Here is a 57,671-nt window from a genome sequence, read left to right on the forward strand (position 1 = left end):
GGTGACATCGAGCGCGAGATGGCTGACAAAGGGAAAGACGATCCAGCGGTCCACGCCGAGGGCGAGTCCTTCGTCATGCATGGTGACGAGATGCTGGGCGTAGGGGAAGTCGCCGTGGAGGTAGAAGAGAAGGTCTGAGCCGACGTGGTTGTGGCAGTCGATGATCATGGTGGGGTGAGGCTGAATGGGGAAAGTTCTATCACTGGGCGCCGAGGTTTTGCGGGGCCTGCGCAGGCAGGTCCTGCACCTGCTGATGGCGCACATAGCGGCGTAACATGGGTGTCAGACCGGCGGGCAGCTCTGAGGCGGCACCGAGGCATGGGGAACCGGGGGCGAGGCTGAAATCCTGATCCTGCAAAGAAACAAAGCCGGGAGCCGTGCCGACGAGCGAGGGCGCGAGGGTTTCGATCTTTCCGGAGAAGTCATCCACACTTGGCACCCAGCCCTGGGTGAGCCAGTTTTTACCGAGCCTGAGCAGGCCCTGGGTGCTCATGAGCGAGAGCCTCTTTCCCGAAGCGGTGGTATGAAGTATGTTTCCATGGCATTCCACGGTCTCCTCCGGGGAGGAGAGGCGGAACAGCACAACGGCATGCAGGGAGGTGGAGACGACGGTGTTGTGATAAAAATGCAAGGTTCCTTTGCGGTAGCCTGGGGTGCTGCCGCTGTCCCCGCCGTAGTGGACAAACTGGTTGTTGCCGTCGCCTTCGCGCTCGATGAGCACATTGCCATGCACATGGGTCTGGCGGTAGGCGGGCGAGGCATTGAGGGCCGGATTGCCCGTGGCGTCCACGAGATCGAGCTGGCGGTTTCCGCCTTCGATCCAGCAATAGCGCACCACGAGTCCTGCGGAGCGGTCCTTGAGATTGTTGCCGCTGCAGCCTGCGCGCAGGGGGCCGAAGTGGCAGCCCTCAAACACGAGGCCGTCGCACTCGGTGTAGGCATTGTGCTCAGTGACGCTGCCGGGATTGCCATTGTCATAAAAGTGGCAGCGCTCGACGATCACGCTTTTGGAAGAGGCGCTGATGACAAGACCGTTGCCGCTGCCATGCAGCGCGAGGTTTCGCAGGGTCAGATGATCGACGATCTCCACGTGCAGGCTGGCGGCGTCCTTGCGATAGCGGACGGCACCGCGCCTGCCGATGAAGGTGCGGGGATCGAGTCCGCCGCGAATGTCCAGATTTTCCAGCACGATGTGCGAGGGCGCAGACTCGTCGGGGACGCTGGCGCCGCCGATTTTGACCACGCTGCGCTCCTGGCCCCAGTACTTGAGCTGCGGGCGCGTGGTGGCGTCTTCACCGTCGATGACGGGGAGCTGCCCGGCAGGCCCGGGAACGCCGCTGACGGTGACGGGCTTTTCCGCAGTGCCACGGCAACTGAGGACCCACTTTTCACGATAGGGCTGCTCGCGCCAGTGGATGCGCACGGTGTCTCCGGCGGCGAGTTTTTCCCAAGGCACGGAGCCGATGTCCGGCAGTGGCTGCGAGGGGCCGACCTCATACACCGCCGTGTGCGCCAGACTGGCTGCAAGCAGTGAGGTGATGGTGCAGAGAATCACACGGCAGTTCATAAGCAGGAGAGGTCGCAAGGACACTCGGACGCGGGCACTCGATTGCCAGTGAATATTCCGTGGATCATACCAGCCGTGCAAAGCCCTGCTGCGGTGCCGGTGCCTCGTCCAGCGGAGCCTGGGAGACGATGGCGAGGGAGTCGTCCAAGGCTGAGAGCATGGAGGAGAGATGCTCCTCGGAATGGGACCAGGTGACGTAGAGCTGGCTGGACATCAGGAAGCCGCGCTGAAGCATGTGGCGGATCATGAGCGGCTTGGCGGCGGGATTGGCAAAGGCGAGCGAGGGAGCACAAGGCATGCCGCCGATCTTGAGCTGAAGGGACGGATGCCGTGCTGCCACCTCGCGCAGGCGGGACTGGAGGCTCTCGCCCATTTTCCACAGCTGCTGCTGCACGCCCTCGCGCTGCATTTTGCCGATGCAGGCCAGCGAGGCGGCGGTGCCCACGCCATCGGTCCAGTAGCTGCTGGAGATGAAGCTGCTATTGGCCGCGTCCATGACGGAGTCGGTGCCGATGATGGCCCCTGCGGGGTAGCCATTGGAGATGGCCTTGGCATAGACGGCGATGTCGGGCTGGATGCCGAGGCCGGGGGCTGCACCGGGAAAGCCGAAGCGCCAGCCGCTGGTGACTTCATCGAGCACATAGACCGCGCCTGCGGCGTGGCATTCAGAGATAACCTGCTGGAGAAAGGAGTCGCGCGGCAGCTCGGAGCGCATGGGCTCCATGACGACGGCGGCGAGTTTTCCCTCCAGCTTTTGCAGGGCGGCGCGGAAGGAGGCGATGTCATTGTAGCGGAAGGGCACGGCGGTGCCTGCGAGCTCGCGCGGCACGCCGAGGGGCTGCAGGCCGGGGAGGAGGTGGCCGTCGAGCGCGGCGTCGTCGCTCAAATTGGCCGCGAGATACCAGTCGCTCCAGCCATGGTAGCCGCAGAAGGCGACGCCGCTTTTTCCGGTGGCTGCGCGTGCGATGCGCACGGCGAGACCGAGGGCCTCGCCACCGCCGCGTGCGTAGCGCACCTTTCCAGCCCATGGGTGGAGAGCGAGCAGCGCCTCGGCGAGCTTCACTTCATCGGGAGAAGCTAGCGTGGCGTAGCTGCCGAGATTCACGCGGCGCTTCACAGCGGCATTCACTTCATCATCGGCATGACCGAGCAAGATGGCGCCGACGCCGCCGGTGAAGTCGGTGTAGCGGCGGTCATCGAGGTCCCACACATAGGCCCCTTTGGCGCGGGAGAAATAGGAGGGCCAGGACTGGGGATCGAAGAGGTGGGCTCGCTTGGAGAGGAGGCCGGTGCCGCAGGAGATTTTCTCTTTTGCCTGCTCCCAGAGCTGCGGGCCGGAGGGGGCGGCGGGCTTGGGCCTGAGGAGACGCAGGGCGTTCTCGCGGAAGATGTCCTCCAGATCTCCCTGAGTCATGCCGGTGTCTTCGCAGGCCTCGCGCAGGCAGAGGAGAGACTCGATGCCGACGGTGGTGTACTGGCCGAAGATGGTGAGCTTGTCCGCGGTGATCTCGGGGTGGATCCAGGTGAAGCCATCGCCCTGCGTGATGCAGGAGCCGCGCAGCTCGCTGACCATGTAGTCGCTGCCCCAGAGGACGCGGCGGGGACCCAGGATCTCCAGCGCGGCGCGGAAGGCCCCGGCCTGGGTGACGGCGGAGGTGTCCACGACGACATTGTCGAGGTCCACGAGATGATGCAGCCCCTCGCGGGCGTGGCGGTAATTGAACGAACGGGCCACATGGGCCAGCACCAGCTTGCAGCGTGGATAACGGCGGCACAGGCGGCGGATGGCCTCCACATTGCGCGGATCGGTGATGCCATCTGCCAGCATGATGTGCAACATCAGGACACCGTCGTGCTCGTGGCAGAGCTCCCACATCCACCCGGGCGCGAAGGATTCGATCTCCGCCTCCTTGGTGTCCGGCACATCGGCGTAGAGGCGGTAGGGCTTGATGCCGACAAAGACGCCGGTGCCCAGGAGGCGGCGGACTTCGGCGGGATCGTCGGTGGGTGCAGCGAGGACGAGTGCGCGCGAGTTTCCCGAGCCATCCACCTGCGACTGCAGCCAGGCATTCTCCCCTGCCCTGTCGTTTCCTGCGCTGGGGTAGCCAAAGAACAGGCCCTCAACCTGACGACCTGGAAGCCAGAGGCGCATGGCGGCCTGAAAGTCTGCCATGCCGTAGCCGCGATTTTCATCCAGAAACACCGGCCGCTTTCCCTCGGCGAAATGGCGCGAGTGGAAGAGATGGGTGTGCACATCAAAGACGCACTCCGGCACAAAGCCATCGATGGCGCGATGCAGCAGGCAGCGGTCGGTGTCGTTGAGTTCCGTGACAAGGGAGAGGGACATGGGGATCAGTCGTTGAGGTAGATGGCATACACCTTTGCGGCGCTGCCAGAGGGGAAGTTCACACGCAGGGCGGTCTTCTGGCCTGCGGGCAGAGGTTTGGACCACTGGAGGGGCACGCGGACGCCGCTGGTGCTGAGCTTGATTTCGTAGCCGTCGAGCGGGTGGTCGAGGTGATCGAGAAGCTGCACGATGAGCGGGGCCTCCGCAGTAAGGCCGTCCACATTGAGGGCGATGTCTTTTGCGATGAAGGGGCTGGTGATGAAGTGGCCCTCCTCCTCGGCGACCTTGGTCGAGAGCGAGCCAAAGCCGTCGCGGCGCAGGGTGGCGAGGCCGATGTCCATGTGCTCGAGATCGCCGCCGGTGTTCCAGTGGGAATACCAGATCATGGTCTTGTCTCCCTCGTTCACAAAGGCATGCCCCTGGAGGATGGCGATGTCGTCCCACTCGCCCTCTTTGCCACGGGGGATGATTTTGAAGCCGGGCACAGGCTCACGGTAGTGCACGCCGTCATTGCTGATCATGAGGCCGAGGTCCACGCGCACGCCGTAGTTCCAGCTTTTGCCCTTGGGGGGCGGCTGGTCGGCGTCCTGCCACATGCCGTGGAGGCCGACCATGACGTTTCCACGATTCCACAGGCCTGCGCCCATGTGCATCTGCTGGCCTTTGACCGGAGGATCGGAGAGCTGGCCGGGGCGTGCATAAGAGAAGGCTTTGGCGCGGGACCAGGTGACGAAATCGGGAGAGCGGTAGGCCAGCATGACGCGGCCGATGTCGCGGCCATCCGCGCGCCAGGACCAGGGGCTGAGAAGCTGGCCGGTGGCATAATAGAAATCTCCGAAGCGGTAGAGGCTGCTGACTTCAAAGCGCTCGCCGCCGGCATTGGCGGGGCGGTCGCCCACGCATTTCCAGCTCAGGCCGTCCGCGCTGGTGGCGGTGACAAAGGCACCCCAGCGTTTCTCATTCGGTCCGATCTTGGTGCGCCCGCCTTTGACGTCCTCGAAGGGCATGTGGGCGATGTAGGCGCACTTGTAGCGCTTTGAGGGATCGGGCTCGTCCGGCTCGTAGAGCACGGAGAGGAAGTCGTTCACGCGGGTCATTGAATAGGGCTCGCCCTCGATGCGGCAGATGTTGTTCCGGGTGTTGCCGTTGAACTCAACGAGGCCGAGCGCGGGCTTGGTCCAGGTGATGCCGTCCTTGCTCTCGGCGTAGCACATGGGCCGCCACCAGCCGGGGGCCTGGCCTTTCTGCACGGCCGCCTCATGCATGCCGAGGTACCACATGCGGAAGGTGTCGCCCTGTTTGATGACGGTGCCGTAGAGCACGGCGTGGCCGTGGTCCGGCGCGCCCTCGGGGCCGTTGGTCAGCACGGGATTGCCGGGGTGCTTCTGAGCCTCCTGCAGCGTGAGCTTCAGATTGTGCTGCCAGGCGATGTTGTGATCGTCAAAAGCAAAGAAGACCTGCTCGGCTGCATGGAGCTGGAAAGCGAGAACGCCCAAGATGCAAAGGGTGAGTTTCATGGGCGAATTGTGAATCCCAGCGATGGTGTTGCGAGCGGTAATCGCTGGTTCGGTGAGCGGACCAGTGAGGGGGATAGGATGGTGGTATAAGTGCAAAACGCCGGAGCGCGTCGAAGCGAAAAGCAGCACGGTCAATCCTGCCCGTGAAGAGAGCGCTGCTCACGGGCAGGATTGACCGTGCTACTGGTCTTATTCCACGCTGAGATCGGAGAAGAGAACGCACCAGTTCCACAGTGGGTAGGGCTGGCCTGCGCGGGTGCCGTAGGCTGGGTCGGTAAAGGTGAAGACGGAGCGTTCGTCATCGGAGTCGCGGAGGTTGCCGTAGCTGAAGGAGCGCATGGCCACGAGGTCCTGGCCGGGCTCGAAGGGTCTGCCGTCGCGGAGTTCTGCGGGGTCGTAGCTGAGAACGGCGGCGCCGTTTTCTTCGCGCACGGAGCGCACCGGGACGCGGGCGACGGGACCGGTGGTGGTGACGGCGAGGAAAGCGCCTTCGTTCATGAGCTGCTTGATGGGCTCTGTGAGACCGACGGAGATCAGGAGCTCGCCCGCACGCACTGAGGCTACTTTGCCAAGCGAACCGGCATACGGGTGGCCGTAGCTGAGGCGGCCGGTTTCACCTTCGGACAAGGGTGCGGCCAGACGGATGCGGACCTGAGCGGGGGCAACGACCTCAACTGAGGCGAGGGCAAGGGCGGCGCCGGTGCTGTCGTGCGCACGGAAGCCGGCCAGCGAGGTGAAGGTGCCGTTTGCGGCGATCTCCTGCCGTGGGAGGAAAGTGGTATCTAATACCAGAGGAGGACGGGGTACGGTGAAGCTGACGAGGATGGTGTCGCGCGTGGCTTCGAGAAATGCCTTTCGCGGGCGCAGCGGCTGCCAGTCCTCGCCGCGATCCAGCACGCGGTGCATGACCTTGCCCACCTGCTCGCCCCACCAGCGTTCGCCATCGGCGGAGAGATGGATGGGATCGCCATGGCGGCCGGGTTTGGTGCGGCTGTTGATGGCGCTGGGCACGGCGTAGTGGGGGCCGACCATGATGATGTTTTTATCGGCATCCGCGGCCATGAGCTGCGCCTCGCCTGCGGGGCCGAGGGTCTGGTAGGTAAAGAGGGGGAGTTCCGTTTTCTGTCCGGTGATAGCGCAGAGATCAGCCGACCACTGCCTGCGGTAGACGATGAGTTGATCGCGATACCAGACGAGGCCCTGCGCGCGTGGCAGTTCGGCATCCCAGCGGGTGGGGACGATGCCGCCGGTGGGGCCGCCGTTTCCCTCTCCCTGCATCCAGTAGAGTGCGGCGATGCGGAAGTCTGCGCCCGCAGCTTTGGCCTGCGCGACGGCGCGGCGTGCGTCGTCCAAACTGGTGCGGTAGTAGCCACCGCCGTGACGGCGGGACTCAGGCGTGCGGGCATCGGTGGAAAGGTCTGTGCTGGATAGTTCCTGAATCTGCCTGCCCCCCTGCCCTGCACAGGCGACGAGGAAGCGTGAGGCTGACTGCACGGCACGCGCCTTGTTGTTTTCAAATCGCAGCGACTGCCAGTGGTCGGCCATGCCATTGGCGATGGTTTCGCCGAGGCCGCCATTCTTCTGCGCGAGCAGTGGCACGAGCTGGAATGACTCTGGCGCACGCTGATCGGGAGCGGCAGGATGATCTGACGCGAGCCAGGTGCGCACGCCGCGCTGAAAGGCTCGATTTCCCCAGCCGGTGTCTGCGCTGGTGACGATGGGAAGGGACTCCGAGCCATCGCACAAGGACTGGCCCATCATCCAGATGCCGGAGATGGCGGGCGTGGAATCCACGGCGCCCGCAAGCCCGGTGAGTGCGAGGAGGAGGAGGATGCGGAGTGTCACGGCGTGAACTGGAAGGAGAAGACGTCGGCGTCCTTCATGGAGATGCGCAGGCGCAGCGGCTTTCCAGCGAGCTTGCTGACATCGGCGCCGGATTTCCACGCAACTTTGCGGTCGAGCTCATTGCCGATCTGCATGACGCAGTCCTCCAGGCCGAAACCGGGCACGGGTTTGCCGTCCACATCTTCGAGGCCGACCTTCACACCACCAGCGGCAGAGGTGGAGAAATTCAGGGAGAGCTCGCGTCCGGCAAAGACCACGGGCCGGGTGATGGCGTGGCCGCCTGCGTAGCCGCAATGCAGCGAGGCAAAGCCGTCCGTGCGCAGCGAGTAGCGGCGCATGTGCGCGGTGGGCTGGGCGTAGTCCTGATTTACAAAGACGGACATCTCATGCGGCCCGGTGGGGACCACATTGAGGGCGGGATAATTGGTGCGTGAGACCCAGTTTTGCGCGCCGATGCCGCCACGGATGAAGCCTTCCAAAAAGGTGCGGTCATAGATACCGGCATGCGCGGTGCCCTCCACCGGACGGGTGGTCATGAAGATGGCGTCGGAGGTGTCTTTGAAGTAATTGGGGTTCACCTTGATGGCGGCGGCCTGCTCGTCTGTGAGCACGCGGCGGCCCGGCATGAAGCGCGCGGCGATGGAGACATACAGATGCGGTGCGCGGAAATAGGGGTGCGTTTGATTGGTGTAGAGATGCTCGATGGGCGCCTGCATGGAGGGATGGCGATACTCCATGAGCACGGGCGCGGACCAGGTGCGGAAGTCGCTGCTCTCGCTGCGGACGATGCGGCGGATGCCGCCCTCAAAGACGCGGTAGTAGGCGACGTATCTGCCCTCGGCTGCGGACCAGAAAGGGACGTTCTGCGAATCGAACATGTACTTGTAGGGCACCATGGCCTTGGTGATCACGGGCTCGGCGGTGATCTTTTCCCAGCGCAGGCCGTCGGGAGATTTCCAGGCGGTGAGGCCGCCGCCCTCCATGGTGCCGCCGAAGGCCTTGAAGCGCTCGCCTTCCGGCACGCCGGGGCGCTGGTCGCGGAAGGGGCTGAAGTTGTGCGTGGCGGTGTGCGCCTTCATGAGCACGACGTTGTTTTTACGAGTGCCCATCACCTCATAGATGCCGAGCTCGGGCTTTGTCCAGGTGCGGCCATCGGCTGACTCCGCGACGCAGGTCAGCTCCTCCTCGCTGCCGTCCTTGTTGGCCACGGCCTTGCCGCGGTAGTAGGCGCGGAGGCGGCCATCGTCGAGTGTGACGAGGGTGGCGTAGCCGCTGAAGAGGCCTTCCCACGGAAGATCGAACTTGAAGGCCACGCCTTCATCGCGCGGAGTCTGGAGCTGCAGGTGCGTGCCGCTGAAGCTCTCGATCAAAAAGGAGTCTGCGAAGAGCTCGCGGCGGCCGCCGATCTGAGTGGGGGCATCGGCAGCGGCCAGAGAACTAGCCAGCAGGAGGGTGAAAAGGAGCTGTGGTTTCATGGTTGAGCTGGTTTCAAATGGTGAGAGAGGACTTCCTGCATGGTGGTGGCGGGCCGGCCATCCTGCGAATGGTGGACCTCGCATGACACGCCGAGAGTCTGCAGCGTGGCCTGGAGCATGAGCGCATGCAGCACGCTGTGGCTGGGGTCTGACTGCGGCTGGCCTTTGACGGGTGGCTTGTCGTCCTTGGTGTAAATGACGTATGCAGGCGGGTCATCCGCGCTGGCGTGAGCGATGGGCGACCAGCGGCGGATGTCTGCGAGGTGCTTTTCTCGATCGGCGAGGAAGAGCGGGAAGGTTTCCTTGCGTGACTTTGACAGCGGGTAGCCAAAGGCGTGCGCACCGTATTCGCTGTTGGGGATCCACTCGACGAGTTGCTGAGGATCGAAGGAGGCCTGCGGGGCTTTGGTGGCGGTGAAGAGGAGACGGGTGGATTCACGTGCGACGGGGTCGGCGCTCTGCGGCTCGGCCATGTCATCGTGCATAGCCAGCCAGAGAGAGGAGCAGCCGCCTGCGCTCACACCGCTGGCAGCGATGCGTATTTTGTCGAGGTGCCATGCGTCCGCCTTGGAGCGGAGAAACTGCAAAGCACGCGCGGCATCCTGCAAGGGCCATTGCAGAGGCGGGCTGACCTTGGCGGCATTGGCATCGGCGAGGAAGCGGTAATTGATGGAAGCGACGGAGATGCCGGCAGCGAGAAAGGCGCGGACGTCGAGATGCTGGTGGATGTCGGTCTTGTCCTGCGCATTCCAGCCACCGCCGTGGATGTAAAACACGACCGGGGTGGGTTTGGGAGACTGCGCTAGCCACACGTCCATGCTCTGGCGAAAGTGAGTGCCGTAGGGAAGATCGGTGAAGGTGGCGGGTGTGGCGTCGAGCTTGTCCGTGGCGTATTTTTCCCGCACCTCCGCAGGCGGCATCCAGCCGGTGGGGCGCTGCTCGTCGGGAGTGTAGGCGCAGGTGATGAAGTAAAGACCATGCGCGGGAAGCTTCTGTGGTGGCACGTTTACCTGCACCTGGGTGAAGCCATCGGCATGCCAGCTCTCGTAGCCGTCAGTGGCGTCTGTCTTTAACACGCTGCCATTGAGGCGGACTTCGATCTGCCGGGGCTCGCGATAGGGCAGGCGCAGGCGGAAGCCGATGCCGTGGGAGAAGGAGGCGTCGGTCGTGGCGGCGAGCAGTTGCTCGGGCGTCTGCTCCATGGCGATCTTGAGCTCGGGGCCTGCTTTGATGAAGCGCTCGATCCCGGCGGCGGAATCTCCCAGCAGAGGGCGGAAGTCATTGCGAGCGATGGCGTGCTTGGCGGCTGCGGTGGTGGCGACGACGAGGGTCTCGCGGCCCACGGTCTGCGGATAGAGAAAGCCGAGGGCGAAGTCGCTTTGCTGATTCCACAGCTCCACGCGGCTGGCGCGGCGCTCTGCGGCGGTGCTGCCATAAGCGGTGACGTAGTGGCCGACGAAGTGGCGCATGCGGTTCACGGGATAGCCGGGAGTGCGCTCATCGAGCCATACACCATTGCCGATGCGCATGAGGCCCTGCATGCGGGCCACGAGGCTCTGCTCCCAGGCCACCTCCTGCGTGAGCAGCATGGTGTGGTATCTGGCGTAGCCGTAGTGCGCGGAGTAAAACATGGGCATGCCGTGCCAGAGCTTGCGCCCGAGCGGGGCGAGCTCCGGGCCCCAGAAGGTGCGCTGGGCATCGGCCTCAAAGCGATCTGAGGGGAAACCGGCTGCGCGCCCGGCATCGATCATCGCCTCTGTCACGCGCCAGTCCCAGGGGCGCAGCGCATAATTGGAATACGCGCCGCCGGTGACCTCCGTCATGATCTGACCGTGATACATGCGGCGTGAGCCGAGTTGGGAGGGCGCGTATTCCTGAAGGCCGGTGCCGTGCAGATCGGCATGCACCTCGGGCTGGTATTCATCGATGACGGAAAGCACGGCGGTGAGCTCCGGTGCGTCCTCCTGCTGGGTGAGTGTGAGGGTCTTCACATCCCACAGCTTGCGGAGACGACCGCCGCCTGTGTAGGGGTCCACGCCATGCTCATTGCGGAAGCGGTCGGTGTAAAACATGGCCAGCGGATTCACGCAGGGCATAATGAGAATGATCTGCTTCTTTCGCGTCTCGACCGCGAGCGGATCATCGCCGAGGCACCACTCCGCGAAGGCCATGGCCCCGGTGGTGCCAGTGCGCTCCGGCCCACTGTGCAGGGTGGTGATGAGGCACACCTGCTTGTCGGTGGCAGGCACGGTGGTGTCGGTGATCTTGAGGAGATACACGGGCATGGTCTGCCCGCTCATGCCGCGTGATTCGAGCGACATGATCTTGGGAAACTTCTGCCGCCAGTGGGTCAGCGTGCCGACATACTCCTCCCAGGTGAGCCGGTGCATGGGTGCGTAGCTTTCCTGAGCGCCGAGCGGCACCAACGCTGCGAGCAGGCAGAAAAGAGCGAGGAGGTGCTTCATGCAGGAGGCGTTGCGGCCACAGCGGCTGCGTAGGCTGTTTTGAGATGGGGGTCGGTCTGCGTGTGGCTGCCGCGATAGACGAGCAGGAGCCCGAGGCGTGAGTGGTCGGTCGTGTTTGGCGCGGAGTGGTGGATGGTCTCGCAGTGATGGATGGTGGCGTCTCCGGGAGCGAGGAGGCCGCAGAATTGCTCGCTGAGCGGCACCTCGGATGGCTGCGCCATGCCGATGCTGTTTCCACGCACACCGCTGGGCCGGGTGGGCTGCATGCCGCCGTGATGCGAGCCTTTGACAAAGAAGACGGGGCCATTGGCCTCCGTCACCGCATCGATGGCGATCCACACGGTGAGCATGTCCGGCGGACTCTGGCAGAAATAGGCGTTGTCCTGGTGATAGGGCACGCCGGAGCCGATGCGCGCAGGCTTGTTGAAAGTCTCCACTCCGACGAGCACGGGCTGCCCATGCAGCAAAGGGCCTACGAGCGCGAGGATGTCTGCGCGCTCGCCGAGATGGCGGAACCAATCGTTGTATTTTTCCAGACGCCAGAGGTTGCGCACGGTCTTTTCGTCTTTCTCGAAGGTGCGTGCATCCACCGGAAGCGAGGCGAGGTCATCGCGGAGGTAGCGCTCCAGCTCGGCACGCACGGCGGCGACTTCAGCGGCATTGAGAAACTCATGGATCAGCACGACGCCATCGCGTTCGTAGTCGCCGAGGATTTTGCTGCTGACGTTCATGTGATCAAGATGTGCGCTTGTTTCACTGCCTTACTGTTTTTTGCCAAGCAGCTGCTGCATGGCGCCGGTGAGCACCTGCTCGACCTCGGGGGCGACATTGGAGGAAGTGGGACCGGTTTCGTAGCCACCCTCGGGATAGGCGGCGGCAGTGCCGATGTAGCCGGGGCCGTAGTCGCCGTAGGCGGCCATCATGACGTGGAGGTCCGGGCGCATGGCCTTGGCGGCGAGCTGGTATTCGACAAAGAGCTCGCCGGGCAGATGAAGCATGCGCGTGTCTCCGACCTGGAGGCAGGTGATGTCGATCTGATGACCGGCCTTGCTGCGGCGCACAAAGGCGAGCTGGTCGGCAAAGGAGATGTAGCCCTTGGCGGCGGTGGATTTGAGCTGGGTGACGAGGTCCTCCTCGTTCAGGCGTGGGGAGAGCGGCAGTTTCACCGGCACACTGCCCCAGCCGATTTCCGCGCTGGTGAGCGGCTGCTTCACAGTCTTGTCGTAGGCCTCGCGCATGCCTGCTGCGAGGCGTGTGGCGAGGATGACGCGATTAGCCTGAGCGCCGTCGTTGTACTTGCCCGCAGCCACGTTGCCACCAGCGCCATTGAAGTGAACGTGCAGTGCGGCATTCACATCCTGGCCGCGAATGAAGCGTGCAATGCCGGGGAAATCCGGGCTGGGAATGCCGAGGCGGTAGTAGCTCTGCGGATGGCAGGCGTAGCTGGTGAGCACCGCCACGGGTTTGTCTCCATTCCAAAAGCTGAGCACGGAGACGAGGGGATCGATGAGTCCTTCCGGCAGGGAGATGAGGCCTTCGATTTTGCAGGCGCTGCCACGCATGCGACCCACGCGTCCATCGGCAAGACGCTCGACGCGGCGGTTGGAGGCGACCTCCTTCACCACGGCCTCGCCGTAGCCGTAGTGGCTGATGGGCTGGGCATTGGGCAATGCCGCGCGGATGGCATCTGCCGCGCGCTGGATGACCTGACGGTGAAAGGCGCCGTCAAAGCGAGTGTAGCCCTGCACGCCGAGTTCCTGGATGATCTTCTCCGCCGTGAAGTCGCAGCCGGGGGCATCGTGCTGATGCAGGGCATGCACGGCCACGCGGCCCGGCACGGTGCCAGCAGCCTCGGCCAGCGCGGTGCGAAAGGCATCGTGCCCTTCATTGGCGATGCCGATCCAGTCCACCGCGCAGAGCACGACGGGTTGCGCGGAGCCGAGGATGACGATGCCACGGCAGCGCAGCGTGAGCTCGTCCACGCGCTTGACCGGATCGTAGGCCATGGCGGAGCCGAGCGGCGGCGTGGCGTCCACGTCAAAGGTAGCCACACGCACCGTCTCGGCGGCGCGTGCGGACAGCCCCAGGCAGAGGGGTGAAAGGAACAATGCGAGAAGGAGCAGGGCTTTCATGAGCGGAAGATGAGAGGTGAAATGTGAGCTCAGCGTGGCGTGGCGGCCTTTACATCACCGAGACCGGTGAACATTTCTTTCCGTGTCTCATTGAAAAGATGCAGGCCGTCCGCACCCGCAGCATACACTTTGGCGGCACGGGACTCGTACTGCTCGCGGGTAAGGTGCTCGCTGGGCGGCGGCTTGAGCTTGCCTGCGGCGATGAGGCGATCCTCCTCGGCTGTGCGGTCGTGGCCTTTGGTGATGGCCTCTTCTCCAAACAGCACCGCGCAGCCGCTGCCTTTCGCCATCTGCACAAAGGGGGCGATGTCAAAGTCGTAACCACCGAGGCCATACTGACCGACCACGAGGTAGTCGAGCAGCCCGTCCTTGAGCCAGGTGCTGACGTCGCAGCCCCAGGTGGGGTATTTCTGCCAGTCGATGCGCACGGAGAGGCCGAGGTGTTTATTCTTCGCCCTGCCTGCCTCATCGAGAATCCGGCGCACCTCGCGCACAAACTGCGTCATGACCTCGTAGCGCAGCGGCACCCAGCGCGGATCATCCTGGCCCACGGTGGCGGCTTCGACGCCGTATCTGGCCTTGAAGGCATCGGCCATGGGCTTCTCAAAGCCGAAGAAAACGGGATGGCGCTGGAAGTCGAGATTGATGCCGTCGATGTCCTGCTGCACGGCCTCGTGGAGGATGCCCAGCTTGAACTCGCGCACCTCGGGAAAGGCAAAGGAGAAGCGGTAGCCGGTCTTGCCCTTGGCATCGATGATGCGCAGCTCGGGGTGCTGCCACCAGAAAGTGCTGTTGGCGTATTTGGGAAAGCTGCCCTGCCACATGTTTTCGGGGTAGTCGCCATTCATGCGGAGCGAGGCATAGCAGGCCAGCCCGGCCTCGTGGCAGGCGTCTGTCACGATCTTGAGCGTGTTTTCGCCGCCATCGGCCATGCGCTTGAGGGTTTCATGCGCCAGCTTGTCGCCCCGGCGTGGAAAGTCCGTCATGCCGGCGCCGATCAGCTCCGTAACCTTGCTGGGGTAGTTGGCGCGGCTGCCCGCGATGATGCACCACTCCATCACGGCCACCTGCGTGTCCTTGTAGGCGAGCATGGTTTTTTTCAGATCCTCCGCCGTCTTGTAGCGGCCGCTGTGAAAGGCGCTGAAGCCATCGTCATTCACCACGAGTAGCTTGGTGCCGTGGTGTGGCCTGGGCGGCTCGGCGGCAAAGAGCAGCGGGGCGGCCAGGGCGAGGAGCAGAAGATGGCCTTTCATGGCATCAGTAGGTCTTTCCAGCGGGAATAGCGGAGTGGCCGGAGATCTCGCTGAGCACGCTGTCAAATTGTGCGGCGCAGTCGCTCAGGTGCGCATGCAGTGCGCCGAACTCGCTGCCCAGCACGACAAACTGCGCGCCCAGCTCGATGATGGTTTTGGCATCGGCCGCACTGCCTACGGGGCGGCCCCAGGTTTTGCCATGCTTGCGGCAGGCGGCGGAGATTTTCCTCTGCACGTCCATCATCACGGGATCGCTCACGGCGGGCGTGCAGCCGAGGCGCAGGGACATGTCGCCAGGGCCGAGGAAGAGGACCTCGACACCGGGCACGGCGGCGATCTCATCCACCTGAGCGAGGGCATCGGGGGTTTCGATCTGCGCGACGAGGAAGGTCTCGCGGTTGGCGGCGTCGGTATAGTCGTCGGGCTTGCCGATCCAGTAGCTGGCATCGCGACCGCCGCCGCAGAAGCCGCGATCTCCCAGCGGTGGAAACTTCATGGCGGTGACGAGCGCGCGAGCCTCGGCCGCGCTGCCCACGTGGGGGATCATGAGGCCGGAGGCGCCGTCTTCCAGCAGGCGGTAGAGGCCGTTTTTCTCCTTGGTCTGCGCACGCCAGACGCAGTCGATGTCCGCCGCGTGATGGCGGCCCAGCATGGTTTCGGCCTCGCGCGGGTCCCAGACGCGGTGCTCGGCGTCCAGCCAGATGCCGTCGTATTTGAAATGGGCGGCGATGGCCGGAAAGAAGGCGATGGGCGAACCGGTGCAGCAGATGCGGGCCACCTGGCCGGAGCGGATTTTGGCGAGGACTTTGGAGCGTCTCATAAAATGGGAAATCAGGGTTTTTGCTGTGCGAGCCAGGTGGAGAGAAGGTCGAGAAGTGGCGAGGCATCACCGCTGCAGCGTGTGATCATCGAAAGATCCTGCGCCTTGATGAGGCGCTGAGCGAATGCCTCGTGGCGGCTTTCCTCCTTGCTGAGCACCGGCTTTGCCGCCGAAGGCAGCGCCACCATCACGTCCCACTGCTGCGGGCCAAAGCTGAGCGACCAGTTCATGACCCAGGAGTAATCGTGATGAAACTGCTGCTGATCCTTCAGCGGAAGCTCAGCGGGCAGGGCGATGAGCACCAGATCCGGCTTCATGCTGCGCACCTTGCGCGCAGAGACCTCAAGCTGCGCGAGCGTCTGGCCTGCGACGGGCCAGGGCGTGACTGTGACCACGGCTGCGGAATAGAGGCGCTGCAACGCCGGTGCGATGACCTCGTAATAAGGCGGCATGGCGAACACATTCACGGGCTGTCCAGCCTTGAGCTTTGCGAAGATGTGCGGGAGCACAGGCGTGGGCGGGCCAACCTCACGCAGTGAAACCGTCTTTCCGACGATGGCCTGCGCGAGAGTTTCGGCAAACAGCTTGTGACCGGCCATGTTGGGATGAATCGTGTCGCTGAGGAGCAGATTCCATTCGGCGGCATCGGCTGCATGCACCGACTCAAAGGCGGCGAAGCAGTCGGCCACGGGCAGCGCCACGTCTTTGGCCACATCGCGGATGGCCTGGGTAAACTCGGCGAGGCGGGCGCGCGGACGCTGCGGAGTCTCGACGACAGAGTTCTGCGTGCAAAGAAGCACCTCGGCACCGCCTGCTCGGCAGCGCGCGATCATCTCGCGCAGGTTCTTTTTAAATACGTCCACCGGCGTGCCCACCAGATCGTTCATGCCAAACATGATCGTCACGAGGTGCGGCTTGCGGGAAAGGACATCGCGGTCAAGGCGCTTGAGGCCGCCGGTGGTGGTGTCTCCGCTGATGCCGGCATTGTGCACGCTGAGCTTTGCCTGCGGGTAGAGCTGGTGCAGCGCGAGCTGGAGCATTTCAGGATACGCGCGGCGGCCACCGCTGTGATAATAGACCCCGGTGATGCTGTCGCCGATGCAGACGATACGCACGGGCTCCTCTCCTGCGGCGAGGAGCGCCGCCGTTTTCAGCGGTGCCGCCGTCAGCAGACTGGCGCAGAAGCACAGGAGGAGAATAAGCGTGCGCATGGGCGTGTCAGGGTTGCTTGAGCCAGTCGCGCGTGATGCGGCGGATGCGCAGGCGATTCAGAGCACCCACCTTGCTGTCGCCTGCGCAGTAGCCGATAAGCATGGCATCGCCCACGAAGTGGATGGCGGTGTAGTGGTAGAGACCGTCGGGATCATTCTCGATGAGCTTGCGCTTGGGCCAGGTCTTGCCGCCGTCGCTTGAGATGGCCGCGACGTAGGGATTGCGCTTCTTGGGCGGGAACGGGAACATGCCGGAGTGATCGTTGTAAATGGCGAGCAGATCGCTGCTGCCAGGCAGGCGCTTGATGCTGGCGGGGCCGTTGGGAGATTTCATCTCGGTGGGCAAGGGCGGGGAGAAGGTCTTGCCCGCATCGGTGGAGTAGAAGCCGTACTGCGCGCCCTGATCCGTGCGGCACCATGAGAAGAGGCCGCCGTCTGCCAGCTCCACGACACCGGGCTCCTGCAGGCCGCTGCCGCTGCGCACCGGCATGGCCCACCAGCTTGAAGACTCCGTCCAGGTGCTGCCTTCATCATCGGAATAGATCCACATGGCGATGGCGCGTGAGTCCCAGGACTTGCTGCTCTCCGGGTCCGTGCCGCGTGAGCGGTGAAACGCCAGCGGAATGACAATGCGGCCCTTGCTGGTCTGGATGACGCGGTCGTTGTTCATCACGAAATAACCCGGTGCCTGCAGCACGAGCTTGGGCTCGCTCCAGGTCTCGCCTTCATCGGTGGAGATGCGCATGTGCGGGCGGCAGTCGATCCAGCTGTTTTTGATGCAGTAAAACATGGCCAGCTTGCCGCTGGCGAGGCGCAGCAGGGAGACGCTCATCACGTTGTCGCCGCCGGTGTTTTCCACCACGGTCACAGGCTGGCTCCAGGTGCGGCCCTGGTCGTCTGAATGAATGCGCACGATGCGGGCGGGGCTCTCATCTCCAGCGCCGCCGTAGAAGTGCGAATAGCAGAAGATGATGCGGCCCGAGGCCAGCGTGGCAAAGGAGCCTTCCGAGTTGCGCGGGTTCTCCTTGGTGGGATCGAGATTGAGCGTGATGGTGCTTTCCGCATGCGCCATGCAGGCCATGACGAGAAGGCAGAGGGCAATGAGTTTCATGATGCGTGCTTGGGTTTACCACTCGCCCTGGCGGGAGAACTGGCTTTTCACATTGGCGCTGAACTGGGTGATGCTGGCTTCGAGATTGGCGACGAGTTCGTCTGTGCTTTGACCTGCTCCATTGCGGGCTGCGGGGATGACGGTGGCGCATTCATTGGCATCCATGAAGCGGGCGGCTTCGAGCAGCTTTGGCTGATCCTCCGGCGGGATGGCCATGAAGCCGTGCTTGTCAGCATGGATCAGATCATCCGGCTTCACCGTGCGACCAAAGACCTCGACTTCACAGCCCCAGCGCACGGGGTGCACAAAGGCATGCCCCACACAAAGACGACGGGCGAGGGCCTTGAATCCCGCATTGGTCATTTCATCCAGATCACGAATGGCACCATCTGTGATGGTGCCCACGCAGCCGAGTGCGCGGAACATGTTGGCGCTCACCTCCCCCCAGGCGGAGCCGAGCACGCGGGGCTTGTCGAGATCCTGCACGACGATGATTTTCGGTCCCGGCACACTGGCGATGTAGCGACGAAACTCCGCCCCGGCGTTTGGGTTCGTCTGACGATGCGCGGCATTGGAGGGCTCGATCACCAAAGTGACGGCGTAGCCCACCATGGGCCCCATCTGCGGCATGAAGTCACGGGTTTCCTCGATGTTGAAGGCGTCTGCGCCCGCATTATGCCGGGTGATCTGCTCCCACCCGTTGTAAATGGTGGGCGTGTTCCAGCGTTTGAGCTGAAGCAGGTCGCTGTGTGTAAGGTGGCGCGAGCTTGAGGACATGGGAATAAAACAGGCTGTTGAAACGATTTGTCACAACGGCTTGCTTCTGGTCTGTTGTCCAAACCAGATGAAGCCGACGACCTCCTCCAGCCCCCGACTGCCGCAGCGCATCTCGCTGGTCAGCCTGACAGCGCAGAGCCTGCGTGAATCCATGCAGGCCGGGCACTGGCATGGATATCTGCCCGGTGAGCGCGAGCTCTGTGCACGCCTGCAGGTGAGCCGACACACCCTGCGCGCAGCGCTGCATGAACTGGAGCGCGACGGCTTTCTTGAAGTGTCTGACAGGCAACGACGGCGGATCAAGACCGCCGTAAAACCGCAGAAGAAGACGGCATCGCGCGTGATCGCGCTCATCTCTCCGCGCCCGCTGCTGGAGATGTCCCCCTCCACCGTGGTGATGGTGGATGATCTCCGAGACCAGCTGTCCCGGGTGGGGTTCAGCTTTGAGATTCACGTGAGCACCGCGTGCTTCACCTCCAAACCGGCGCGCGCGCTCGAGTCCCTGACCACTCGGTCCCCTGCGGCGGCTTGGCTGGTCTTTGGCTCGCTGGAGCCGGTGCAGAGCTGGTTTATGCGCCGCCAGCTTCCCTGCCTCGTGGTGGGCTCATGCGCGCCGGAGATCCGGCTGCCGTCCATAGACACCGACTACCGTGCGCTGTGCCGCCATGCAGGCGGCATGCTGTGCGGCAAAGGCCACCGTCATATCGCCTTTGTGCGCCCCCTGGGAGACTACGGCGGTGACGTGCAAAGCGAGCAAGGGCTGCGAGAGGCCTTGGGCGGCAGCCATGTGCCGACGCTTCAGGTGATATCCCATGACGGCACGGCAGCCCATCTCTGCTCCCTTCTGGACAAGGCGCTGCGCTCACCCCGCCCCCCCACGGCCTACGTGGTCGCACGGGCGATGCATGTGCTCACGGTGCTGATGTTTCTCATGCAGCACGGCAAGCGCATCCCGCAGGATGTGGCGGTGATCTCGCGCGATGACGAAACCTTCCTCCAGCACACCGTGCCGCCCATCACCCGCTATGCCTCAAACACCGGGCAGTTTGCCCGCAGTGTGTGCAAAGCCGCACGCCAGCTTGCCGAAGCCGGCTCACTGCCGCCGAAAGCCATGCGGCTGATGCCGAAGCTGATACGCGGCGAGACGCTGTGAGAAAGAAGGCGATGCAGAATGACCGGCGCGCAATGGGCACGACACAGCACATGGGTCACCACGAGGTCCAGCCGCCATCCACGGCCAGATTCTGACCCGTGATGAATGAGGAGGCATCGCTAAGGAGAAAAGTCACGGCGCCGGCGATCTCCGCCGCCTGCCCCACACGGCCCAGCGGGACTTTTTGGGCAAGGCGCTGCACGAAGTCCGGCTGCTGCACCTGGATGGAAGGATTGGGGAAAGGACCTGGAGAAATGCTGTTGCAGCGGACACCCTGGCGCCCCCAGTGCACGGCCAGGTAACGCGCCAACTGCTGCACGCCGGCCTTTCCCACACCATACTCCACGGGGTTGGGATTCATCGGCACGGCATAGACGGCGGGATCTGGCGAGACGCTGCCATACATGCTGGAAAAGAGGACGACGCTGCCCCTGCCCTGCTCCGCCATGCGCCGGCCCACGGCCCGCGCGAGGGTGAAGGTGGCGGTGAGGTTGCCGTGATTGGCCGTGTCAAAATCCTCGGCGGTGAGATCGTCAAAGCGTTTGGCTGTCGAGGCGTAGGTCATCACCACCAGGCCCTGCGGCACGCCGCAGGCGGCGATGCGGGCATCCACAAAAGCCTCCACTGCGGCAGTGTCCGCCACATTCAGAGATGCGGCTGCCACCTCCGACGGCAAGCTTTTGGCAGCCACCATTTCCTCCGCCCGCCCAGGCAGGTCCACACAGAGCACGCGTGCCCGCAGCTGCGCCAGCTGGGCCACCACCGCCGCGCCGAGATAGCCAGCGCCGCCGAAGACCCAGATGGAACGCTCATTGAGATCGAACGGATGAGAAGGAGACATAAGGCATAACATGGGCAGCCCATGCCACCTGGCTCAAGGCTGCATTGCTGGTCTGTTGTCCATGCCAGACCAGCGCGCCAGAGTCACCCCTTCAGCCGCAGTGTTACTTGGCCACTTCTTTCTTCTTCACCGGATAGGCGCCGGGGTTTTTGACAAATTTTTGCATGCATTCTGTGCAGCAGAAGGAGACAAAGCCCTCCTCCGTTTTCACACGGTAGATGGGGCGGGAGGCCTTATGGTCCACCGGGCATTCGTCATTGATGGGCCAGGCGGCAAACACGGTGGCGGTCATGGCCAGGGTCAGCAGCAGAGGGGCAAGAAGCGATTTCATGGAGGAGGAGTCGAGTTGGAGTTGGCGCGCGTTATGCCCCATGAACGCACGGCCCGCCGGTTCTCATAGGCCATCGCAAATCCCGCCCATGGATGCGCAAGGCAGGCACATCGGCGGGGTTATTTCTCCTCGATGTCCCAGTAGGAAAGCTTGGAAAGCTGCTCCGGAGTCAGGGTGTCGATCCAGCTTTTGCCGTATCTTGAATTGTACATGCGACGCCAGTCAATGGTTCCCTCAGGATTTAATTTCTCCACGGCGACAGAGCCATCATTGCGTCCCACGATGATATTATTCCCTTTCCACACTCGGCCACGCTTGCCGCCGGATTGGTCCGAGACATCCCATTTGGGCGGCCATGAGGCATTGAGTGCATTTTCCACGACGACGGGCATATCTCCGAGGGAAAAATCCGTTTGCGATTTGAGCAGCATCCAGTGGCACTCACCGGGAGTCAGGGCTTGGGAAAAGTCCGGTGCCGTCCCAATGTCACCATCAGGGACGTACATGCTTCGGGGAGGGCAGCCAAAGATGCGTTCATCCGTTACAATGGCCTCTTCAAACAGCCTGCGAAAAACCTGATTCGCTGATGTCACACCGCTCGTTTCCAGTCCTGCGTCTGGATAGACAGAACCGTTGTCCGCGGCATATAGCTTGAGAGCGACAATGATCTGTCTGCAGTTGTTCACGCCTTTCATCTGCGACATGTTTTTAGTAGTCCAGGGCATTGCTGACCAGGTCAGCATGCCCCCAAGGATTACAACGACCAGCACAATCCCCCTTTGCAGGCACCCCCAGCGCTGAATCGAAGACTCGCTCATGGGCATATTCCAGCAAAACAGCAACTCCGAAGCAATCGCAATCGCCTTTGCGCATCCCACCTGAGTCTCCGGAGTGGAATTCCACACGCGGTGATCGCGGACAAGGGCGATTTCGCCTGACGGCGAATCTTGCCCTTTTGACTTATCTTGCCCGCCTTTCCTCATTTGGCGTTAAACATTCCGCATTTCCCCCATTCTTTCCCGCTTGAACCTGCCGTCCCGGCGCGTTTAACACTCTCCTACTCAACCACATGATTTTTCTCGCCGATCTGCCCGCACCCAGCCGCATGGGGGACATCCTCATGGCTTTCCTGAGCATTGTCTTCGAAGGCGCCCCCTACATCCTCATCGGCACGGTCTTTTCAGGGATCATCGACGCCTTTCTGCCGGCCAAGCTGCTGGACCGGGTGCTGCCGAAGAGCAAGGTGCTGGCGACGCTGATCGCGGGCTTCCTCGGCCTCGTGTTTCCGGTGTGCGAGTGCGCTGTGGTGCCGGTGATCCGCCGGCTGGTGCAGAAGGGGCTGCCGCTCTCCTGCGCGGTGACGTACATGCTTTCCGCCCCCATCATGAACCCCATCGTGGCGATCAGCACGCTGACGGCGTTTAAGGAATTCCAAGGCCTGAGCTGGGCCACGGCGGGAAATGCGACGATGACGATCGCACGCCTGTCGCTGGGCTACCTGGTGGCGGTGATCATCGGCCTGGTCGTGCTGCGGTTCAAGCCGGGCCAGGTGCTGCGGGCCAGCATCGCCAACAAAATCGCCGCATCTGAGGCGGAGGCTGAAGATGACCATGGTCATGTGCATGCCCCGGCGGCGAATTTCAACGGCAAGCTGGTGCACGCCATGCGCAGCTCCATGCGCGACTTTCTGGACACAGCGATGTACTTCGCCATCGGCGTGGTGATCACTTCCGTCTTCAACACGCAGATCAACCAGGGGCTGCTGAACACCGTGGCCGGCAATGACTGGCTGGCCGTGCCGTCCCTGATGGGGCTGGCGGTCGTGCTTTCCCTGTGCAGCACCTCGGACGCCTTCATCGCCGCACCGATGACGGCCTTCTCCATGGCGGCCAAGCTGGCCTTCCTGGTCTTTGGCCCCATGATGGACATCAAGCTTCTGTTCATGTACTCCAGTGTCTTCCAGCGCAAGGTGGTCGTATATCTTCTGGTCGGCCTCTTCATTCTCGTCGGCCTGCTCTCGGGGCCGTGGATGAACCTGGTACAACATCTTTACATCAAACCTTAAATCACCATGAGTGGAACCCGCACCCTCGTTCATCTTCTCAGTGTCTCCATGCTGCTGCTTTGGAGCGGCGTGCTGCTTTATTTTTACATCAGCGGCCGTCTGACAAACTACCTCCCGCCGGATGGCATCTTCCGCCCGATGGTGCTGGTGTCCGGCATCGGCCTGGCTGTGCTGGGTCTCTTCAACTTGCTGACCATGGGTGCCGAGGACGCGGGCTGCGAAGGCCATGACCACGGTCACTCGCACGACGGGCACGATCATGATCACAAGGACTGCGGGCATGACCACGCTCACAAGCATGAGCATGCCGGATGCGGCCATGATCACTCCCATGATCACGCGCACAAGGTAGGCTGCTGCGGACACGACCACGGGCATGCGCATGAGCACAAGCATGAACATGGCTGTTGTGGCCATGATCACGCAGCTGAGAACAAGCACGAACACGGCTGCTGCGGGCATGATCACGGCCATGAAGGCCATGCGCACGGCATTCTCGAAGAAAGCTCCTGGCCGGGCCGCATCGCCGTGCTGCTCATTCTAGCCGCCCCCCTCTCCTGGGCAGCGATTTCCACACCAGACCGCTACAGCCCGAACGCCATCGTGAACAAGGGCTTGTACGATCCGAACTACAATGACACCTCGCGCGCGGAGCAGTTCTCTCTGCAAAACAAGGTCAAGGCCCCTGCCAAACCTGCCGCAGAGGCAGCCGCCGCGGCGAAAGTGGTGGAATCAACCCCGGCCACCAAGGCCACTGTGACGACTGAAAAGCCCGCCAGCATGCCTCCGCCCGGAGTCGCCGCCGCCGCCGCCGCTGCTGCGGAGACCAAGGAGCCGCCGAAAAACGTGCCGCCGCCCGCGCAGACCTCCAAGAGCTATGGCACCTTCACCCTGGAAGACCTCAAAAAACAGGTGCCGCAGAGCAAGGAGGGGAACTTCATCCTCGAAGTGCCTGAACTTTACTACACCGGCGGCGATGTGGAGGTACAGAAGGTGCTGACCGGCCAGATGGTGGAGACCGTGGCGCAGGTGCTGCCAGAGAAGGTGAACAATGCCGATGGCCACCGCCTCCGCATTTTCCGCATGCTGGTGCAGTGCTGCGCCGCCGACGCCCGCCCGTACTCCGTGCCGATCGACTTCGGCAAGAAGGCCCCCGAGTTTAAAGACATGACCTGGGTCAAAGTCGTCGGCAAAATGGGCTACAAAAAAGAAGGAACCCAGACCGTGCCCATCATCGAAGCCACCAAGGTGGAGGAGACGACCGCGCCGGACAATGCGATGATTTACTGAAGCCGGGCATCCGCCGCGCCAGACGGCAGGGATGCGCTGTGCGTGTCCCTCGTCCCAGATTGGGCGGTTGTCTCATCGTTTTCCTTCTTTTCAAAAGCCCTCGGCCCACCGCAGACTCGTCACCCTGCAGCCCCGGCTTTCCATGCCTTAAGGACAGCGGACCTTTTTTAGGATGCCTGCGGCGGCCATAGCCCCGGAGCTTCGGCCTCGACGCAGCTGGACCCTAGCGAACAGGCGGGTGCGATGTGGCGGATATAGCCTGCGGGGTGCGCTGAGCAGTGAGAGTGCGGCATTGGATGCAATGCAGCGGTTGCCAGCGGAGCAGTTTTGAATCGATTAAAATAGAGCAATCTGATAAATGCTTAAATAATCCATTCAAAATGCATATGAAACACATCGTGCTGCTTTTCGTTTTTGCACTGTTTATGCCGCCCGTGCAGGCCTCAGATGCGGATGGGCTGAAGGAAATGGCGGCCAGCAAGAGGGCTGCGGCGATCGAACTGGGGTTCGCGATCAATGGCCGCAGATTGGAAGGCAGGGGTGTCTTCATCACGGCAGACGGCCTGGCGCTGGTGGACTTGAGCATGGTCGCGCTGCCCCAGCGGCCGATGGTCTTTGCCGAAGATGGCAGCGAACTGCCGTTTGGGACCATCCTCGGGATCTTTCCGGAGCAGGAGGTGGCGCTGATTAAGTTTGACTATAGCCCCAAGGTCTGGCTGCCGATTGCCGCCCAGGAGCCTGAGATGGGGGAGACGATTGCGTTCATCGCACTCAAGGCGTTCGATTTTCTCAAAACGGACATCCCGCCCGTCATGGGGCCGGTCCTTGCCAAGCGCACCAGCATGACGAGCAATCTCAGCAAGCAACAGTTTACGCGGGTCCTCAGTCTGGGATCAGGCCTGATGTTCAAGCAGCAGCCATGCCTAGGCCCCGGCAGTTTTGCGATCAACAAACAGGGAGAGCTCGTGGCCATCAAACAAGGCATCGAGATGATGGGCCGGCAGATGCTTATCCTGCTCTCGCCGATCAACACGCTGAGGGAGGAGATCAGCCGCCTGGCGCGTAGCGGCCAGAGCATTCCTCACCCCTTGCCCGCTGCCAGCAATCCCATAGACCTTGCCCTGCTGGATGAAGACTACAGCCGCTATGAAATGGCGCATACGATGGGGGACAACGCTGCGGCCATGGCCCACCTGGAAGAACTGGCGAAGCGCTACCCGAACAGCGCCCGGATTCAAAGAATGGCCCACGAGCATCTGAAGCGACCGCCGGCATCAGATGCTGCAGCAAAGACGGCTGATGCGGCCAGCCCTGCCTCCCCAATTTCGGCCGTTGAGAAGGTCGTGCAGTCGGTGGCACGGGCCAGGGATCTCATCGATTCTGGCAAGGATTACACCGGGGCCGTCAGCGTGATCAAGCAGGCATTGGACGTCTGTCCCAAAGACTACCCGGTTCCGCTCATGAACCTGGCCCAATTCGAGCAGCAGCTCGGCCACTCAGCCGAGTACGGGCGCTACTTGCACGAAGTCCTGGCGGTGGCCCCGGAAATCATTGCGATCGTGGAGCAGACACAGCTATGGGAGTTTGAGCAGAAGCACTACGACGAAGCGCAAAAGCTCAGGGATCGCGTTTACGAACTTGATAGGCTCTACCGCCGCCGGTGAACCAAAAAAGCTGACCAAAAGCTGACCTAATCGATCGAGTGGGCTGTCTCACGGCACGTCGTAGGTGCCCAGCGCGGCGACATCGAAGCGGGCCACGCCAGCTTCGACGGCGATCTCGTTGAGGGCTTCGACTTCGGCGGTGCTGAAGAGGAGGCCGCCGGCTTTGGCGGTGTGGGCGGCGTTTTGGGCTTCGGGCTGGCCGGGGAGCATGCAGTTTTCGTTGCCGTGTCCGAGGATGTCGTCGATCACGGCTTTGATGTTCTCATTGAAGTTGCGGCCATTGGAGAAGAGGCCGGTGCTGATGGCATCGGGGTGGATGACCTGGAAGTAGAAGCTGCTGGTGCGCTTTTCACCGGCGGGGAAAGGCTTGCTCTTGATGTCGGGGTGGGCGCCGCCGCCGCGCAGGGTGGGCAGGCCGCCGCCGATCATGCCGCCCATGACCTCGATGAGGAGGGAGAGGCCGTAGCCTTTGTGCGCGCCGAAGGGCATGAGCCAGGCGGCTTCATTGGCGTCGGTGGTGGGCTTGCCGTCCTTGTCCACGGCGGCGCCGGGAGGGAGGGGCTTGCCTTCGCGCTTGAGCTGCTGGACTCGGCCCATGGCGACGGTGGAGGTGGCCCAGTCGATGACGATGGGGAAGCCGCAGGCATCCTGCGTGGGGAGGCCCCAGGAGTGGGGATTGGTGCCCAGCACGGGGAATTTGCCGCCGAAGGGGACGACCTCGCCGAGGGTGGAGGTGCAATTCGTGTAGGCGATGTAGCCTTTCTTGGCGGCGTCCATGACGTAGCCGCCGCCCCAGAGGTAGTGGAAGGCATTGTCCACGCTGACCTGGCCGATGCCGTATTTGTCCGCCAGCTCCATGCAGCGCTCCATGGCGCGGAAGGCGACGCTCTGGCCGAGCTTCAATTTGCCGTCCCAGGCTTCGCTGGCGGCGAAGGGTTTTTTGATGACCTCGATCTCGGCACCCGGTTTGCAGCCGCCGGTGGCGCTGCCAAAGAGGTGGTCGAGGTGGAGGGCCTTGATGGCGTTGTGGGTGCGGATGCCATGCGCGGAGGCCATCTCGCAAAACCGTGCTCCGTCCTCGGCCTCGGCCTGGGTGTAGCCGCGGTGCTGGTAGGCGGCGCGGACGAGTGCGTTGTGGGCTTCGGTGGGGACGATGTGGTAGGTGGTGGGCATGGTTTGCCCGGGATATTGGAGCATCTGCCCGGACACGCAAGAAGCAGAAACAAAGAAGGCTCCGCTCTTGCGAGCGGAGCCCTCCGGAAGTCTCGGCGATGAAGCCGCATCTGAGACAGCCTTACTTGGCGGCGCCCTTGAAGACGTCGTGGCAGGCCTTGCAGTTGTTGGCCTTCTTGAATTCGCTGATGCCGCTGGCGTCCTTGGCCTTCACTTTCTGCAGTGCAGCGACCATGCCCTTGCACTTTTCCACCCAGGCGGCCTTGTCACCCTTCGGAGGGGTGGCTGCGCAGATAGCCTGCACGCACTTGATCAGAGTGTCGAGTTCGGCGTCCGTGGCCTCGCCTTTGCCAACCTTCTTGGCGATGGCGTCTTCAGGCTTGAAATTCTTCTTCATGGCACCTTTGATGACGTCGTCCGCAGAAGCGGTGCTGAGGCCGAAGGCAAGGCAGAGGAGGGAGAGTGCGATTTTCTTCATGGGGTGACGGACAGGTGTTATGATGTGATGTTATTTAGGTAAGGAGCCGCAGCGCGCACGGCCTTGGAAAAACGCACTTCAAGCAGTTCTTTTACCAAGAATGGAAGGCATTATTTCCAATTAGACGTTTTTAATTCGTCCACGCGCTTTGCGTCAATACAGGAATCCACCACACTGAAGACTTCTGCAAAACTCTAAGCGAGATCGGGCGTTGGACGACGTTTCAGGCGACCACCCCATGAAAAGATTCATTCTTCCTCTTCTCCTGCTCACCGGCATCGCCTCCGCGGCAGACTCCGCGCTGCTCATCCAGTTAGGGCTTCATGACAAGGAGTCCACGGTGTGGGACGGGTCGGTGACGGTGACGCCGGGGGAGGTGCTGGAGGTGAACGGCTACCGCTTTGAGCAGAAGGACGCGATGACGGGCAAGAACTCGTGGAAGGCGAGCAGCCGCACGCCTGTGGGCGCGAATGCGAAGGCTCGCGGAAACAATCCGAAGAAGATCGGCCAGATGGCGAGGCAGCTGGGGCCCATCTTTGAAAACGGGGTGTATGTGAAGCTGCGCGATGTGACGCCGGAGAGCAGCGTGGAGGTGACGACGGCGCAGGGAAAGGTGAGCTTCAAGCTGGCGGATGTGAAGCCGGGCGAGGCGCTGGACCTGATGGAGGGCCGCGTGGCGGTGCAGCAGACAGCGTTCAATCTGCGCGTGTTTACCAAGGAACGCACGGACGATGACTTCCCTGCCCTGGCGTTTGATGCGGAGGGGCATGGATTCCTCGTTTACCAGAGCTTCACGCCGGGCATCGACCGCGATGAGCGGGCGAAGCGCTGGGACACGGAGCCGGAGGATCTGTCCTTTCTGAACAAGCCCGCAGGCGGCGATCAGCTCTGGCTGCATGTGCGCCCGGGGAAGCAGTGGGAGGAGCAACGCATGGCCGTGACTGAGACGGGGCGCGACATTTACAAGTCTGCGGTGGCGGCGGATGGCAAGGGCGGCGCGTGGATCGTGTGGAGCGAGCGCGTGGAGGGCAACTTTGAAATCCTGGCGCGTCACTTTGCCGAGGGGAAGCTCGGGGAGGTGGAGAACCTGTCTAAGTCGGCGGGGAATGATCTGAATCCGGTGATCGCGCGCTCGGCGAAGGGCACGCTGGTGCTGGCGTGGATGGCGGCGCAGGAGGGGAAGTTTGAGATCCGCACGCGCACGCATGAAGGCGGCGCCTGGGCGGCGGCGCAGACGGTTTCCAAGAACAGCGGGAACTGCTGGAACCCGGCCCTCAGCGCGGATGCACGCGCGGAGGGCAGCGGGCAATTTGCGCTGGCGTGGGACACCTATGAGAAGGGTGATTACGACATCTGGATGTGCGTGCTGGATGCCAGCGGCAGGCCTGCGGGAGCGCCGATGCCGGTGGCAAACACGCCGCAGTATGAGGCGCGTGCGGCGGTGACGCACGATCGCGAGGGGCGCGTGTGGGTGGCCTATGAAAAGAGCGGCGCCACCTGGGGCAAGGACTGGGGCGCGTATGACAGCGGCGATGGCATCGGGCTGTATCGGAATCGTGAGATCGGCGTGAGCGTGTGGGATGGCAAGGCCTGGGCGGAGCCGCAGGGGAGCATCGCCGACGCGCTGCCGGGAGCCATCACGCCGCAGGCGCGTGGCGGCAAAGGCAAGGGCAAAGGGAAAGGCCGTGGCGCGGATGTGAGCACCCCTGCCCCGCCGGCTTCGCCGGAAGTGCCGGATGGGCTGGCGTTTGAAAAGCCCGCCGTGCGCGGCGGTGCGCCGGGAGCGCATGTGGCGGTGAGCGGCCCGCAGACTTACAACAACCTGGGCCGCATCTGCTGCGATTCGGAGGGGCGCGTGTGGCTGATCGCGCGCACGCGGCTGAACAGCTTTCGTGGCCCGCTGGGCAGCACCTGGGGCAGCGTGGCGGCTTATCTGGACGGCGGCGAGTGGGTGGGGCCCATCAGCATCCCGCACAGCGACAACCTCATGTACAACCTGCCCGCCATCGCCACCGGGCCCAAGATGCTGTTTGTGGCGCACAGCAGCGACCACCGGATGGACCGCATGGCGGAGTTTAACCGCTCCAAAACTCCCGGTGGCAAGGGTGGCAATGCGGCGCTGGATGCGAGCAAGGACCCCTTTGACAACGATGTGTATTTCAGCCGGCTGATCGCCAGCGGTCCGGTGAAGCCTGCGGTGCTCCAGCCCCGCGCGGAGCCGCCGCTGGACAATCCCGCGCCGAGCAAGCGCACGGAGGCGGAGCGCGCTGAAGTGGCTGCGATACGCGGCTTCCGCAGCAGCATCGCCGGTACGGAGCGGCGCATCCTGCGTGGTGAATTTCACCGCCACACGGAGATCAGCGGAGACGGCGCAAATGACGGCCCGCTGGAGGACATGTGGCGCTATGCCATCGATGCGGCGTCGATGGACTGGATCGGCAACGGGGACCATGACAACGGCAACGGCCGCGAGTACTCCTGGTGGCTGACGCAGAAGACGACGGACGCCTTTTTCCTGCCGAAGGCCTTCACGCCGATGTTCAGCTACGAGCGCAGCGTGGTGTATCCCGAGGGGCACAGGAATGTGGTCTTTGCCCAGCGCGGTGTGCGCACCCTGCCCCGCCTGCCGCTGAGCGATGTGCGCGTGCATGAGCCCGCGCCGGACACAAACATGCTCTACAAGTACCTGAAGCTCTTCAACGGCGTCTGCGCCAGCCACACGAGCGTGGGCAGCATGGGCACCGACTGGCGGAACTGGGGCGGCGAGTACGAGCCGATGGTGGAGATCTACCAGGGCGCGCGCCAAAACTACGAGTACCCCGGCTGCCCGCGCTGCCCCACGGAGAACGACGCCATCGGCGGCTGGGAGCCCGGCGGCTGGGTGTGCGATGCCTTTGCCAAAGGCTACAAGTTCAGCTTTCAAAGCAGCAGCGACCACGGCAGCACGCACATCAGCTACGCGATGATCTATGCGGAGGATTACAGCCGCGAGGGCATCATCAAGGCGATGCGCCAGCGCCACACGTATGGCGCCACGGACAACATCATCGCCGAAAGCCGCTGCAAGGCGGCTGATGGCAAGGAGCGCATGATGGGAGATGAATTCGGCGTGAAGGGCGCGCCCACGATCTCGCTGAAGCTCATCGGCACGATGCCGTTTGAAAAGGTCACGCTGATCAAGGACAACGTGGAGATCCCGATGACGATCGCCAAGGAGAAGACCATTGATCTGACCTGGACCGATCCGAAGCCGGAGAAAGGCAAGACGAGCTACTACTACTTCCGCGGCGAGCAGACGAACGGGGAGCTGGTGTGGGTGTCGCCGATGTGGATCACTCTTGAATGACGAATGAGACAAACATAGGCTGGAAACGATGGCTGCTGGCTGTCGTGGACGGCGCTTTCTTCGGCTGGTTCTTGTTCATTGCCTTGCACGCGGCCTTGAATCTGATCCAGATTTCCGAGTGGGTCTGGTCCTCAAGACCTGAAAATCTGCAGCCTCCTCTGACGATCTGGGTGAATTTCATTTTACCAGATGAAGCATGGTCAATGGTGTCCGGCATCCTGGCGTTCAGCTTCGGCTTTGCACTGATCAGTCTGACCTCGAACGAAGCACCAACCAGCCGTTTGTTTCGTTGGGCCGTCATATGTGTCCTGACAGTCCTCTTTGGCCTCTCATTGCCGGCGATGGCCGCATTCAAAAATCTAAGCGGCGGCCCCGACGGGCATACTTCGGACGAGGTACTTTTTGTTGCCCTCGCCCTGAGTGTGCTCGTCTATGGCATCACCCGATGCCGTCGCCTTTCACATCCTCAGGCATGAAAAGCCTCCGCTTTCTGGCGGCCTTCGTCATGGCTCACTCCGCCTCCGCCCACCCTGCGGACCAGAGCGAGATGCGTGTACGGCCCACGCCGCACAAGCTGGAGATCCGGCTGACGTTCAACATCCTCACGCTCTCGCGGTTTGTGGGGATCGACACGGATGGGGACATGAAGATCAGCCTGGAGGAGCTGAAGGCGGCGCAGGCGGGGATCGCGACGTATTTGAACCAGCACATCCATGTGGAGATCAACCGCAAGAAGGCGCTGCTGGGCACGGGCGTGCAGTTCAAGCCGCTGTGGCCGGATGCAGAGCAGACGGCGCCGATGACGGAGCCGGAATACGCGGCGCGCAACATGGACGTGACCTTTGTGCAAACCATCGACGGCCAGGTGCTGGAGGACTTCTGGCTGGGGTTTGAGATCTTTGAGCAGACCGGCCCCATGCAGACGATCCGCGGGGTGTATGAGCAGGACGGGCGGATCGAGGAGGTGCCCTTCAGCGTGCAGCAGCCGGAGTATCTCTACGACACAGGCTTTGGGGAGGACCCCTTTGTGCAGGAGGCGGAGAAGAAAGCGAAGGGCGGCAAGCCCGCCATGGCGGACGAGGAGCCGCCCGCACGCCCTGCGGCGATGCTGGCGGGTGCGTCTCCGTATGCCGAGGCGGGGACCGCTGCACCCACCGGCACAGCGGCGACGCTGGGAGGCGGCATGCCGGTGGCGAGCGTCGCTGCGGGTGCTCCTGCTGGAAATTTGGCGGTGAAACTGGCGGCCCCCATCACGCCCCAGGTGGCACCTGCAGCCTCAAGCACGGAACGCTGGTGGTTCGTGCGGGCCGTCGTGCTCATTATTCTCCTCGTTGTCGGAAGGAAAATTCAGCTCAACGCCCGCAACCAGGCTGCCCGCCCCCGCAGGCGCTCCCGCCCCAGGTAGCGCCGCATGTTTGCCCACGTGGCTCAGCCACACGTTTCCATGGCGGAGGCGGATGAACTCTGCGACTCCCCACGAAGTTCGGCAATCTGCCCTTTGAGGCTGGCGATTTTTTCCAGGAGATTGCTTTCATCAATCGCAGCACGCTTGATGCGCTCCTCCCAGTGTGAGGCTCCGTCCAGCGCGCCGCCGTTCTGATTTTCCTGAATCGCTGGAAGATGCGACCGGGTGCGGGCGCGGAGCTCAAGAGAGCGGGAGTTTTGACGCAGGAAATGCAGGCGCGTCTCCTCGCGCTGGAGTTCTTCGCGCAGACGGCTGAGCCGGCTGTTGGGCCTGATCTCGCTGATCATGCCGCCGGTTTTCTGGTCGGCGGAGGACTGGTCGTCCGATGAATTGACCGTCTTGGAGACTGGTGCTCCCTCGGCAGCGGCAGGCCTCAGGGGCAAGGATGGCGTCTCCGACTTGCTGGCCTGCAGCCGCTCCATGATGTGGCGCAGCGCGCCAAGGGCCATTTGGATTTCATTGTTGGCGCTGCGGGCTTCGGGAGAGTCGGCAGCAGCCTGCTGCACGCGGTTGAGGGACTGATCCATGCGCTCCTTCCAGTCCAGCAGGGCCGCGATCTGCGTCTCCCAGCCGCTGAGCTGCTGGCGTGCTTCGCGGATCTGCACTGCCAGCGCTGAGCTCTCCTGCTCATGCAGCTGGCGGGCGTCCTTGGTGAGAGAGCGCAGTTCATCGTACATCACGCGCTCCTGCTGGGCGGAGCTTGTGAGTGTGGCGATTTCCTGCCGCAGTTCTTTTTCCTCCGCGATCATCTGATCCAGCCGCTGACGGGTCTCGGTTTCCTGCAGGCTGACGGCATCGCACCGCTCGGTTGCGGTGGCGAGCTGTTCGGTGATGTCCTTGAGTGAGGTGTCGAGCTGAGCACGGCGCTGGGAGGCCTCCTCCACCTGGCGGCCCAGGGTTGTCAGATGCTGCTCGGCGGCCGCCACGTTTGCCTGGCGGGAGGTCAGCGCCTCGATCGTGACCTTCAGGTCGTGCGCGATGGAAAGCTCCTGCGTCAGGGCATCGAGCGCGGTGCGGGTTTCCACCAGCTTTTGCTCTTCCCCAGCCAGGCTCGCCCCGGTGGTGTTGAGGTTTTGCTCGGCAGCCTGCACGGCCGACTGAAGCTCTGACAGCCTGGCGGTGGCTGCGGTGATGCCGGCCTGCTGCTCGGCCAGCTCCCTGCGGGCGGCCAGGACGGCTGCGGCGGCGGTCTCGTGTTCCTGCTGAGCCTGCCGGGCCCCTGTGGTGGAGGCTTCGCGCTCCTGCTCACGCCGGGCGATCTGGGCTTCGATCTCGTGCAGGATCATCTCCTGATTCCGCTGCTTCATCACCAGGTTTTCGACCTCATGAGTCAGGGCCATGCGGCGCTCTTCCGCCTGCTGGCATTCATGCAGTCCCTGCTGCAGGCGCACTGCGGCGGCGTCGATCTCTGCATGTCGGGTTTCCAGCCGGACACCGGCCTCCTCATGCTGCTGGCTGAGACGCTGCAGGGCGATCTCTGCCCCAATGCGTTCCTGACGCACGGCTTCCAGCTTGCTGGTCTGCTCCTGCGTCTGAGTCTCCAGCTGCTTGGATTGCAGCTCCAAGGCATGAATTTGGTCTCTCAGAATGGCCTCCTGCTCGTGTCGCTCCTGAAGAGTTTTGTTGACGGTGGCCAGGCGCGCCTCAGCGGCCTGGCAGTCCTCCTGGGTGGCTTGCAGCCGCTCTTGCGTACTGGCGAGTTCGGCCCGGCATTCCTGCAATGCGTCGGCGGTGGACTGCTTCGTGCTGCTGAGGGCAGCGATCTCCGCCCCCAGTGCGGCATGCTGCGTGCCCAAGGCCAGCATCTGAGCCTCTGTGTCCGCGATCTGGTCCTTCACTTGCTGGCGTCTGACACCGAGATCCACAATCTCCTGCGAAAGCTGCTGAGCGTGCTGCACTGAGGCCGCCTCTTGCGTCTGCAGCTGGGCCACTGCCCGGCCGAGATCTGCCAGCTGCGTGGTGGCCTCCGTGCATTCGTTCAAGGTGGTGCCCAGCTTTTCCTCCATGCGGGCAAGTTCGCTGCGTCGGTTCAGCAGGGCCTGTGCGATGGTCTGCTCACAGGCGCGCAGCTCATCCATTTCAGCCTGGCTCTCCTCACGCTGCTGCCGCAGCATGATCAGCGTCTGGTCGTGCTGCACGGCTTCTGCCTTGAGCTCGCCGAGCGCCGCCGCCGCCGCCACACGCTGCTGGGCCAGCTCGTTCACCTTGTTCTGCAAATCAGCATGGTGCTGGCTGGTCTCCTGAATGGCCTGCCGCTGCTCCTGCAGGCGTGCCCGCTCTTCGGCGATGGCGCCGCGGGTGATCTTGAGAGAGGTCTCGCTCTCCCGGCACTGCGCCGTGAGCTGGGCGAAATTTTGCTCCAATGCCTGGTAGCGCGAAGTCAGGTCCACCACATGGCCGGTGGCCCGGCTTCCGGCTTCTTCCAGATAGTTGAGCCTCTCCTGCTTGAGCTTGATGTTGGCTTCCGCCTGCTGGTAGCTCACCTCCAGCCGTGCAATGTTGATGGTAAGCTCCTGCTGCCGCGTCTCCTGCCGGACGACGAGTCCACGCGCCTCGACGATTCGTGCCTGCTGGCGGGTCACTTCGTCGATCGCTTTTTGCAGCAGGTCGGAAAGTTCGGAACTGCGCTCTTCGAGCAGGGCAGACTCCGCCTTCAGCCCGGCGAGCTGACGTGCCGCAGCGCCCACCTGGGCCTCCACATTCTGTTTGTGCCCCTGCCATTCGCTGAGCTGCTGCTGGGTCTGCTCCAAACGGCCCTGATCCTGCAGGTAACGGGCGTTGATCTCCTGCACGCGGCTTTGCAGTAGCTCACGGTGGCCGTTGAGCTTGCCAAGCTGTTCATTCAGGCTCGCTTCGAGACTGAGCAGCCGGTTCACCTCGGAGGTTTTCTGCTCGTGCAGCCGCGCCATCTGCCGCAGCTCATGCGTCAGCGCACGGTGTTGTTCCTGGACAGACTGCAGCTCGGAGTGCCAGCGTTCGCAGCTTGCCTGGGCATCAGCAGCAGCGGCGTTTAGATCGACCAACCTTCCGACAGGCATGCCTGAAGTCTTGGGGGCTCTGGTCTCCCGACCACCATCTGTTTCAAATGCGATGTTGCTCATAGGTGAGTGCGTTGCGGCAGTTTCTCAATTTACATCAATATTTTGCTTTGGTTAAGCAGTTTTTTTGAAATCCCTCATAAAGAACGTCCAATTTTACAAAAAAACACACAGTCTCCAGAATAAACTGCCCGCCCCTGTTTCGTAGCGGCGATAAGAAAACGCTCGAATTTGACAGGGTTTTACCAAAAGTGACGCGACCTCAACTGCCGCACTCCCCCCTGCTCAGCAGCATTTCTCGCAGTACATGCGCACCCCGTCTGCGCACATGGAGGTGACATTGGCGTCTTCTCCTTTACACCACAGCACCCCATCGACCCCTGCCTCCTTGGCGGCAGCATGTTCGGCAGCGGTGTAGTGACGGCGGATCTCCTCGGCGCTCAAACCCGCCTTGAAATCTGCAGCCACGCGCTCGTACACCTCCTGAACGCGCTGACGGTAGGCTTTCAAATGCCATGCCACATCACTCACCGCACCAAAATGCGTCAGGTAGAGCGTCGTGAAACCCGCAGCCGCCAGACGGTCAATGGACTGCACATAGGCCACAGGATCAAACTGCGGCGGTGCGGAGGTGACGGAAAGGTAGCGGCTGTGCTCCAGGCGCATGCCAGCCACGTCTCCCGCAAAGCACACATCGCCGATGACAAAGGCGTGATGATGCCGCGCATGCCCCGGAGTGTCCCATGCGATCACCTCAACCTGCCCGAGCGGCACACGCTCGTTGTCCTGCAGCGCGACGACCTTGTCTGCAGGCGCAGGCAGCATATCGCCCCAAAGGGTATCCATCTTCGCGCCATAGACCATGCGGGCACTTTCGATAAGCTTGGAAGGATCGACGAGATGCCGCGCCGCATTCGGGTGGCAGTAGATCACCGCCCCCTGCTGTGCAAACCAGCCCGCCGCCCCCGCGTGATCCAGATGGATGTGAGTGACGAAGACCTTCTTGATGGCCGCTTCATCCACACCCACATCACGGATGGCCGCACGCAGCGTCTCCAGCGAAGAGCCCGGCCCCGTCTCGATCAGCGCATATTCGCCCGCGCTCTCGACTAAAAAGGAAGCGATGAGGCCAGGGATGCCGATGAAGCGGAGATCGAGGGTATGGATGCGCATGGGGGTAACAGACGTCAAGTAGGCGGAGCCTGCCGGGAGGTCAAGGCATCGCAGTCATTCGCTTCGGCACGGCTACTTCTCCCGGCGAACCCACAAGGTTATTTCCGAAGCATCCGTTCTTGGTCGCTTGTCCAAAAAAGTGCGGTTTGCAATGTGTATGCAAATTCCATCTGTCTTGCCGGAATAAAGCAGACGATGCTTTTGGTCATAGCAGTCGACGTGATACTCCAGCAGGTATGTTCCAGGCTTTTCAATTCGACGTCCCAGCATAAGCGCGTCATGCTGCCCAATCAGAAAGGCGTTTTTATCCTTTCGCACCAGAACCTTGATCTCAGTGGCATCGTGTTTTTTTGGGGCCGGCTCAGGTGTGTCAGCCCACAAAATGCAGATAAGAATGTGAGGCATCGACTGCCCACGGGAATCTTTGACATCAAACCACACGTTCCGCCTGTGACAGCCTTCCCATGCCTTTTGATCCGCGTTGTCGCGGGCTTTGAGCGAGACTGAAATGAGCCTGTCCTGCCTCGCTTCAAAGACAGGAATTGGTGAGTTATTGCACTGGCAGCCCACCATGGAACCAGCCAGCAGCAAAGACAGAAGAGCCTTCTTCATCGCCACCCCTACAGCAAAAAGCCCCGCCTGTCATGGCGGGGCTTGAAGTCTTGACCACGCCTTGATGGCGCAGCCGCTCACTACCTCATGGCCTCAAAGCGCTTCTTGAGGATCTCCTTCTGCGACACACCGCCGAGCTTCGACTGCGTCTCGTCGATCCACTTCTGCTCCAGCGCGTTCTTGGTGGGGCGGTTCACCTGGTAATAGACGCCAAATTTCCCCGGGGCGAGGTTTTCGGCCAGCTTGAACGCGGCGGTTTCGTCGGTGACGTCGTGCTGCGTTTCGTCGATGAGGTCGTAGGTGCCGCCTTTGCGCGGGGTGCTGTCGTCAAAGGCACCGGAGTAGAACATGACGCACTCGCTCAGGCACTCCACCACGCTGAAGCCATCATGCAGGATGGCGCGCTCAAACATGGCCTCCATGTGCTTCACCTGCGCGGCATGCGTACGGGCGATGAAGGTGGCGCCGCTGGCCAGAAGCTGGCGCATGGGGTTGATGGGGCGGTCGATGCTGCCGGTGGGGTCGGTCTTGCTCTTGAAGCCGATGGGGCTCGTGGGGCTGGTCTGCTTCTTGGTCAGTCCATAGACGAAGTTGTCCATGATGACGTAGGTCAGCTTGATGTTTTTGCGCGCGGCGTGGTTGAGATGGTTGCCGCCGATGGAGAAGCCGTCGCCGTCACCGCCAAAGACGAAGACGTGCACGTCAGGGCGGCTCAGGGAGATGCCGGTGGCCAGGGGCAGCGCACGGCCATGGATGAAGTGGATGCCGTGCGTGTTCATGAAATACGGGAAGCGGCTGGAGCAGCCGATGCCGGCCACGCAGACGATGTTTTCATGGGGGTACTGCAGCTTTTCCAGCACGCGGTAAAAGATGTTCAGCACGGCGAAGTCGCCGCAGCCGGGGCACCACGTGGGATGATCGGCGGTGAGGGCTTTTTTCGTGAGCTTTTCCGTGGCGGGAGCTGCAGGAGTGTCGATGGCAGTGGACATGATGATTTAAAGAAGAGAAAGGTTGGTGAATGCTGCGGGTTCGGATCAGGCCTGGGCGCTCATGACTTTCTCCACGCCGGTGACGATCTCGCGGATGCGGAAGGCCAGGCCGTCGGTCTTGCACACGGACTGGATGCGCGGATCTGCCAGGCTGGCGCGCAGCAGGGTGGCCAGCTGGCCGTAGCCGTAGAGGCCGGAGTCGTTCATCTCCACGCAGACGACGTGCTTGTACTGCTTGAAGAGGTCTCCCAGACCTGCGGGCATGGGGTGCAGGTGGCGCAGGTGAATGGCGCCCACCTTGTGCCCTTCGCTGCGCATGCGGGTCACACTTTCCTTAATAGGCCCAAAGGTGCTGCCCCAGCCGACCACGAGAGCGTCGCCGGTGGTGTCGCCATGGATCTCCGGAAGCGGCAGCTCTTTGGAAAGCTGCACCAGCTTGTTGCGGCGCTTGGCAGTCATGAGCGTGTGCATCTTGGGGCTGCCGCTGGGGTGGCCCATTTCGTCATGCTCCAGACCGGTAGCGATGGGGTACTTGCCGCCTGCCATCTTGGCTCCCGGAGGCGCGTGGCGGGTGATGGCGTCCAGCGGATAGGGCTTGAAGTCGGCCGGGCGGGTGGCCAGATCGAGCTCGGGCTCGACCCAGTGCTTGTCCAGATCAGGCTCTTCAAAGGCCTCAATGCGGCTGCTCAGGGCCTGATCGCTCAGAATGATGACCGGGCAGGAGTATTTCTTGGCCAGCTTGCCGGCTTCCAGAGCGATGTAGAAGCAGTCTTCCACGTCCTTCGGTGCCAGCACGATGCGCGGGCTGTCACCGTGACTGCCGTAGATGGCCTGCATGAGGTCAGACTGCTCCACGCTGGTGGGCAGACCGGTGGAGGGGCCGCCGCGCTGCACGTTTACCACGATGAGCGGGATCTCCGCCATGCTGGCGTAGCCGAGGGCTTCCATCTTCAGACTCAGGCCGGGGCCTGCACTGCCGGTGATGGCGAGATGGCCCGCAAAAGCGGCACCGATGGTCATGGCCACAGCGGCCAGCTCATCCTCGGCCTGCACGTAGATGCCGCCATACTTGGGCAGCTCGACGCGCAGTGTTTCCATGATGGAGGACCACGGAGTGATGGGGTACGCGGAGCCATAACGCACACCGGCGGCGATGAGGCCGAGCGTCATCATCTGGTTGCCGTCCGCGCTGATGCGGTGGCTTCCTGGGGCCTCGCCGGGGACGAAGGCAAACTTTTCCACGTCCCCCACCTGGTAGGCAAATCCGGCGTCAAAGGCCAGCAGCGCATTGCGCAGCACGCTTTCGTCCTTGCGGCCAAACTGGCGGCTGACGATGCCCACGAGCTTTTCTTTGTCGAGATTGAAGACGGCGCAGACCATGCCCAGCACGAACATGTTCTTGCCGCGATCACGCGTGGAGCCGCCCACGGCCTCCACAGTGGCGGAGGTGAAGGGCACGCCGATGTGGATGATGCCGCTGTCCTGCTTGATGTCCTCGGCGGTCATGTCCGCCGTATCGTAGAAGCAGATGCCGCCTTTGCGCAGGGAGCCGATGTGGTTTTGGTAGCTGTGCTTGTAGAAAGCCACCAGCACGTCTGCCTCGTCGCCCTCATGCAGCACCTCGCCGGAGCCCAGATGCACCTGGAAAATGGACGGACCGCCGGAGATCGTGGACGGGATGGTCATGTAGGTCATCACCTCCTGGGCCGTGCGGCCTGCCAGACGGGCCAGGAAGCCGCCGATGGACTGGATGCCGTCCTGGGAGTTTCCGGCAAAGCGGATGACGGCGTTGCGAAGTGAGGTGGGGGCGGACGACGAAGGAGCTGAGACTGAAGACATGACGGGTACGCAGGCGAGGTATCGCCCGCAGGTTGGTTGGCTGGGTGAAAACGCGCATTCTAGGGGATGTTTTGCCGCCGTCCATGCTGGAGAGTGGCTTTTTTATGCTCTTTCCTGCCGCAAAAGTCGGTTAATGACAGGTTGAGGTCTGCGCCTCGTTGGCAGCCTATGAAGATACCCGCGAAGTGGACGCTGATGCTCTGGGCCTGCCTGTTGGCTGCCTGTTCGACGAAGCCTGTACCCGACACAGAAGCTGCACCAACGCAGGAGCCCCGCCTTGAGGCTCCTCCTGGCGAGACGCGCGGTGGGCCTCAGGTGGTGGTGCTGGGACCAGACGGACAGGCGCGAGTGCTAGTGACGGCCCGGGGAAGCTCCCTCCAGCGACGGCCAGACGGACCGCTTCAGCTGCTGGACACGCCTGTAGATGACGTAGAAGAGGAGCGCTGGGCAGAGAAGGCGAAGGAGCTGGCGGAGGGCGTGCACTGGTCGCCGAGCGGCGCGCAAGTCTGTCTGCTACGAGGGTACAAACGCGGGAGCGATATAGTGGTTTTCACGCTGACCACACAGCCTGCGGCGGAGGTGAAACTGGACCTGCACGTATTAGAAAAGGCCATAGAGGAACGCTACGGTAACGCGTTCAAGATGGGGCGCTTTTACTACATCTCCCTGCGGCGTTGGATTGATGACGACCATCTGGAGATCGAGTTCAGCGGCAATCTGGTGCCGAAAGTGGTGCCAAAAGTCGAGACATCACCAGAGGTGTGGGGATATTACAAAGGAACGGCGTGCGTCGAGATAAAGGCCAAATCCGGCTTGGTAAAAGGTGAGCTAAAATGGGAGCCTCTAAAAAAGGAGGAGGTTCGTTGAGGATGCATGGCGGCGGAGGCGCGCAGTTCCCTGTCCTGTGGAGATTCGAACTGGAGCTCTCAGCGTCCGCCCTCTTCAATCCTCCTCCATGTCCATAAACCGTTGGGAAAGGCAGCTTAACAAACATCCATCCACAGCACTACCCCTGATGCCCGAGATATTTGATCACCGCCTCGGTGCGGGATCTCACGTGCAGCTTGGCGTAAACGGACTTGATATACTCGCGCACCGTCTCGTAGCTGATACCCAGATCATGCGCCAGTTCCTTGGGCACCATGCCCTGCGCCAGGCGCTCGATGATCTGGCTCTCCCGCGGCGTCAGACTGGGGATGCCCGACTTCTTTCTCTCCGGCTGAGCCTGGAATGATTTGATGAGCAGCCGCGCGATGCCCTGGCTCAGCGGCGCGCCGCCTTCGCTCGCCTGCCGTATGCCTGCGGCGATCTCCCCGGGCTTGGCGGATTTCAGCAGGTAGCCATGCGCCCCGGCACGCAGCGCCTCAAAGACCTTGTCCGGATCATCGTGAATGGTCAGCACCACAAAGGCCGTCTCGATCATGCGCGGCGCGAGCTGACGGATGAACTCGATCCCCGAGGTCTTCGGCAGCTCCAGATCCACCACCACCACGTGCGGCCTGCTCTCCACCAACGGCTTCACCGCCTCCTCCGCCGTCTCCCAAGCTCCGGCCAGTTCAAAGCCGTGGCCATTCTTCTCGATGAGCTTTTTCAGGAAGAGCCGCAACGTGGCATCATCCTCCACGACGGCCACTCGGAGCGTTTTCAGTTCGGAAGGCGCAGGGGCGGACTCGGACATGCACTTAATTAACAGCACGAGACGGCTGGCTGGCAAGACGGCTTTTTATCCAATCTTTTGCCATGGACCCGCGAAAATTACTGCAGGTCATGCAGCGACTAGGGCAGGCTCCGCCTCCAGCGCCAGCACGCCTATCTGGCCCAGCGCCTCCAGCAAAGGCTTGGTGCGCAGCGGTTTGGAGACGTAGTCGTCCATCCCGGCGGCAAGACAGCGCTCTCGCTCCCCGGCCTGCACGTTCGCCGTCATGGCGATGATGCGGCAGCGCGGCCGCCGCCACCCGGCACCGGCTTCCATCTGACGGATGGCGCAGGTGGCCTCGTAGCCGTCCATGTTGGGCATGTGGCAGTCCATGAGGATGCCGTCATACACCCCGCTGGCAAAGCGCTCCACGGCCTCCTCACCATCACGCGCCACTTCCCCGGGGTAGCCATTCTTTTCCAGCAGCATCATGGCCATGCGCGCATTGACCTCGTTGTCCTCCACCAGCAGCAGGCGGGGCTTGATGCCGCCAGGCTTCATCAGCGGCACAGTGGAGACAACTTTTTCAGGCTCCGGAACGGCTGATCGTTTATGGCCTTCCATGACATGCAGTGGCAGCCGCACCCAGAAGCGCGAGCCTGCGCCCCGCCGGCTCTCCACGCCGATGTTGCCACCCATCAGCTCCACCAGCCGTTTGCAGATGGCCAGTCCCAGCCCTGTGCCGCCAAAGCGCCGCTTCGTGGAGCTGTCCACCTGCATGAAGGGCTGGAAGAGCAGTCCCTGCTGCTCCTCTGACATGCCGATACCTGTATCAGCAACGCTGAGCTCCAGATTCACGATGCCCGGAGTCACGCCCTTGGTACAGGCCGCCTGGATGCAGATGTTTCCCTCGTCCGTAAACTTGATGCCATTTCCGACCAGATTCATGAGGATCTGCCGCAGCCGCCCCGGATCTCCAAGAAAGGAGTCCGGGACCTCTGGAGAGATCCGCACATTTAGACCGAGTGAGCGTGACGCCGCCTTGTGCCGCAGCACATCCACCACACCGCCGATGACGGAATCAAGCCGAAAGGCCTCCTCCACCAGATCCAGCTTCCGCGCCTCGATCTTGGAGAAGTCCAGGATATCCTCGATGATGGTCATCAGCGCATCGCCGCTGTGGCGCACCGCGTCCACCATCTCCCGCTGCTTCGGCTCCAGCGCGGTGTCCAGCAGCAGCGATGACATGCCTATGATGCCGTTCATCGGCGTGCGTATCTCATGGCTCATCGTCGCGAGGAAATCGCTCTTCGCCTGGCTGGCGGCCTCGGCCTTTTCCTTTGCCACCTTCAGCTCGCGCTGCGTGCGCTTGAGTTCGGTGATGTCCGACTGCACGGCGACGAAGCGCTCGATCACGCCCGTCTTGTTCTTGATCGGCGTCACATGCATCTCCACCCAGTACGCCACGCCCGCCTTGGTGTAGTTCAGCAGTTCCGCCTGAAAGGACTCCCCCAGCCGCAGCTTTTGCCCGATGCTGGCGACCACCTTCGTGTCCGTGCCCGGCCCCTGCAGCACCTTCCCCGGCTTCAGCCCCAGCACCTCTTGCAGCGTGTAGCCCGTGCGTTTGACGAAGGCGTCGTTCACCCACTCAAAGCGGCCCGCACCGTCGGTGATCACCACCAGGTTGTCCGTAAAGCTCGCCACCAGGGAGAGCTTCTCCAGTTCCTGCTGGTTGCGCCGTTGCGTGGTCACATCGCGCATGGACCCCACGATCCCGGGCCCGTCCGGTGCGGAGATGGAGATCTCCATGCACAGGATGCCGCCGTCCGCACGCCGCATGCGGATGGCTGGCCGCGCGGCCACGGAAGTGGCGCCAGCTTCCACGATCCGTGCCAGCAATGCGCAGTCCTCCTGCACCACGTAGTCGCAAAGGAGCGTCCCCAGCGAGACGGAGACATCATGGCCCAGGGTGTGCGCCCAGGCCTTGTTCAGAAAGACCAGCCTGCCCTCCGCATCCGTCTCAAACACCACCTCCGAAAGACACTCCACACGCCGGCGCATCCGCTTCTCAGACTCGATCAGAGCCTCGGTGAGGCGGTAGGTCGCCTCCACGTGGATGTCCGTCAGCAGTGTGGAATGTTCGTTCATGGGCGTGTCGCCGATCATGCGGATTCATGGTTTGAAAACCACGGAATGCCATGAAGCATCCTACGCGGCCAGAGCCGAAGCCATCAGTCCGGCCATGGGCATCTGCGCCTTCAGCTTCGTGTTGTTCGCCACCTCGCCGTACAGCGGGAAGACGTGGTTGCAGAAAAAGTCCTGCTCTACCGGCGTGCGTGCGGAGGTGCAGTCGGAGAGGATGGTCACCTTGTACCCGCGCTCATAGCCGGCGCGCCCGGTGGAATCGATGCAGAGGGACGTCACCATGCCGGCCACCAGCAGGTTTTTGATCTTCCTCTCCCGCAGTACGTCGTCCAGATTGGTCCCGGCAAAGGCGTTGAACCCCACCTTGCCGGACACATAGATGATGCGGTCGCCATAGGCCTTCAGCTCGGGGATCGTGTCCGCACCCGGGGAGCCCTCCTTGAAGGCACCCACCTGCTTGATCGTGTCCAGGATGCCCACGGAGTTGGCCAGCGCGCGGTAGTCCGGTTTCAGGATGATGGGCGTGGAGATGATCGTCAGCCGGGAGAAGGCGTATTGTTCCAGCAGGTCCATCGTGTGCGCCAGGGTGCGGTCCACACGGTCCGCCTCCTCGATGACGCCGCGAAGAATGCCGTTCTGGGCGAAGTAGTCGTTCTGGTAGCCCACAAGGATGAGGGCGGTGGATTCGATGTCCAGCATAGGAATGAGATGTTTAAGGATTGTGGTTTCGTGGAATGAACTGCCCGCAAAGGAGCACGCGTTCATTCTTGTTCGCAGACGCCCATCCATCATCATCCGCAGTTGTGGGGGGTCCCCCCTACTTCAGCGCGCTCATAAGCTTTTGCAGCTCCGGCCTCGCAGTTTCATAGCACTGCTTCAGTTGCGTGATGAGCCCTGTCTGCACGGCACGTTGGTTCTGCTCCGCGCTCAGCTCCAGCTCACGGCACAAGGAGTGGAAGGCCGTGAGGCCAAAGAGCGAACTGCTTCCTTTCAGTGCGTGTGCGGTGCGGCGCAGCGCGGCCTGATCCTCGCCACCGTCGAGTTTTTCCAGCTCCAGGATGCGCTTGGGCGCATCGGCAAACCAGTTCTCCATCAGCTCCACAGCGTCCTCCGTACTCAGCTCCGCCGCCAGTTGCTGGAGCGCATCCCGCGCGGAGCCGGAGTCCTCCGCGCACCACGGCGTGGGCGGGGCGCATGCCCCGCTTTCAGAGAGCACATGCACGCGGCCCAGCGCCTCCTGCAGCGACCTGGCGCGCAGCGGTTTGGAGAGGTAGTCGTCCATGCCGGCATCCAGGCAGCGCTCCCGCTCCCCGGCCTGCACATTCGCCGTCATGGCGATGATGCGGCAGCGCGGCCGCCGCCACTCCGGGCTGGCCTCCAGCTCGCGGATGGCACGTGTGGCCTCGTAGCCGTCCATGCCGGGCATGTGGCAGTCCATGAGAATGCCGTCATACACCCCGCTGGCGAAGCGCTCCACGGCCTCCTCTCCATCCCGCGCCACCTCGGCGGGGCAGCCGTTTTTCTCCAGCATCATCATGGCCATTCGGGCGTTCACCTCGTTGTCCTCCACCAGCAGCAGGTGCGGCCGGCTGCCGTCTGCGGCGGGCTGCAGGACGGTGTCTTCAGGAGCCTCCGGCATTTCGCGGGATGGCAGCTTCTGTCCTTCAATGGCATGCAGTGGCAGCCGCACCCAGAAGCGCGAGCCTTCGCCGCGCCGGCTCTCCACGCCGATGCTTCCGCCCATCAGCTCCACCAGCCGCTTGCTGATCGTCAGCCCCAGCCCCGTGCCGCCAAAGCGCCGCTTGCTGGAGCTGTCCACCTGCGTGAAGGCCTGGAAGAGCTGCCGCTGCTGCGCCTCTGTCATGCCGATGCCCGTGTCCGTGACGCTGATCTCCAGCTCCGCCTCGCCCTCCGCCGTGGTGCCCAGGCGGCTCACCTGGATGCGGATGCTGCCTTCGTCCGTGAACTTGATGCCATTTCCCACCAGATTCATGAGGATCTGCCGCAGGCGGCCCGGATCTCCCAGGAAAGACTCCGGCACGTCCGGCGCCACGCGCACGATGAGTTCGATGGAGCGTGACGCCGCTTTGTGCTGCAGCAGGTCCACCACGCCGGCGATCACGGAGTCCAGCCGGAAGGCTTCCTCCACTAGATCCAGCTTCCGCGCCTCGATCTTGGAGAAGTCCAGAATGTCCTCGATGATGGTCATCAGCGCATCTCCGCTGAGGCGCACGGAGTCCACCATCTCCCGCTGCTTGGGCGACAGCTCGGTGTCCAGCAGCAGCGATGACATGCCGATGATGCCGTTCATGGGCGTGCGGATCTCGTGACTCATGGTCGCGAGGAAGTCGCTCTTCGCCTGGTTCGCCGCCTCGGCGCTTTCCTTGGCCTCCAGCAGCTCCTGCGCGACGCGCTTCTTGGCGGTAATGTCCGAGCCGATGCCCAGGTAACCGATGATCTTCCCATGCGGATCAAATAAGGTGGTGACGCTCAGCAGCACGGGGTAGCGCGTGCCGTCCTTGCGCACGTAAGTCCACTCGCACTCATCCGGCGTGCCCAGGCGGGACTTCGCCACAAAGGCGTCAAAGCCCGGCTCCACGGTCTGCCCCAGCTCCTTCGTGAGCACCGCCGCACGCGCGGCCACTTCTTCAGGCAGATGAAAGATGGAGGGCGTGGTGCAGCCGATGATCTCCTCCGCCGCATACCCGAGCTGCCTTTCCGCCGCCTGATTGAAAGTGACGATGATGCCTTCCGGCGTGGTGGAGATGATGGTGTGCGCCGCGCCGTCCAGCACAGCCTTCATCATCGCAATGGAGCGCGCCAGCTGATCCTCCGAGCTCTTGCGCACGATGAACTGGCCCATCTGGTTGCCGATGCTGCTGAGCGCCTGCAGCAGCGCCTCGTCCGGGTCCACCACCTCACTGGCAAAGAGCTCCACCACGCCCAGCACCTCACCGCCGGAGATGATTGGAAAACCGATGCATCCGCGCAGCCCGCAACTCAGCGCGCACACGGCGCGCGGTGTGTCTGTGATCAGCGCCAGATCCCTCGTCCACTGGCTTTGCGCCGTTTGCAGCACCAGGCCCGGTGTACCCTCCCCAGCGGCAAAGGCCGCCTGCTGCTTTAGCGCAACCAGCGTGGAGATGTCCCGCCCGGGGTAGTGCCACAGCTCCGCCAGGCGCAGTGCTTTTTCATTCTCATCCAGCATCCAAAGAAATCCCGCCGGCCAGCCCAGCTGCTGGCACATCTTCTGAATGACCCTCGCGCAAACCTGCCGCATGGAGCCCGATTCGGCGAGGATGCGGCTGGCGGAGTACTCCAGCCTGCGCCTCTTTTCATCCTGCCGGCGCTGCGTCACATCGCTCTCGATCGCCATGTAGTTCACCACCTCCCCGTCCTCGTTGAGAATGGGCTGGATCTCCAGCGCGCTCCAGTAGCTGCGCCCAGAGCGGTGGTAATTCAGGATTTCCGTGCGGATGCCCTGCTGATCCTTGAGCGCGTTGCTGATGCTCTTCACCGTTGCGGCATCCGTGCACGGCCCCTGCAGAAAGGAGCCCGGCTTCCGCCCGATCACCTCTGAAACACGCCAGCCCGTCATGCGTGTGAAGCCCTCATTCGCCCACTCGATGCGCCCCTGCGCATCTGTGACGATGACAGCATTGTCCGTGCGCGCAGCCACCAGCGCCAGCTTGCGCGCGTCCGCCTCTTGCTTGTGCAGCCGCGTGCGTTGCTCCGTCAGCCGACTGTTCAGCTTGATCAAATCCTCGGAAGCCATGCGCTGCGCCTGCAGCACCTGCAGCAGGTCCAGCGTCTGGTCATGCACCGCAAAGTCTCGCATCGAAAGCCCCAGCGTCTCCACCTGGTCCGGGTCCGTGATCCACGGCGTGGCCAGCATGATGCCCAAGCGCGGCTCATCCATCGAGATGACCTGCCCGCGCAGCATGCACTGCGTCTGCCGGCTCATGAGCAGCATCAGGTGGTCCGGCAGGGATCTCGCCATCGCATCGCTGAATTCCCCCTCCGGTCGCACCGCTAGGAAGAGATCCTGCACCCGTACGCCCGGCGCCGCCAACGGGCACACCTTGACCAGGGACGGCCCGGTTTCCACGATGCAGTCGCGCTCATCCCACGCAAAGTAGAAAGGAAATGCTCTGAGAAACTCCTCATTGGGAATCCTTCCAATAATGCTGGTGCTCATGCAGTGGGAAGAGTCCAGTGTATGTCAAAAACATCGTGATCCGCCCCCTCCGTCTTCAGCGCAGCCACAGTGATCATTACAGGCGTGTTGTACAGCTTTCCCAGCCCCTGAACCAGCCCCACCACAAAGTCAGTGAGCCCCGGACGGTGGGTGAAGTAGTGCAGGCTCATGGAGGAGTCCGTCAAGTCCTGACACTCAAAGCGCGGCGGTTGCAGAGCCGGATAGATCATCTGCACACGCGTGTGCAGGTTGGGCAGGTTGATGAGAAACTCCTTCAGCGAGGAACCGCCGGAGCGCATCATCGCCCCGTAGCCGTGCAGCGCCGTCTTGAGCACCCAGTGCTCGCCAAAGGCGATGAGCACCTCCCGTACCGTGATGCACAGCACCTCCGAGGCGGCACCCACGAGCTGGTAGGTGATCTCGTCCGAGTAGCCCTCATTGCTGATGAAAACCTCCACATCCACCCCTGCCTTTTCTTTGATCGCTCGCCATTTATCCTCCCCGTAGCTGGATGTGACGAGTTCTTCTATGGCTTTGTTAACGAGTCCGTACATGGTGGGAAAAGGCTGGGCTTGAGTAAATCAGCGGATATTTAGGTCAAACATCACACAGCATTCTTTTCATTCACCCTCCACAGTTGGGGGGATTCGCTTGTTTCACACATATCGGCGCTGACTCACCCCTCATACGTCTCCACCCAGGCGGCCGACAGGCCGATTGTCAGCCGAGGTGGGGGGGGGATTTCAGCGACTCTTTGGCAATTGCACAAGCGCCAGGATGGCTCGCCCCCTCCCCTTCCCTGGGGCCCCAAGATCAAAGCCCTTGCTATCTCCCCTCATCGGTGACAGTATGACACCCCTCAAATTCTGAGGGCATGCATTGTTATCTGTCGAATTCGACCGTCCGTTAGTTTCGTTTTATGAGTACACACACCTTCCCTGAACTGGGAATCGCCCCCGAGCTTCTTGAAGCCGTTAAATCCCTTGGCTTTGAGCAGCCCTCCCCCATCCAGGCCCAGGCCATTCCCGTGGCGCTGACCGGCCGCGATGTGGTGGGCCAGAGCCAGACCGGTTCAGGCAAGACCATGGCCTTTGGCATTCCCGTGGTGCAGGGCGTGGACGGCTCCCAGCGCCACGTGCAGGCCCTCATCCTCTGCCCCACCCGCGAGCTGGCCATGCAGGTCTGCGCGGAGATCCACAAGCTGGCCTCCTTCAAGGAAGGCGTGCGCGCCACCCCGGTTTACGGCGGCGCCTCCTATGACCGGCAGATCCGTGCACTGCAGAGCGGCTCCCAGATCGTCGTCGGCACCCCGGGCCGTATCTTGGACTTCATGGAGCGCGGACTCATCAAGTTCGACGGTCTGAAAACACTCGTTTTTGACGAGGCTGACGAGATGCTGGACATGGGCTTCAGCGACGACATCGACCGCCTCATGGCGGCCGTGCCTGCGGAGCGCCAGACGATTTTCTTCTCCGCCACCTTTGAGCCGCGCATCCGCCGTCTGGTGGAAAACTACACGCGCAACGCCGCCACCATCACCATCCAGCAGAAGGCGCTCACCACCCCGACCATCGAGCAGCGCTACTACGAAGTGCAGGGCCGCTCCAAGCTGGAGGTGCTCTGCCGCGTGATCGACATCGAGGCCCCGCGCCTGACCATCGTTTTCGCCAATACCAAACGCGCCGTGGACGACGCCACCGACGCCCTCGTGGCCCGTGGCTATGCCGCCGACCGCCTGCACGGCGACATCAACCAGACCATGCGTGAGCGCGTGATGCGCAACTTCCGCAGCGGCAACGTGGAAGTCCTCGTGGCCACCGACGTGGCCGCCCGTGGCCTGGACGTGAACGACATCGACCTCATCGTCAATCTGGAGCTGCCCTACGACGCCGAAGACTACGTGCACCGCATTGGCCGCACCGGCCGTGCCGGGCGCAGCGGCAAGGCCGTGAGCCTCGTCGCAGGCCGTGAAATCTACCTCATGCAGCGCATCCAGCGCTTCATCAACATCCGCGTGGAGCGCGCCCGCGTGCCCTCGCAGGAGGAGCTGGAAGCCACCCGCGTGGACAAGACCTTCGAGAAGGTCAAGGCCGTGCTGGAAGGCGCCAGCTACACCAACCACGAGCACAGCATCCAGCGCCTGCTGGACATCGGCTTCTCCCCCACGGAGATCGCCAGCGCGCTGATGGACCTGCTCATGAAAGACCAGGTGCGCGAGACCGAGCAGATCGTCGAAGACCGCACCGGCAAGAAATTCGAGCCCAAGCCGCGCCCGCAGGCCGCCGCCCCTGCTCCCAAGCCTGCACCCGCACCCGCACCGGCCTCTGAAACAGCACCCGCTGCCGCAGCAGCTGAAAGCACGGAATCCCCTGCCCCCGCCGAAGCGGCCGCCCCGGCAGCCGATGGCGCCCCAGCCGCAGAAGCTCCAGCAGCCGCAACCGAGGCCCGCCCGGCTGAAGAAGAGGACGCCGGCCCCACAAATCACCAAGCCGCAGCCCCGCGCCCGGCCCCGGCCAAATTTGACAACGAGTATGACTCCTCCGAAGAGGAAGAGCGCCCGCTGCCCAAGAAGCAGAGCAGCTGGGTGCAGAAAGGCCCGCGCTCCGGCATGGTTCGCCTCTTCATCAATGTAGGCGGTATGGACCAGGTGCGCCCGCAGGACATCGCCGGCATGCTCTACAACACCATTCAGGACCTCACCCCCGGCAGCATCGGCGCCATCGACGTGCTGGAGAAATGTAGCTTTGTGGAAGTCCCTGGCGACTCCGTGGAAGCCGTGCTCGAAGGCGTGCGCGGTGCCCAGATCCGCGGTCGCGACATCCGCATGGACCATGCAGACCGCCCGGACAACATCAGCGGCATCCGCCCCAAGCGCTTCGGCGGCGGTGCAGGTGGCGGTTTCAAAAAGCCCGGCTTCGGCGGCGGCTTTAACAAAGGCGGTTTCGGTGGTGGCGGCGGTGGTGGCTTCAAAGGCTACGGCGGCGGCCACCAGGGCGGCGGCTTCAAAAAGCCCGGCTTCGGCGGTGGCTTCAAGAAGGGCGGCTTTGGCAGCAAGCCCTGGCAGCAGCGTGAAGGCGAAGGCCCCAGCCCCGGCTACGGTGGCGGCGATGAAGGCCCGCGCCGCGAAGACGCAGGCGGCGGCAGCGGTGGTGGCTATGGAGGCGGCGGCTTCGGCGGCGGTCCCAAGCGCCCCTTTGGCGGCAACCGCTTCGGCGGTGGCGGCGGCTTCAAAAAGAAGTGGTAGTCGTGCGTTAGCGCAAAGCCGACGTTTGGAGTTTCCTGTTCACAGCCTCACCGAGAACCAGTTCTTCCAAATTCACGCTGGTTCACCACAGCGTCAGGGGCTCATTCATGATAAGTTGTCTTGAGGAGGCCATCCAAACATTCCCTGGTCAGTCCGGAACGGACGAGCCGGGCAATCGCCTCTTCACGAGACAACCTCAGGCGCATCACATACACAGGCCAGACCGCATCCATGAGTGTCTCCTGCGCTTTTTGGATGTGCGGGAGTAGAGATCTGGCGTTGTTGGCGGCCACCTCGGCAGCAGACGGCGGAGGCGAAGTGTCGAAAAGCACCGGTCTCGAACCAGCTCCGAGAAGGCCCCGAAGCTCCACCCCCTGCTGCACCAGACTCTTCAAGATCGGCAGCACCATTTGAAGCTTGCCCTCCACCTTCGCTTGGTCGATTTCCTGCGGATTCTGCCGCAAGGTGCGGGTGACAAGTTCTGCCACGGCGGTTTGAACCTTGATTCCGTGATAACTTTCCTGCAGTTCCACGGCATCCAGCGCTCTGGAAATTTTAACTTTTCGCGCACTCGTCTCACACAAGCACCGTAAAGCTTCGACCACTTGGGCTTCGTCCAGAAGCAGCATCCACCGCTGAGCCACAGCCTTGTCTTTTAAAACCAGTTCAGATTCCTTGAAAATGCGCCGGGCGAGCCCCTCCACCTCTTCTATGTGGGCCTTCCCCACATTGACGGCCGTGATCTCCTCCACCAGGGCATCCTGCGCCAGCGAACTGCATGCCACGCCGATCAGGAGCAAAAACAAAGCGACTTTTTCTTTCATTGAGCACAACATGTTGAGCCCTTCCTGCTCGCAGTCAATTTCTTCCCCTAGCCCGCTCCATGGCGCTTTTTTCATGACCCAATTGGCGTTCGCCCTTTGGCAAGTCCGAGCCCCCTTGTGAAATTTTTCACAAATCCCAGTTGCCCACCTTATTCACACTCGGATACTGCGCATCATGGCCTCCCCCGTCCAGTATCTTCCCGGAAAAGAACCCCACGCGCGTGAAAAGCGCCTGATCTTCAAGAACATCGACCGCGTCGGATACAATCCGTCCATCGAGTGCTACCTGGAAAACGGCGGCTACGAGCAGCTGAAAAAGGCGTTCACCATGGAGCGCAGCGCCATCACCAACGAGGTCAAAGCCAGCGGCCTGCGCGGCCGTGGCGGTGCGGGCTTCCCCACCGGCGTGAAGTGGGGCTTCATCCCGCCCACGAACACCAAGCCGGTGTACCTCATCTGCAACGCCGACGAATCCGAACCCGGCACCTTCAAGGACCGCTACATCATGCATCAGGATCCGCATCAGCTGATCGAGGGCATGACCATCGCCTGCTTCGCCGTGGGCGCCAAATTGTCCTACATCTACGTGCGCGAGGAGTTCCCCTACGCCGCCAAGATCCTCGAAAAGGCCATCGCTGAAGCGCACGAAAAAGGCTTCCTCGGCAAGAACATCCTCGGCTCCGGCTTTGACTGCGAGATCTACGTGCACCGCGGTGCGGGCGCCTACATCTGCGGCGAGGAGACCGGTCTCATCGAATCCCTCGAAGGCAAGCGCCCCTACCCGCGCATCAAGCCCCCCTACTTCCCAGCGGCGCTGGGCCTCTACATGAGCCCCACCATCGTGAACAACGTGGAGTCACTCTGCCACGTGAAGCACATCATCGAAATGGGCGGCGCGGAATACGCCAAGCTCGGCACGCCGAACAACACCGGCACCCGCATCCTCTGCGTCAGCGGCGATGTGCAAAAGCCCGGCTACTACGAAGTCGAAGTCGGCAAGGTCACCATGGGCGAGGTCATCAACGATCTCTGCGGCGGGCTCAAGCCCGGGCGCAAACTGAAAGCCATCATCCCCGGCGGCAGCTCCTCCAAGGTGCTGCGTGCGGATGAAAAGTACAAGCTCCGCGACGGCCGCGAGATCGGCATCATGGACATCCCGATGGACTTCGACACCATGGCCCAGTGCGGCACCATGGCCGGCTCCGGCGGCGTCATCATCATGGACGACAGCCGCAGCATGACCTGGGTCATCAACAACCTGAACGCCTTCTACGCGCACGAGTCCTGCGGCCAGTGCACCCCCTGCCGCGAAGGCAGCCTGTGGATGAAGAAGATCAGCGACCGCATCGTAGGCGGCGACGCCAGCCCCGACGACGTGGACACCCTGGAGACCGTGGCCAACCAGATCGAAGGCAAGACCATCTGCGCCTTCGGCGAAGCCGCCTCCTGGCCCACCCAGAGCTTCATCAAAAAGTTCCGCGACGAGCTCAAATCCGACTGCAAACCCGACCTCACCGGCAAGATCGTCAATGAAGAGACGCTGGTGGCGGCTGCGGGACTGGTTGGCTGAGTTGAATTCTCTGGCGAATTAATCGCAAATCCAAACTCGACAGAGAATGACTCTGTCGGGTAGAAAGCTGGCATGAGTGTTGAGCGCAGCATCGCGAGCATGACTCCAGCATCTGTAAAACACCTCCTGAGATGTATTCTGTGGAGCATGCTTTGCCTGACTCTCTGTGGCTGCCACCGCCCCGATCCGAAGGCCGAAGCTGAACGAACTGCAGCGATCGAAAAGGTGACTCGTTTTTTCGAATCGATTCCGAAGGGCGTCCCTAAGGACGGAAAAATTAAGTGCTATCGAAATGGGCTCACTTCTGAAATCATCCTGGAGTTGACCTCACCAGCCGTAGGAGACCCTAGGCCCATCACCCGTGAAGGAGTGATTTCAATGCTTGGAACTTATTTCATCGTGCAAGAGATACGCGATCTAACCAAGTGCCAAGCCAGCCTGACCTGTTTCGAACTGGATTCAGGCGGAAAAGAACTTGGGAGAGTGACAGTTCGGTTTGAGGAAATACTGCCTTTTTTCAATGGCCACGATTTTTGAGAAACTTTGAGCCAGCTTGCCATACTGGAAATCAAGGATGCAGGCGCCAGCACATCATCTTCGGCTTCAACAACGAGGGCAAAGTCCCCAATCCCGAACTCATAACCGTGCCGCCCAAGCCCGGAGCCGTGCAGAAAGCACTCAATGTGCGCATCGCCCTCTTCTCCGCCGAACCTGACAGTGACCCGGCGACATGGGAGGACAATCAGCCGCCGGGGTTCGAGGGATGGCAGTGGGCCAGGATTCCGCAGAGTGAGTGCATTCATCGGGGGCTCGACAGAGAACGGCGACGCTCTCCATGGGACGTTTGCCGGCACCCTGCCCATCTGCGCCACGAGACGCCCGAAAGCGGCAGCTTCACTCGTGCATCGTTGCGCAGCCGCATTGATTCGCTATCGCTCACCCCTTCGGGGCAGCCTACGGCTGTCTATCTCCGCTTCGCTCCGGTTCCAAATTCACGCCGCAGCACGCGCAGCGAATTTGGAGTGCGGTTGCGGAGTGAGGGACGAACGCAGCCACCGCTTTCCGCAGGGCCAAAGGTTCACGCATACCACATCCTATCCGAAGGCAGCAGACCGCGAAAGCCAGCTGACGCCGCACATCATGCTCGGCTGGGAGATTTAGGACTGCCAAAGATGCGCTCGACAAACCAAACTTCTTTCAGATAAAACAACCCCATGAGCGAACCCACCACGCCCGGCCATGATCCGCGCTCTCGGAAGAAAAAGGGCTGCCTGTGGTTTCTGATCTTTTTGGGAGTCATCATTGTCCTCATCCTGCTTTACCTGCCAATGGTAATTGTCTGTCCGGGCATACCTGACGCACCGAGACTGCGCTCCAGAGCGGCCATCAAACACCTCCAGGCGGCGATCACCGCCTATGAAATTGATTCCGCCCACTTTCCCGTGCCGGAGTCCGACTGGCATGGTCCCGATGTTTCGCTCCGCACACGCGGCCTCATTCTGCCAATCCTCCTCGGCAGAAAGGAAGCCAAGGCGCTCAATCCCAAGGAGATCAAATTCATCGACCTCCCAATGGCAAGGGACCACAAAAACGGCCTCTGGCAGGAAGGTAACGAGTGGGTGCTCAGCGATCCCTGGGGTGAGCCCTATTACCTCATTCTCGACACGAACGACGATCTCGAAATCGCCAACCCCGAGTTCGGAGCGAGAGCTTCAGATCCCAAGCAGGCTGAGTTTGACCTGAAACATCCCCAACCCAAAATGCTGCCACTGACGACGGCCATCTACTCCTCCGGCCCGGATCGCGATTCCAAGACGTGGCAGGACAACGTGTGCTCGTGGCACACGCGCTGAGACAGCCCCCTCACTCCACCCTCCGGATCACCCGCACCGCATAGATCTTCGCGGTCAGCTCAGACAGCTTCACCGGCTCCTTGTCATCCCGCAGCGGATCACGCGCCAGGTATTCCAGGCCGTCTTTGCCGACGATGACGCACCAGTGCTGGATGCCGCCGATCAGGAAATATTTCACCACGGGGTAGGCGCCCTGTTCCAGCGCCTTGTCCATCACCTTGTGGCTGGAAGCGGGGTGATATTCCGCCGTGAGCTTCTGGTCCGTCACGCGAGGGATGGCGTTCCACACCACCCAGCCCTGCGGCAGGAAGCCGTCGTTTTTCTTGAGCCGCTCATTGAGCTCCTTCGGGGTGAGCTTCACGCCCAGGTCGGAGCAGGCCATGGCCACACTGGAGACGAGGCAGCCGTGGCTGCCCAGCGTCCCGGTGGAGGGGCCCAGCTGGTCCGCGGCCCAGCGTTGGTCCTTTTGCAGGTGCGTACGCCCCTCATCCGGCAGGCGGATGTGCAACTCCCGGCCCCCGGTGGAGGCAATGGCCGGGACCATGCGCGCCCAGCAGGTGCGCAGCATCACGCAGCTGGTCGCCAGAATCACCAGCGCGAGCAGCCCGATGACCGCGTAGCGACGCATGAGCGCGGAGTCTCTTAGTGGTGCTCCTTCTTCTCGCCGTGTTCGGCAGGCTTGGCATGGGCGTCGCCATGGCCTTCAGCGTGCGCCTTGTGCATGCCTTCATGCAGCACCTGGGTTTCCTCCCAGGAATGCTTCCCGCAGGAGGCGGAGGTGAGGACAAGGGCAGTGGCGCAGAGAAGGAACAAGGCGGTTTTCATGTGAGATTGGGGTTCTCCATCCTATCGGGAGCAGCCTGTCGTGCAAATGACAATTCTCAGCTCATATGCATCTCTTTCGGCGCCTGATGTAGAGGCCCCTTCCCCCCTGCTGCCCTCAGCATGAAAAAAGCGTCACCGCTCATGGGGATCTCGCAGCTTTTAAGCAAGCCATGCAGAAATTTGCTTCAAAAACCTGCCTCAGCAGCGTTACATTCACGGGTCCGGACTGCCCCTATCAGCCCCCGCCTCTAAGGTTCGGTCAGCCTGTCCGTTTTCGCTCAGACTCATGGCCATCCTTCGGGGGCCTGTAAATTCATCTTGTCGCAAGGGCAGGCCACCGTGTATATAAATGCAGATCCACAGCTTTTACTGAAATGAACCCATCGCAGCCAGGAGCACCGCAAAACCCGCCGCAGCCTCCAAATCCAGGAGCCACGCAGCCCTTGCCGCCCCAGGGGTATCCCCAGGGCTATCCGCCTCCACAGGGTTATCCTCCGCAGATGCCCGGCTATCCCCCCGGCTACCCCATGCCCCAGGGCTACCCGCCGCAGATGCCTGGCTATCCCCAGGGCTACCCCATGCCCCAGGGCTACCCGCCCCAGATGCCTCCGGGCTATCCTCCCGGTTACCCCATGCCCCAGGGCTACCCGCCGCAGATGCCCGGCTACCCTCCAGGCTACATGCCGCAGATGCCCATGCCGGCCATGCCTCCCCCGCCGGCACCTTCCACTGGCGCTGTGCCCACTGCCGCCCCTGCTCCAGCCCCTAGGCCCGTCAGCGCTGCCGTGCCCGTCGCAGCCATGCCAGTGCCTGCTGCAGTAGCTCCGGCCATGCCCCCTCCATCTTCGGCCAGCGCAGCCCCGGCCATGCCCGCGCCCAGTGCTCCTGTTGTCTCGGCAGTCGCCCCCACGGACGACGAAGACGCCGGGACAGCAGCCGTGGTGGCCGAGCATCACGTCGGCGAGATCTACCACCCGCCCGCACTCACCCACATCGAGATCGCCAAGCCGCCGAACAAGTTCGTGCAGCTCTGGCGCAAAGCCGGTGCCAGCTCCCTCCTGCTCAGCATCCTCATCCACGCCGGCCTCGGCGTCCTCGCCCTCTTCATCGTCTTCCAGTCCGGCGTCATGGACAAGCAGGTCGACTTCCTCCCCGGTGGCGGCACCGCCCAGGGCGCTGCGGCCAGCGCCGACCTGCAGCACAAAGTGCAGCAGAAGAAGCGCAGCTCCATCAACAAAAACATGCCCATGAAGAAGCTGGTGAGCACCAGCGTCAACGCAGCCATCTCGCTGCCCGAGGCACCGCCAGACTCGCTCGACATGCCAGACGTCAGCGCCATGATGGGCGGTGGCGCCCTCGGCGGAGCCGGAGGCTTCGGCATGGCCGGAGCCGGCGGCGG

At 62.5% G+C, this 57,671-nt stretch carries 45 protein-coding genes (2 of these 45 cut by a window edge); 13 read left to right on the plus strand and 32 right to left on the minus strand.

What is annotated here, in order from left to right:
• From ACFQDI_RS19665 to ACFQDI_RS19730, 14 genes are all read right to left on the minus strand, one after another.
• On the minus strand, positions 1-168 hold the start of the coding sequence (locus ACFQDI_RS19665) for an amidohydrolase family protein (RefSeq protein ID WP_377170033.1). It extends 792 nt beyond the left edge of the window; 168 of the gene's 960 nt are visible here — the first part of the coding sequence; it begins with the start codon at positions 166-168; its stop codon lies beyond the left edge, outside the window.
• A 31-nt stretch (positions 169-199) separates the two neighbouring features.
• The gene (locus ACFQDI_RS19670) at positions 200-1,567 is read right to left on the minus strand and encodes a right-handed parallel beta-helix repeat-containing protein (RefSeq protein WP_377170035.1); all 1,368 of its coding nucleotides are present in this window, start codon (positions 1,565-1,567) and stop codon (positions 200-202) included.
• Positions 1,568-1,631: 64 nt separating this feature from the next.
• Positions 1,632-3,914 carry an aminotransferase class III-fold pyridoxal phosphate-dependent enzyme gene (locus ACFQDI_RS19675; protein WP_377170037.1) on the minus strand — a complete coding sequence of 761 codons (2,283 nt, stop codon included), beginning with the start codon at positions 3,912-3,914 and terminating at the stop codon, positions 1,632-1,634.
• Between the two features lie 5 nt (positions 3,915-3,919).
• A complete protein-coding gene (locus ACFQDI_RS19680) occupies positions 3,920-5,431 on the minus strand; it encodes a glycoside hydrolase family protein (protein ID WP_377170039.1) in 1,512 nt (503 codons plus the stop codon).
• 189 nt (positions 5,432-5,620) lie between these two features.
• Positions 5,621-7,276: a phosphate ABC transporter substrate-binding protein gene (locus tag ACFQDI_RS19685; protein WP_377170041.1), complete on the minus strand. Its 1,656-nt coding sequence runs from the start codon at positions 7,274-7,276 to the stop codon at positions 5,621-5,623.
• A complete protein-coding gene (locus ACFQDI_RS19690; RefSeq protein WP_377170043.1) occupies positions 7,273-8,751 on the minus strand; it encodes a glycoside hydrolase family 32 protein in 1,479 nt (492 codons plus the stop codon). Before ACFQDI_RS19690 ends, ACFQDI_RS19685 begins: the two co-directional genes overlap by 4 nt.
• A complete protein-coding gene (locus tag ACFQDI_RS19695; protein WP_377170046.1) occupies positions 8,748-11,216 on the minus strand; it encodes an alpha/beta hydrolase fold domain-containing protein in 2,469 nt (822 codons plus the stop codon). The genes ACFQDI_RS19690 and ACFQDI_RS19695 overlap by 4 nt, the downstream gene beginning before the upstream one ends.
• Positions 11,213-11,947 carry a phytanoyl-CoA dioxygenase family protein gene (locus ACFQDI_RS19700; RefSeq protein ID WP_377170048.1) on the minus strand — a complete coding sequence of 245 codons (735 nt, stop codon included), beginning with the start codon at positions 11,945-11,947 and terminating at the stop codon, positions 11,213-11,215. The genes ACFQDI_RS19695 and ACFQDI_RS19700 overlap by 4 nt, the downstream gene beginning before the upstream one ends.
• A 30-nt stretch (positions 11,948-11,977) precedes the next feature.
• Positions 11,978-13,348, minus strand: a complete 1,371-nt coding sequence (locus ACFQDI_RS19705) for a hypothetical protein (protein WP_377170050.1) — start codon at positions 13,346-13,348, stop codon at positions 11,978-11,980.
• A gap of 29 nt (positions 13,349-13,377) precedes the next feature.
• Positions 13,378-14,601: a family 10 glycosylhydrolase gene (locus ACFQDI_RS19710; RefSeq protein WP_377170052.1), complete on the minus strand. Its 1,224-nt coding sequence runs from the start codon at positions 14,599-14,601 to the stop codon at positions 13,378-13,380.
• Between the two features lie 4 nt (positions 14,602-14,605).
• Positions 14,606-15,421, minus strand: coding sequence for an HpcH/HpaI aldolase family protein (locus ACFQDI_RS19715; protein WP_377170054.1), 816 nt, complete (start codon positions 15,419-15,421; stop codon positions 14,606-14,608).
• Between the two features lie 11 nt (positions 15,422-15,432).
• Positions 15,433-16,632, minus strand: coding sequence for an SGNH/GDSL hydrolase family protein (locus tag ACFQDI_RS19720; protein WP_377170056.1), 1,200 nt, complete (start codon positions 16,630-16,632; stop codon positions 15,433-15,435).
• A gap of 7 nt (positions 16,633-16,639) precedes the next feature.
• Positions 16,640-17,743 (minus strand): sialidase family protein, encoded by a 1,104-nt coding sequence (locus ACFQDI_RS19725; RefSeq protein ID WP_377170058.1) that lies wholly within the window; start codon positions 17,741-17,743, stop codon positions 16,640-16,642.
• A gap of 15 nt (positions 17,744-17,758) precedes the next feature.
• On the minus strand, positions 17,759-18,520 hold the full coding sequence (locus ACFQDI_RS19730; protein WP_377170060.1) for an RraA family protein: 762 nt from the start codon (positions 18,518-18,520) through the stop codon (positions 17,759-17,761).
• A gap of 67 nt (positions 18,521-18,587) precedes the next feature.
• Between ACFQDI_RS19730 and ACFQDI_RS19735 the strand changes: the two genes are divergently transcribed.
• Complete coding sequence (locus tag ACFQDI_RS19735; RefSeq protein WP_377170062.1) at positions 18,588-19,673, plus strand: substrate-binding domain-containing protein; 1,086 nt, start codon at positions 18,588-18,590, stop codon at positions 19,671-19,673.
• Positions 19,674-19,728: 55 nt separating this feature from the next.
• On the opposite strand, the gene ACFQDI_RS19740 is transcribed toward ACFQDI_RS19735, so the two are convergent.
• The 3 genes from ACFQDI_RS19740 to ACFQDI_RS19750 all read right to left on the minus strand — a co-directional run bounded on the left by ACFQDI_RS19740 (position 19,729) and on the right by ACFQDI_RS19750 (position 21,828).
• Entirely contained in the window at positions 19,729-20,514 is a 786-nt protein-coding gene (locus ACFQDI_RS19740; protein ID WP_377170064.1) for an SDR family oxidoreductase, read from the minus strand.
• A 103-nt stretch (positions 20,515-20,617) separates the two neighbouring features.
• Positions 20,618-20,845, minus strand: coding sequence for a hypothetical protein (locus tag ACFQDI_RS19745; RefSeq protein WP_377170066.1), 228 nt, complete (start codon positions 20,843-20,845; stop codon positions 20,618-20,620).
• A 119-nt stretch (positions 20,846-20,964) separates the two neighbouring features.
• Positions 20,965-21,828 carry a hypothetical protein gene (locus ACFQDI_RS19750; RefSeq protein WP_377170068.1) on the minus strand — a complete coding sequence of 288 codons (864 nt, stop codon included), beginning with the start codon at positions 21,826-21,828 and terminating at the stop codon, positions 20,965-20,967.
• Between the two features lie 86 nt (positions 21,829-21,914).
• Here ACFQDI_RS19750 and ACFQDI_RS19755 point away from each other — a divergent pair, with 86 nt between their 5' ends.
• The 3 genes from ACFQDI_RS19755 (at position 21,915) to ACFQDI_RS19765 (ending at position 25,864) form a co-directional block, all read left to right on the plus strand.
• Positions 21,915-22,910, plus strand: coding sequence for a permease (locus ACFQDI_RS19755; protein ID WP_377170070.1), 996 nt, complete (start codon positions 21,915-21,917; stop codon positions 22,908-22,910).
• A gap of 6 nt (positions 22,911-22,916) precedes the next feature.
• Positions 22,917-24,200, plus strand: coding sequence for a TIGR03943 family putative permease subunit (locus ACFQDI_RS19760; RefSeq protein WP_377170072.1), 1,284 nt, complete (start codon positions 22,917-22,919; stop codon positions 24,198-24,200).
• 296 nt (positions 24,201-24,496) lie between these two features.
• Positions 24,497-25,864 (plus strand): tetratricopeptide repeat protein, encoded by a 1,368-nt coding sequence (locus ACFQDI_RS19765; protein ID WP_377170074.1) that lies wholly within the window; start codon positions 24,497-24,499, stop codon positions 25,862-25,864.
• A gap of 48 nt (positions 25,865-25,912) precedes the next feature.
• Here ACFQDI_RS19765 and ACFQDI_RS19770 read toward each other — a convergent pair whose 3' ends face one another.
• Together ACFQDI_RS19770 and ACFQDI_RS19775 are read right to left on the minus strand one after the other, a co-directional pair.
• Positions 25,913-27,037: an Ldh family oxidoreductase gene (locus ACFQDI_RS19770; RefSeq protein ID WP_377170076.1), complete on the minus strand. Its 1,125-nt coding sequence runs from the start codon at positions 27,035-27,037 to the stop codon at positions 25,913-25,915.
• A 121-nt stretch (positions 27,038-27,158) separates the two neighbouring features.
• Complete coding sequence (locus ACFQDI_RS19775; protein WP_377170078.1) at positions 27,159-27,515, minus strand: hypothetical protein; 357 nt, start codon at positions 27,513-27,515, stop codon at positions 27,159-27,161.
• Between the two features lie 238 nt (positions 27,516-27,753).
• Between ACFQDI_RS19775 and ACFQDI_RS19780 the strand changes: the two genes are divergently transcribed.
• From ACFQDI_RS19780 to ACFQDI_RS19790, 3 genes are read left to right on the plus strand one after another with little or no spacing between them, the layout of a single operon-like run.
• Positions 27,754-30,861: a hypothetical protein gene (locus ACFQDI_RS19780; RefSeq protein WP_377170079.1), complete on the plus strand. Its 3,108-nt coding sequence runs from the start codon at positions 27,754-27,756 to the stop codon at positions 30,859-30,861.
• Positions 30,858-31,337 carry a hypothetical protein gene (locus ACFQDI_RS19785; RefSeq protein ID WP_377170080.1) on the plus strand — a complete coding sequence of 160 codons (480 nt, stop codon included), beginning with the start codon at positions 30,858-30,860 and terminating at the stop codon, positions 31,335-31,337. Before ACFQDI_RS19780 ends, ACFQDI_RS19785 begins: the two co-directional genes overlap by 4 nt.
• Positions 31,334-32,266 carry a hypothetical protein gene (locus ACFQDI_RS19790; RefSeq protein ID WP_377170081.1) on the plus strand — a complete coding sequence of 311 codons (933 nt, stop codon included), beginning with the start codon at positions 31,334-31,336 and terminating at the stop codon, positions 32,264-32,266. Before ACFQDI_RS19785 ends, ACFQDI_RS19790 begins: the two co-directional genes overlap by 4 nt.
• Before the next feature lie 23 nt (positions 32,267-32,289).
• Here the strand turns inward: ACFQDI_RS19790 and ACFQDI_RS19795 are convergent, their stop codons facing one another.
• The 5 genes from ACFQDI_RS19795 to ACFQDI_RS19815 all read right to left on the minus strand — a co-directional run bounded on the left by ACFQDI_RS19795 (position 32,290) and on the right by ACFQDI_RS19815 (position 39,977).
• Positions 32,290-35,427: a coiled-coil domain-containing protein gene (locus ACFQDI_RS19795; protein ID WP_377170082.1), complete on the minus strand. Its 3,138-nt coding sequence runs from the start codon at positions 35,425-35,427 to the stop codon at positions 32,290-32,292.
• A 222-nt stretch (positions 35,428-35,649) separates the two neighbouring features.
• Positions 35,650-36,537 (minus strand): MBL fold metallo-hydrolase, encoded by an 888-nt coding sequence (locus ACFQDI_RS19800; RefSeq protein ID WP_377170083.1) that lies wholly within the window; start codon positions 36,535-36,537, stop codon positions 35,650-35,652.
• A gap of 72 nt (positions 36,538-36,609) precedes the next feature.
• The gene (locus ACFQDI_RS19805) at positions 36,610-37,149 is read right to left on the minus strand and encodes a hypothetical protein (protein ID WP_377170084.1); all 540 of its coding nucleotides are present in this window, start codon (positions 37,147-37,149) and stop codon (positions 36,610-36,612) included.
• Between the two features lie 80 nt (positions 37,150-37,229).
• Positions 37,230-38,138, minus strand: coding sequence for a thiamine pyrophosphate-dependent enzyme (locus ACFQDI_RS19810; protein WP_377170085.1), 909 nt, complete (start codon positions 38,136-38,138; stop codon positions 37,230-37,232).
• A gap of 45 nt (positions 38,139-38,183) precedes the next feature.
• Positions 38,184-39,977: a 2-oxoacid:acceptor oxidoreductase subunit alpha gene (locus ACFQDI_RS19815; protein WP_377170086.1), complete on the minus strand. Its 1,794-nt coding sequence runs from the start codon at positions 39,975-39,977 to the stop codon at positions 38,184-38,186.
• A 168-nt stretch (positions 39,978-40,145) separates the two neighbouring features.
• Here ACFQDI_RS19815 and ACFQDI_RS19820 point away from each other — a divergent pair, with 168 nt between their 5' ends.
• Entirely contained in the window at positions 40,146-40,844 is a 699-nt protein-coding gene (locus tag ACFQDI_RS19820) for a hypothetical protein (RefSeq protein WP_377170088.1), read from the plus strand.
• Positions 40,845-40,983: 139 nt separating this feature from the next.
• Here the strand turns inward: ACFQDI_RS19820 and ACFQDI_RS19825 are convergent, their stop codons facing one another.
• The 5 genes from ACFQDI_RS19825 to ACFQDI_RS19845 all read right to left on the minus strand — a co-directional run bounded on the left by ACFQDI_RS19825 (position 40,984) and on the right by ACFQDI_RS19845 (position 48,510).
• A complete protein-coding gene (locus tag ACFQDI_RS19825) occupies positions 40,984-41,655 on the minus strand; it encodes a response regulator (RefSeq protein WP_377170090.1) in 672 nt (223 codons plus the stop codon).
• A gap of 87 nt (positions 41,656-41,742) precedes the next feature.
• Positions 41,743-43,761, minus strand: a complete 2,019-nt coding sequence (locus ACFQDI_RS19830) for an ATP-binding protein (RefSeq protein WP_377170092.1) — start codon at positions 43,759-43,761, stop codon at positions 41,743-41,745.
• A 60-nt stretch (positions 43,762-43,821) separates the two neighbouring features.
• Positions 43,822-44,457, minus strand: coding sequence for a cysteine hydrolase family protein (locus ACFQDI_RS19835; RefSeq protein WP_377170094.1), 636 nt, complete (start codon positions 44,455-44,457; stop codon positions 43,822-43,824).
• Between the two features lie 118 nt (positions 44,458-44,575).
• Positions 44,576-47,956 carry a PAS domain S-box protein gene (locus ACFQDI_RS19840; protein ID WP_377170096.1) on the minus strand — a complete coding sequence of 1,127 codons (3,381 nt, stop codon included), beginning with the start codon at positions 47,954-47,956 and terminating at the stop codon, positions 44,576-44,578.
• On the minus strand, positions 47,953-48,510 hold the full coding sequence (locus ACFQDI_RS19845; RefSeq protein WP_377170098.1) for a heme NO-binding domain-containing protein: 558 nt from the start codon (positions 48,508-48,510) through the stop codon (positions 47,953-47,955). Before ACFQDI_RS19845 ends, ACFQDI_RS19840 begins: the two co-directional genes overlap by 4 nt.
• A 365-nt stretch (positions 48,511-48,875) precedes the next feature.
• Here ACFQDI_RS19845 and ACFQDI_RS19850 point away from each other — a divergent pair, with 365 nt between their 5' ends.
• Positions 48,876-51,200 (plus strand): DEAD/DEAH box helicase, encoded by a 2,325-nt coding sequence (locus tag ACFQDI_RS19850; protein WP_377170100.1) that lies wholly within the window; start codon positions 48,876-48,878, stop codon positions 51,198-51,200.
• A gap of 101 nt (positions 51,201-51,301) precedes the next feature.
• On the opposite strand, the gene ACFQDI_RS19855 is transcribed toward ACFQDI_RS19850, so the two are convergent.
• Positions 51,302-52,099 (minus strand): hypothetical protein, encoded by a 798-nt coding sequence (locus ACFQDI_RS19855; protein ID WP_377170102.1) that lies wholly within the window; start codon positions 52,097-52,099, stop codon positions 51,302-51,304.
• Positions 52,100-52,199: 100 nt separating this feature from the next.
• Between ACFQDI_RS19855 and nuoF the strand changes: the two genes are divergently transcribed.
• The 3 genes from nuoF to ACFQDI_RS19870 all read left to right on the plus strand — a co-directional run bounded on the left by nuoF (position 52,200) and on the right by ACFQDI_RS19870 (position 55,447).
• On the plus strand, positions 52,200-53,594 hold the full coding sequence (nuoF, locus tag ACFQDI_RS19860; protein WP_377170104.1) for an NADH-quinone oxidoreductase subunit NuoF: 1,395 nt from the start codon (positions 52,200-52,202) through the stop codon (positions 53,592-53,594).
• Between the two features lie 72 nt (positions 53,595-53,666).
• A complete protein-coding gene (locus ACFQDI_RS19865; protein WP_377170106.1) occupies positions 53,667-54,131 on the plus strand; it encodes a hypothetical protein in 465 nt (154 codons plus the stop codon).
• 677 nt (positions 54,132-54,808) lie between these two features.
• Positions 54,809-55,447, plus strand: a complete 639-nt coding sequence (locus tag ACFQDI_RS19870; RefSeq protein WP_377170108.1) for a hypothetical protein — start codon at positions 54,809-54,811, stop codon at positions 55,445-55,447.
• Between the two features lie 10 nt (positions 55,448-55,457).
• Here ACFQDI_RS19870 and ACFQDI_RS19875 read toward each other — a convergent pair whose 3' ends face one another.
• Positions 55,458-56,075: a cysteine peptidase family C39 domain-containing protein gene (locus tag ACFQDI_RS19875; protein ID WP_377170110.1), complete on the minus strand. Its 618-nt coding sequence runs from the start codon at positions 56,073-56,075 to the stop codon at positions 55,458-55,460.
• Positions 56,076-56,089: 14 nt separating this feature from the next.
• Complete coding sequence (locus ACFQDI_RS19880; RefSeq protein WP_377170112.1) at positions 56,090-56,272, minus strand: hypothetical protein; 183 nt, start codon at positions 56,270-56,272, stop codon at positions 56,090-56,092.
• Between the two features lie 374 nt (positions 56,273-56,646).
• On the opposite strand from ACFQDI_RS19880, the gene ACFQDI_RS19885 reads away from it, so the two are divergent.
• A protein-coding gene (locus ACFQDI_RS19885) for a prenyltransferase/squalene oxidase repeat-containing protein (protein ID WP_377170114.1) crosses the window boundary here: on the plus strand, positions 56,647-57,671 show its 5' portion. Its footprint extends 1,159 nt past the window's final position; only the first 1,025 of its 2,184 coding nucleotides appear in the window; its start codon is at positions 56,647-56,649; its stop codon lies off the right edge, out of view.

This window comes from Prosthecobacter fluviatilis (assembly GCF_042655725.1).
Lineage (GTDB): Bacteria > Verrucomicrobiota > Verrucomicrobiia > Verrucomicrobiales > Verrucomicrobiaceae > Prosthecobacter > Prosthecobacter fluviatilis.

Coding starts and splice junctions, on each gene's coding strand:
- ACFQDI_RS19670 (WP_377170035.1), bottom strand. CDS start 1,567: ATGAACTGCCGTGTGATTCTCTGCACCATCACCTCACTGCTTGCAGCC.
- ACFQDI_RS19675 (WP_377170037.1), bottom strand. CDS start 3,914: ATGTCCCTCTCCCTTGTCACGGAACTCAACGACACCGACCGCTGCCTG.
- ACFQDI_RS19680 (WP_377170039.1), bottom strand. CDS start 5,431: ATGAAACTCACCCTTTGCATCTTGGGCGTTCTCGCTTTCCAGCTCCAT.
- ACFQDI_RS19690 (WP_377170043.1), bottom strand. CDS start 8,751: ATGAAACCACAGCTCCTTTTCACCCTCCTGCTGGCTAGTTCTCTGGCC.
- ACFQDI_RS19695 (WP_377170046.1), bottom strand. CDS start 11,216: ATGAAGCACCTCCTCGCTCTTTTCTGCCTGCTCGCAGCGTTGGTGCCG.
- ACFQDI_RS19700 (WP_377170048.1), bottom strand. CDS start 11,947: ATGAACGTCAGCAGCAAAATCCTCGGCGACTACGAACGCGATGGCGTC.
- ACFQDI_RS19705 (WP_377170050.1), bottom strand. CDS start 13,348: ATGAAAGCCCTGCTCCTTCTCGCATTGTTCCTTTCACCCCTCTGCCTG.
- ACFQDI_RS19710 (WP_377170052.1), bottom strand. CDS start 14,601: ATGAAAGGCCATCTTCTGCTCCTCGCCCTGGCCGCCCCGCTGCTCTTT.
- ACFQDI_RS19715 (WP_377170054.1), bottom strand. CDS start 15,421: ATGAGACGCTCCAAAGTCCTCGCCAAAATCCGCTCCGGCCAGGTGGCC.
- ACFQDI_RS19720 (WP_377170056.1), bottom strand. CDS start 16,632: ATGCGCACGCTTATTCTCCTCCTGTGCTTCTGCGCCAGTCTGCTGACG.
- ACFQDI_RS19725 (WP_377170058.1), bottom strand. CDS start 17,743: ATGAAACTCATTGCCCTCTGCCTTCTCGTCATGGCCTGCATGGCGCAT.
- ACFQDI_RS19730 (WP_377170060.1), bottom strand. CDS start 18,520: ATGTCCTCAAGCTCGCGCCACCTTACACACAGCGACCTGCTTCAGCTC.
- ACFQDI_RS19735 (WP_377170062.1), top strand. CDS start 18,588: ATGAAGCCGACGACCTCCTCCAGCCCCCGACTGCCGCAGCGCATCTCG.
- ACFQDI_RS19740 (WP_377170064.1), bottom strand. CDS start 20,514: ATGTCTCCTTCTCATCCGTTCGATCTCAATGAGCGTTCCATCTGGGTC.
- ACFQDI_RS19745 (WP_377170066.1), bottom strand. CDS start 20,845: ATGAAATCGCTTCTTGCCCCTCTGCTGCTGACCCTGGCCATGACCGCC.
- ACFQDI_RS19750 (WP_377170068.1), bottom strand. CDS start 21,828: ATGAGGAAAGGCGGGCAAGATAAGTCAAAAGGGCAAGATTCGCCGTCA.
- ACFQDI_RS19755 (WP_377170070.1), top strand. CDS start 21,915: ATGATTTTTCTCGCCGATCTGCCCGCACCCAGCCGCATGGGGGACATC.
- ACFQDI_RS19760 (WP_377170072.1), top strand. CDS start 22,917: ATGAGTGGAACCCGCACCCTCGTTCATCTTCTCAGTGTCTCCATGCTG.
- ACFQDI_RS19765 (WP_377170074.1), top strand. CDS start 24,497: ATGCAATGCAGCGGTTGCCAGCGGAGCAGTTTTGAATCGATTAAAATA.
- ACFQDI_RS19770 (WP_377170076.1), bottom strand. CDS start 27,037: ATGCCCACCACCTACCACATCGTCCCCACCGAAGCCCACAACGCACTC.
- ACFQDI_RS19775 (WP_377170078.1), bottom strand. CDS start 27,515: ATGAAGAAAATCGCACTCTCCCTCCTCTGCCTTGCCTTCGGCCTCAGC.
- ACFQDI_RS19780 (WP_377170079.1), top strand. CDS start 27,754: ATGAAAAGATTCATTCTTCCTCTTCTCCTGCTCACCGGCATCGCCTCC.
- ACFQDI_RS19785 (WP_377170080.1), top strand. CDS start 30,858: ATGACGAATGAGACAAACATAGGCTGGAAACGATGGCTGCTGGCTGTC.
- ACFQDI_RS19790 (WP_377170081.1), top strand. CDS start 31,334: ATGAAAAGCCTCCGCTTTCTGGCGGCCTTCGTCATGGCTCACTCCGCC.
- ACFQDI_RS19795 (WP_377170082.1), bottom strand. CDS start 35,427: ATGAGCAACATCGCATTTGAAACAGATGGTGGTCGGGAGACCAGAGCC.
- ACFQDI_RS19800 (WP_377170083.1), bottom strand. CDS start 36,537: ATGCGCATCCATACCCTCGATCTCCGCTTCATCGGCATCCCTGGCCTC.
- ACFQDI_RS19805 (WP_377170084.1), bottom strand. CDS start 37,149: ATGAAGAAGGCTCTTCTGTCTTTGCTGCTGGCTGGTTCCATGGTGGGC.
- ACFQDI_RS19810 (WP_377170085.1), bottom strand. CDS start 38,138: ATGTCCACTGCCATCGACACTCCTGCAGCTCCCGCCACGGAAAAGCTC.
- ACFQDI_RS19815 (WP_377170086.1), bottom strand. CDS start 39,977: ATGTCTTCAGTCTCAGCTCCTTCGTCGTCCGCCCCCACCTCACTTCGC.
- ACFQDI_RS19820 (WP_377170088.1), top strand. CDS start 40,146: ATGAAGATACCCGCGAAGTGGACGCTGATGCTCTGGGCCTGCCTGTTG.
- ACFQDI_RS19825 (WP_377170090.1), bottom strand. CDS start 41,655: ATGTCCGAGTCCGCCCCTGCGCCTTCCGAACTGAAAACGCTCCGAGTG.
- ACFQDI_RS19830 (WP_377170092.1), bottom strand. CDS start 43,761: ATGAACGAACATTCCACACTGCTGACGGACATCCACGTGGAGGCGACC.
- ACFQDI_RS19835 (WP_377170094.1), bottom strand. CDS start 44,457: ATGCTGGACATCGAATCCACCGCCCTCATCCTTGTGGGCTACCAGAAC.
- ACFQDI_RS19840 (WP_377170096.1), bottom strand. CDS start 47,956: ATGAGCACCAGCATTATTGGAAGGATTCCCAATGAGGAGTTTCTCAGA.
- ACFQDI_RS19845 (WP_377170098.1), bottom strand. CDS start 48,510: ATGTACGGACTCGTTAACAAAGCCATAGAAGAACTCGTCACATCCAGC.
- ACFQDI_RS19850 (WP_377170100.1), top strand. CDS start 48,876: ATGAGTACACACACCTTCCCTGAACTGGGAATCGCCCCCGAGCTTCTT.
- ACFQDI_RS19855 (WP_377170102.1), bottom strand. CDS start 52,099: ATGAAAAAAGCGCCATGGAGCGGGCTAGGGGAAGAAATTGACTGCGAG.
- nuoF (WP_377170104.1), top strand. CDS start 52,200: ATGGCCTCCCCCGTCCAGTATCTTCCCGGAAAAGAACCCCACGCGCGT.
- ACFQDI_RS19865 (WP_377170106.1), top strand. CDS start 53,667: ATGAGTGTTGAGCGCAGCATCGCGAGCATGACTCCAGCATCTGTAAAA.
- ACFQDI_RS19870 (WP_377170108.1), top strand. CDS start 54,809: ATGAGCGAACCCACCACGCCCGGCCATGATCCGCGCTCTCGGAAGAAA.
- ACFQDI_RS19875 (WP_377170110.1), bottom strand. CDS start 56,075: ATGCGTCGCTACGCGGTCATCGGGCTGCTCGCGCTGGTGATTCTGGCG.
- ACFQDI_RS19880 (WP_377170112.1), bottom strand. CDS start 56,272: ATGAAAACCGCCTTGTTCCTTCTCTGCGCCACTGCCCTTGTCCTCACC.